The sequence below is a fragment of the Kineosphaera limosa NBRC 100340 genome (assembly GCF_000298215.1).
Lineage (GTDB): Bacteria > Actinomycetota > Actinomycetes > Actinomycetales > Dermatophilaceae > Kineosphaera > Kineosphaera limosa.
Genome location: NZ_BAHD01000029.1, coordinates 1 through 56,741 on the forward strand (window position 1 = coordinate 1; position 56,741 = coordinate 56,741).

52 protein-coding genes (1 of these 52 running past the window's edge) are annotated in these 56,741 nt (G+C 71.3%); 28 read left to right on the forward strand and 24 right to left on the reverse strand.

Annotated elements, in window-relative coordinates:
- Nucleotides 1-110: 110 nt before the first annotated feature.
- The gene (locus KILIM_RS09375) at nucleotides 111-344 is read right to left on the reverse strand and encodes a hypothetical protein (RefSeq protein ID WP_006592424.1); all 234 of its coding nucleotides are present in this window, start codon (nucleotides 342-344) and stop codon (nucleotides 111-113) included.
- Nucleotides 345-494: 150 nt separating this feature from the next.
- Here KILIM_RS09375 and KILIM_RS09380 point away from each other — a divergent pair, with 150 nt between their 5' ends.
- Both KILIM_RS09380 and KILIM_RS09385 read left to right on the forward strand, forming a co-directional pair.
- Nucleotides 495-794: a putative quinol monooxygenase gene (locus KILIM_RS09380; RefSeq protein WP_006592425.1), complete on the forward strand. Its 300-nt coding sequence runs from the start codon at nucleotides 495-497 to the stop codon at nucleotides 792-794.
- 21 nt (nucleotides 795-815) lie between these two features.
- Nucleotides 816-2,540, forward strand: a complete 1,725-nt coding sequence (locus tag KILIM_RS09385) for an alpha/beta-hydrolase family protein (protein ID WP_006592426.1) — start codon at nucleotides 816-818, stop codon at nucleotides 2,538-2,540.
- Between the two features lie 33 nt (nucleotides 2,541-2,573).
- Here the strand turns inward: KILIM_RS09385 and KILIM_RS09390 are convergent, their stop codons facing one another.
- Entirely contained in the window at nucleotides 2,574-3,413 is an 840-nt protein-coding gene (locus KILIM_RS09390) for an esterase/lipase family protein (RefSeq protein WP_006592427.1), read from the reverse strand.
- A 116-nt stretch (nucleotides 3,414-3,529) separates the two neighbouring features.
- Here KILIM_RS09390 and KILIM_RS09395 point away from each other — a divergent pair, with 116 nt between their 5' ends.
- Nucleotides 3,530-3,826, forward strand: a complete 297-nt coding sequence (locus KILIM_RS09395) for a putative quinol monooxygenase (protein ID WP_006592428.1) — start codon at nucleotides 3,530-3,532, stop codon at nucleotides 3,824-3,826.
- Nucleotides 3,827-3,876: 50 nt separating this feature from the next.
- Here the strand turns inward: KILIM_RS09395 and KILIM_RS09400 are convergent, their stop codons facing one another.
- From KILIM_RS09400 to KILIM_RS09415, 4 genes are all read right to left on the reverse strand, one after another.
- A complete protein-coding gene (locus KILIM_RS09400) occupies nucleotides 3,877-4,290 on the reverse strand; it encodes a hypothetical protein (protein ID WP_040562838.1) in 414 nt (137 codons plus the stop codon).
- A gap of 444 nt (nucleotides 4,291-4,734) precedes the next feature.
- Nucleotides 4,735-6,474 (reverse strand): pyruvate dehydrogenase, encoded by a 1,740-nt coding sequence (locus KILIM_RS09405; RefSeq protein WP_006592430.1) that lies wholly within the window; start codon nucleotides 6,472-6,474, stop codon nucleotides 4,735-4,737.
- Between the two features lie 268 nt (nucleotides 6,475-6,742).
- Complete coding sequence (locus KILIM_RS09410) at nucleotides 6,743-7,486, reverse strand: CE1759 family FMN reductase (protein WP_006592431.1); 744 nt, start codon at nucleotides 7,484-7,486, stop codon at nucleotides 6,743-6,745.
- Between the two features lie 75 nt (nucleotides 7,487-7,561).
- Entirely contained in the window at nucleotides 7,562-8,719 is a 1,158-nt protein-coding gene (locus KILIM_RS09415; RefSeq protein WP_006592432.1) for an LLM class flavin-dependent oxidoreductase, read from the reverse strand.
- A 357-nt stretch (nucleotides 8,720-9,076) separates the two neighbouring features.
- Here KILIM_RS09415 and KILIM_RS09420 point away from each other — a divergent pair, with 357 nt between their 5' ends.
- Nucleotides 9,077-9,973 (forward strand): hypothetical protein, encoded by an 897-nt coding sequence (locus KILIM_RS09420; RefSeq protein ID WP_006592433.1) that lies wholly within the window; start codon nucleotides 9,077-9,079, stop codon nucleotides 9,971-9,973.
- Nucleotides 9,974-10,256: 283 nt separating this feature from the next.
- Entirely contained in the window at nucleotides 10,257-11,498 is a 1,242-nt protein-coding gene (locus tag KILIM_RS09425) for an AI-2E family transporter (protein ID WP_157551616.1), read from the forward strand.
- A gap of 149 nt (nucleotides 11,499-11,647) precedes the next feature.
- On the opposite strand, the gene KILIM_RS09430 is transcribed toward KILIM_RS09425, so the two are convergent.
- From KILIM_RS09430 to KILIM_RS09445, 4 genes are read right to left on the reverse strand one after another with little or no spacing between them, the layout of a single operon-like run.
- Nucleotides 11,648-12,667, reverse strand: coding sequence for a Gfo/Idh/MocA family protein (locus tag KILIM_RS09430; protein ID WP_006592435.1), 1,020 nt, complete (start codon nucleotides 12,665-12,667; stop codon nucleotides 11,648-11,650).
- Nucleotides 12,651-13,817 (reverse strand): trans-sulfuration enzyme family protein, encoded by a 1,167-nt coding sequence (locus tag KILIM_RS09435; RefSeq protein WP_006592436.1) that lies wholly within the window; start codon nucleotides 13,815-13,817, stop codon nucleotides 12,651-12,653. Before KILIM_RS09435 ends, KILIM_RS09430 begins: the two co-directional genes overlap by 17 nt.
- Nucleotides 13,814-14,623: a family 1 encapsulin nanocompartment shell protein gene (locus KILIM_RS09440; protein ID WP_006592437.1), complete on the reverse strand. Its 810-nt coding sequence runs from the start codon at nucleotides 14,621-14,623 to the stop codon at nucleotides 13,814-13,816. The genes KILIM_RS09435 and KILIM_RS09440 overlap by 4 nt, the downstream gene beginning before the upstream one ends.
- Complete coding sequence (locus KILIM_RS09445) at nucleotides 14,620-15,663, reverse strand: Dyp-type peroxidase (protein WP_006592438.1); 1,044 nt, start codon at nucleotides 15,661-15,663, stop codon at nucleotides 14,620-14,622. Before KILIM_RS09445 ends, KILIM_RS09440 begins: the two co-directional genes overlap by 4 nt.
- A gap of 76 nt (nucleotides 15,664-15,739) precedes the next feature.
- Here KILIM_RS09445 and KILIM_RS23960 point away from each other — a divergent pair, with 76 nt between their 5' ends.
- Nucleotides 15,740-15,880, forward strand: coding sequence for a hypothetical protein (locus KILIM_RS23960; protein WP_157551617.1), 141 nt, complete (start codon nucleotides 15,740-15,742; stop codon nucleotides 15,878-15,880).
- A 37-nt stretch (nucleotides 15,881-15,917) separates the two neighbouring features.
- On the opposite strand, the gene KILIM_RS09450 is transcribed toward KILIM_RS23960, so the two are convergent.
- Nucleotides 15,918-17,960 (reverse strand): transglycosylase domain-containing protein, encoded by a 2,043-nt coding sequence (locus tag KILIM_RS09450; RefSeq protein ID WP_006592439.1) that lies wholly within the window; start codon nucleotides 17,958-17,960, stop codon nucleotides 15,918-15,920.
- A gap of 127 nt (nucleotides 17,961-18,087) precedes the next feature.
- Between KILIM_RS09450 and KILIM_RS09455 the strand changes: the two genes are divergently transcribed.
- Nucleotides 18,088-18,777, forward strand: a complete 690-nt coding sequence (locus KILIM_RS09455; protein WP_051988723.1) for a phosphatase PAP2 family protein — start codon at nucleotides 18,088-18,090, stop codon at nucleotides 18,775-18,777.
- A 41-nt stretch (nucleotides 18,778-18,818) separates the two neighbouring features.
- Entirely contained in the window at nucleotides 18,819-20,645 is a 1,827-nt protein-coding gene (locus KILIM_RS09460; protein WP_006592441.1) for a glycoside hydrolase family 15 protein, read from the forward strand.
- A gap of 10 nt (nucleotides 20,646-20,655) precedes the next feature.
- Here the strand turns inward: KILIM_RS09460 and KILIM_RS09465 are convergent, their stop codons facing one another.
- The gene (locus tag KILIM_RS09465; protein ID WP_006592442.1) at nucleotides 20,656-20,907 is read right to left on the reverse strand and encodes a hypothetical protein; all 252 of its coding nucleotides are present in this window, start codon (nucleotides 20,905-20,907) and stop codon (nucleotides 20,656-20,658) included.
- Nucleotides 20,908-20,937: 30 nt separating this feature from the next.
- Here KILIM_RS09465 and KILIM_RS09470 point away from each other — a divergent pair, with 30 nt between their 5' ends.
- The 5 genes from KILIM_RS09470 (at nucleotide 20,938) to KILIM_RS09490 (ending at nucleotide 26,122) form a co-directional block, all read left to right on the forward strand.
- Nucleotides 20,938-21,138 (forward strand): hypothetical protein, encoded by a 201-nt coding sequence (locus tag KILIM_RS09470; RefSeq protein ID WP_006592443.1) that lies wholly within the window; start codon nucleotides 20,938-20,940, stop codon nucleotides 21,136-21,138.
- Between the two features lie 17 nt (nucleotides 21,139-21,155).
- Nucleotides 21,156-21,635, forward strand: a complete 480-nt coding sequence (locus KILIM_RS23965; RefSeq protein ID WP_051988724.1) for a hypothetical protein — start codon at nucleotides 21,156-21,158, stop codon at nucleotides 21,633-21,635.
- Nucleotides 21,632-22,357: a hypothetical protein gene (locus KILIM_RS09480; RefSeq protein ID WP_006592445.1), complete on the forward strand. Its 726-nt coding sequence runs from the start codon at nucleotides 21,632-21,634 to the stop codon at nucleotides 22,355-22,357. The genes KILIM_RS23965 and KILIM_RS09480 overlap by 4 nt, the downstream gene beginning before the upstream one ends.
- Before the next feature lie 192 nt (nucleotides 22,358-22,549).
- Nucleotides 22,550-23,917 (forward strand): amino-acid N-acetyltransferase, encoded by a 1,368-nt coding sequence (gene argA / locus KILIM_RS09485; RefSeq protein ID WP_217997087.1) that lies wholly within the window; start codon nucleotides 22,550-22,552, stop codon nucleotides 23,915-23,917.
- A gap of 96 nt (nucleotides 23,918-24,013) precedes the next feature.
- Complete coding sequence (locus KILIM_RS09490) at nucleotides 24,014-26,122, forward strand: potassium transporter Kup (protein WP_006592447.1); 2,109 nt, start codon at nucleotides 24,014-24,016, stop codon at nucleotides 26,120-26,122.
- Between the two features lie 350 nt (nucleotides 26,123-26,472).
- Here the strand turns inward: KILIM_RS09490 and KILIM_RS09495 are convergent, their stop codons facing one another.
- A complete protein-coding gene (locus KILIM_RS09495; RefSeq protein ID WP_040562839.1) occupies nucleotides 26,473-27,723 on the reverse strand; it encodes a hypothetical protein in 1,251 nt (416 codons plus the stop codon).
- Complete coding sequence (locus KILIM_RS09500) at nucleotides 27,720-28,265, reverse strand: sigma-70 family RNA polymerase sigma factor (RefSeq protein WP_040562841.1); 546 nt, start codon at nucleotides 28,263-28,265, stop codon at nucleotides 27,720-27,722. Before KILIM_RS09500 ends, KILIM_RS09495 begins: the two co-directional genes overlap by 4 nt.
- Before the next feature lie 120 nt (nucleotides 28,266-28,385).
- Between KILIM_RS09500 and KILIM_RS09505 the strand changes: the two genes are divergently transcribed.
- Nucleotides 28,386-29,282, forward strand: coding sequence for an SDR family oxidoreductase (locus tag KILIM_RS09505; RefSeq protein ID WP_006592450.1), 897 nt, complete (start codon nucleotides 28,386-28,388; stop codon nucleotides 29,280-29,282).
- A 48-nt stretch (nucleotides 29,283-29,330) separates the two neighbouring features.
- On the opposite strand, the gene KILIM_RS09510 is transcribed toward KILIM_RS09505, so the two are convergent.
- Nucleotides 29,331-29,843: a YflT domain-containing protein gene (locus KILIM_RS09510; RefSeq protein WP_006592451.1), complete on the reverse strand. Its 513-nt coding sequence runs from the start codon at nucleotides 29,841-29,843 to the stop codon at nucleotides 29,331-29,333.
- Nucleotides 29,844-29,929: 86 nt separating this feature from the next.
- Here KILIM_RS09510 and KILIM_RS09515 point away from each other — a divergent pair, with 86 nt between their 5' ends.
- On the forward strand, nucleotides 29,930-30,439 hold the full coding sequence (locus KILIM_RS09515; RefSeq protein ID WP_157551618.1) for a MarR family winged helix-turn-helix transcriptional regulator: 510 nt from the start codon (nucleotides 29,930-29,932) through the stop codon (nucleotides 30,437-30,439).
- A gap of 5 nt (nucleotides 30,440-30,444) precedes the next feature.
- Nucleotides 30,445-31,854: a pyridoxal phosphate-dependent decarboxylase family protein gene (locus KILIM_RS09520; RefSeq protein WP_040562843.1), complete on the forward strand. Its 1,410-nt coding sequence runs from the start codon at nucleotides 30,445-30,447 to the stop codon at nucleotides 31,852-31,854.
- Nucleotides 31,855-32,097: 243 nt separating this feature from the next.
- Here the strand turns inward: KILIM_RS09520 and KILIM_RS09525 are convergent, their stop codons facing one another.
- From KILIM_RS09525 to KILIM_RS09545, 5 genes are all read right to left on the reverse strand, one after another.
- On the reverse strand, nucleotides 32,098-33,126 hold the full coding sequence (locus tag KILIM_RS09525; RefSeq protein WP_006592454.1) for a lactonase family protein: 1,029 nt from the start codon (nucleotides 33,124-33,126) through the stop codon (nucleotides 32,098-32,100).
- A 92-nt stretch (nucleotides 33,127-33,218) separates the two neighbouring features.
- Nucleotides 33,219-35,480, reverse strand: coding sequence for a catalase/peroxidase HPI (katG, locus tag KILIM_RS09530; RefSeq protein WP_006592455.1), 2,262 nt, complete (start codon nucleotides 35,478-35,480; stop codon nucleotides 33,219-33,221).
- Between the two features lie 161 nt (nucleotides 35,481-35,641).
- A complete protein-coding gene (locus KILIM_RS09535; RefSeq protein ID WP_006592456.1) occupies nucleotides 35,642-37,417 on the reverse strand; it encodes a DUF7800 domain-containing protein in 1,776 nt (591 codons plus the stop codon).
- Nucleotides 37,418-37,535: 118 nt separating this feature from the next.
- Nucleotides 37,536-39,077, reverse strand: a complete 1,542-nt coding sequence (locus tag KILIM_RS09540; RefSeq protein WP_040562844.1) for a protein adenylyltransferase SelO — start codon at nucleotides 39,075-39,077, stop codon at nucleotides 37,536-37,538.
- A gap of 164 nt (nucleotides 39,078-39,241) precedes the next feature.
- A complete protein-coding gene (locus KILIM_RS09545) occupies nucleotides 39,242-40,219 on the reverse strand; it encodes a sugar-binding transcriptional regulator (protein WP_255247634.1) in 978 nt (325 codons plus the stop codon).
- A 215-nt stretch (nucleotides 40,220-40,434) separates the two neighbouring features.
- Between KILIM_RS09545 and deoC the strand changes: the two genes are divergently transcribed.
- The 6 genes from deoC (at nucleotide 40,435) to KILIM_RS09575 (ending at nucleotide 46,708) form a co-directional block, all read left to right on the forward strand.
- Entirely contained in the window at nucleotides 40,435-41,088 is a 654-nt protein-coding gene (deoC, locus tag KILIM_RS09550; protein ID WP_006592459.1) for a deoxyribose-phosphate aldolase, read from the forward strand.
- Nucleotides 41,085-42,770 (forward strand): phospho-sugar mutase, encoded by a 1,686-nt coding sequence (locus tag KILIM_RS09555; RefSeq protein WP_006592460.1) that lies wholly within the window; start codon nucleotides 41,085-41,087, stop codon nucleotides 42,768-42,770. The genes deoC and KILIM_RS09555 overlap by 4 nt, the downstream gene beginning before the upstream one ends.
- A 132-nt stretch (nucleotides 42,771-42,902) precedes the next feature.
- Nucleotides 42,903-44,342: an MFS transporter gene (locus KILIM_RS09560; RefSeq protein WP_006592461.1), complete on the forward strand. Its 1,440-nt coding sequence runs from the start codon at nucleotides 42,903-42,905 to the stop codon at nucleotides 44,340-44,342.
- 94 nt (nucleotides 44,343-44,436) lie between these two features.
- The gene (locus KILIM_RS09565; RefSeq protein ID WP_006592462.1) at nucleotides 44,437-45,264 is read left to right on the forward strand and encodes a purine-nucleoside phosphorylase; all 828 of its coding nucleotides are present in this window, start codon (nucleotides 44,437-44,439) and stop codon (nucleotides 45,262-45,264) included.
- A gap of 25 nt (nucleotides 45,265-45,289) precedes the next feature.
- On the forward strand, nucleotides 45,290-46,066 hold the full coding sequence (locus KILIM_RS09570) for an alpha/beta fold hydrolase (protein WP_006592463.1): 777 nt from the start codon (nucleotides 45,290-45,292) through the stop codon (nucleotides 46,064-46,066).
- A 114-nt stretch (nucleotides 46,067-46,180) separates the two neighbouring features.
- A complete protein-coding gene (locus KILIM_RS09575) occupies nucleotides 46,181-46,708 on the forward strand; it encodes a mycothiol transferase (protein WP_006592464.1) in 528 nt (175 codons plus the stop codon).
- 50 nt (nucleotides 46,709-46,758) lie between these two features.
- Here KILIM_RS09575 and KILIM_RS09580 read toward each other — a convergent pair whose 3' ends face one another.
- On the reverse strand, nucleotides 46,759-47,406 hold the full coding sequence (locus KILIM_RS09580) for a maleylpyruvate isomerase family mycothiol-dependent enzyme (RefSeq protein ID WP_157551619.1): 648 nt from the start codon (nucleotides 47,404-47,406) through the stop codon (nucleotides 46,759-46,761).
- Between the two features lie 193 nt (nucleotides 47,407-47,599).
- Here KILIM_RS09580 and KILIM_RS09585 point away from each other — a divergent pair, with 193 nt between their 5' ends.
- From KILIM_RS09585 to KILIM_RS09595, 3 genes are all read left to right on the forward strand, one after another.
- Nucleotides 47,600-48,514, forward strand: a complete 915-nt coding sequence (locus KILIM_RS09585) for a DMT family transporter (RefSeq protein WP_006592466.1) — start codon at nucleotides 47,600-47,602, stop codon at nucleotides 48,512-48,514.
- 79 nt (nucleotides 48,515-48,593) lie between these two features.
- Nucleotides 48,594-50,153 (forward strand): bifunctional phosphatase PAP2/diacylglycerol kinase family protein, encoded by a 1,560-nt coding sequence (locus KILIM_RS09590; protein ID WP_006592467.1) that lies wholly within the window; start codon nucleotides 48,594-48,596, stop codon nucleotides 50,151-50,153.
- A gap of 80 nt (nucleotides 50,154-50,233) precedes the next feature.
- Nucleotides 50,234-50,779: a DUF1648 domain-containing protein gene (locus KILIM_RS09595; protein WP_083876035.1), complete on the forward strand. Its 546-nt coding sequence runs from the start codon at nucleotides 50,234-50,236 to the stop codon at nucleotides 50,777-50,779.
- Between the two features lie 7 nt (nucleotides 50,780-50,786).
- Here the strand turns inward: KILIM_RS09595 and kce are convergent, their stop codons facing one another.
- Both kce and KILIM_RS09605 read right to left on the reverse strand, forming a co-directional pair.
- The gene (gene kce, locus KILIM_RS09600) at nucleotides 50,787-51,719 is read right to left on the reverse strand and encodes a 3,5-dioxohexanoate:acetyl-CoA acetone transferase (protein ID WP_006592469.1); all 933 of its coding nucleotides are present in this window, start codon (nucleotides 51,717-51,719) and stop codon (nucleotides 50,787-50,789) included.
- A 147-nt stretch (nucleotides 51,720-51,866) separates the two neighbouring features.
- Nucleotides 51,867-52,400, reverse strand: a complete 534-nt coding sequence (locus KILIM_RS09605) for a hypothetical protein (RefSeq protein ID WP_006592470.1) — start codon at nucleotides 52,398-52,400, stop codon at nucleotides 51,867-51,869.
- A gap of 78 nt (nucleotides 52,401-52,478) precedes the next feature.
- On the opposite strand from KILIM_RS09605, the gene KILIM_RS09610 reads away from it, so the two are divergent.
- Entirely contained in the window at nucleotides 52,479-53,258 is a 780-nt protein-coding gene (locus KILIM_RS09610; protein ID WP_040562846.1) for a DeoR/GlpR family DNA-binding transcription regulator, read from the forward strand.
- A gap of 94 nt (nucleotides 53,259-53,352) precedes the next feature.
- On the forward strand, nucleotides 53,353-54,435 hold the full coding sequence (locus tag KILIM_RS09615; protein WP_006592472.1) for a tartrate dehydrogenase: 1,083 nt from the start codon (nucleotides 53,353-53,355) through the stop codon (nucleotides 54,433-54,435).
- Nucleotides 54,436-54,739: 304 nt separating this feature from the next.
- Here KILIM_RS09615 and KILIM_RS09620 read toward each other — a convergent pair whose 3' ends face one another.
- Nucleotides 54,740-56,065, reverse strand: coding sequence for a carboxylesterase family protein (locus KILIM_RS09620; protein WP_006592473.1), 1,326 nt, complete (start codon nucleotides 56,063-56,065; stop codon nucleotides 54,740-54,742).
- 217 nt (nucleotides 56,066-56,282) lie between these two features.
- Between KILIM_RS09620 and KILIM_RS09625 the strand changes: the two genes are divergently transcribed.
- Nucleotides 56,283-56,741: the 5' portion of an ATP-binding protein gene (locus KILIM_RS09625; RefSeq protein ID WP_006592474.1), read on the forward strand. Its footprint extends 330 nt past the window's final position; the window shows 459 of its 789 coding nt (coding positions 1-459); it begins with the start codon at nucleotides 56,283-56,285; its stop codon lies off the right edge, out of view.

The following is a 56,741-nucleotide window of genomic DNA, read 5'->3' on the forward strand; positions in this document are numbered from 1 at the left end:
CCTCGGCGAGGGCGCCGCCTGTGCGGGCGCAGCCGCCAACGGGATGGCGAGGGCGAGCGCACTGCCGGTGGCGAGCGCTCCTCGAAGGGCCGCGCGGCGCACGCGCCGGGTCAATCCCCGACGCGCGCGCCGCAGCGCCAACACAGAACGGCGCGGTCGACGTGGCGGGTTGGGGCGGGCACGGGCAGTTCGATGGAGCCGATGAGCACGCTGGGGCGCACCTCGTAGTGCACCTCCCCCAGCACGGGCGTCGCGTGGCCGAACAGGGCGCAGACCGGCGCGCCGAACGCCCCCTGGACCGACTCCCGCCACGGGTGTGGCCCACGAATTCGTTTGATGCGCATCGCTGCTCCTGTGCTACTGAGCGGCCGCCACCGGGGCGCCTGATGCCCCATCGGCCGCTGGAGCGCCTCCGCGAGCATCTTGCGCATATCGGTGGCCGCAAGGGGACCTCGGACCCACCGCGCGAGAGTCGGGCGGGAGAGGATGGGGCCATGACGAGCTTCTACGCCGAGTTCACGGCCGCCGCGGGACGCGAAGACGACTGCGCCCGGCTGGTCGCCGACTACACGCAGGCCACGCGCGCCGAAGAAGGCTGCGTGGTGTTCGAGCCCTACGTCGAGCGCGACCGCCCGCGCCGCTACTTCATCTACGAGGTCTACGAGGACGACCAGGCGTTCGCGGACCACGTCGCCTCCCCGCACGGCGTGCAGTTCAACGAGCAGCTCGGCGACGTCATCGAGGAGGACGCCTCGCGGCTGAAGTTCCTCGACCGTCCGCCGCTCAACGACTGACCCTCCCACCGGCCCACGCGCGTGCTCGAACGGCTGCTGCAGTGGCGCCGCGCGCACCTGGGCGGGTTGTCGCTGCCGGGGCTGGTGCTGGCGGTGCTCTGGTATATCGCCGCCTACACCCCGTCGCTGCTGCCGCGGCCCTGGTGGCTGCAGGGGCTGATCGCCGCGGTGTGCGCGGTGCTGGGATATGCGGTCGGCTACCTCGTCGGCGTGCTGTGGAAGTGGCTGGCCCGCTGGCTGGGGCTGCGGATCACCATCGCACCGCGACGGGCCCGCGCGCTGTTGTGGCTGCTCGTCGCGGTCGAGGTCGTTGCGCTTCTCGCCTTTCCGTTCGCGACGGTCGAGTGGCAGCACTACGTCCGCCAGTACGTGGGACAACCCCCCGCCGGCTGGTGGTATCCGGTCGGCAGCACCCTCGTCGCGGTCGTCACGTTCGCGCTGCTCATCAGCATCTGGCGGCTCATCGCCGACGTCGCCGACTGGTTTCTGGCGCGCCTGCGGTCGCGCTTCATCGCCGACGCCCTGGCCCGCCTGCTCGCCTCCGGGCTGACGGTGCTCACCGTGGTCGCGGTGACGAACTACGTCGTGGTGCCCGCCGTGGAGATCATCGTCGACACGAGCGCCGACCGCGTCAACCGCACCCAGCCCGCCGGGATGTCGGCGCCCACCTCACCGCTTCGTAGCGGCGGGCCGGGGTCGCCGCAGGCGTGGGACAGCCTCGGCCAGGACGGCGCGATCTACGTGGCCAGCGGCCCCGACGCCGCCGCCATCGCGAGGGTTACCGGCCGGTCGGCCAAGGAGCCGATCCGGGTGTTCGCCGGTAACCACGACCCCATCCCGGCGACGGTCGACAAGGTGCTCGCGGAACTCGACCGCACCGGCGCGTGGGACCGGCGCGCGATCCTGCTCGCCTCCGCGACGAGCACCGGCTACCTCAATCTGTGGGCCTGTTCCACGTTCGAGCACCTGCTCGACGGCGACACGGCCATCGCCTCCTTGGCCTACTCCGACCTCCCCTCGGCGTTCGGTCTGCTGTGGGGGCACGAGGAGCCGCCCACCGCTGCGCGGGCTTTGTTGGATGCGGTGCGGTCCCGCCTCGACGCGATGCCGGCCGATCGGCGGCCCACGCTGTACCTGACCGGTGAGTCGCTGGGCGCCTACGGCGGCGACGCGGCGTTCGACTCGCCGGCGCAGATGCTGGCGCAGGCCGACGGCGCGGCGTTCGACTCGCCGGCGCAGATGCTGGCGCAGGCCGACGGCGCGGTGTGGAGCGGCACGCCCGCCTTCGCCCCCAACCGCATCGAGCTGACCGCGCAGCGCAATCCGGGGTCGACCCAGGTGGCGCCCGTCGTCGACAACGGCGAGCACTTTCGGTTCGTCGGCGCGCCGGCGCAGTTGACCGCCGACCAGTTCGGGCGGCCACTGGGCCAGTGGTCGTTCCCGCGGGTCGCCTACCTGCAGCATCCTTCGGATCCGGTGGCGTGGTGGAGCCCCAGCCTGCTGTTCGAAACCCCACCGTGGTTGCAGGAGACCCGCCTGGACAACCCGATGGCGCAGATGTCCTGGACCCCGATCGTCACCTTCTACCAACTGTCCGCCGACATGCTCGTCTCCAACGAGGTGCCCGGCGGCTTCGGCCACCGTTACTACGGCGCCGACATGGTGCCCGCCTGGGCCGCGGTGCTCGGCGACGAACGATCGGAGGCAGAGTTGGACCCGATCATCGACGCCGTCGGTCGGCGCTGAGAGTAGTTCGGCGGGCTGGGTCAGTGGGATGCGTCAGTGGGCTGGGGTCAAGGCCTTGACGATCAGTTCGATGACGGCGGGGTCGGTCGGGAGCTGTTCGTGCCGCACCTGATGGCCGGGGTGCAGTGCCTGGAGCCGGACGACGTTGAGCGCGGGGTCGTGCACCGCCCCCGGCGGTGGCGCGAGCATCGGATCCTCGTCACTGACCAGCGTCAGGTGCCGAATCCCGGGGATGGCCTGCGGCAGCCACGGGCGATCGGGGGAGTGCACGGAGCCACCCGCGGCCTCGGCCGCCGCCCCCTCCGCCGCCTTCGACTCGCTGGCCACCGTTGGCTCACCGACACCTGACGACGCCACCTCGTCCGGCGCCTCAGCTCCCGGCGCCTCAGCTCCTCCCGGCAACTCACGCACCGCGGCCGACTCGCGTCCCGGCACCATCGTGCGCGCCGAGGGCCCGAGCACGGCGTCGAGGGCGTGCCGAATACCCGGGGTATGCAGTGCCGCCGACCAGCGCCCGAGCGGCCGGGCTCCCCAGAGCGGGGCCGACAAGGTCACCACATGATCGACCAACCCCGGCCGCAGCCGCGCCGCAGCCAGGGCGTGCAGGCCACCCTGGGAGTGTCCGACCAGATCCAGCGCTCCGGCGCCCTCGCGCGCCAGCTCGTCCAGCGCCGCGACCACCTCCTGCGTGGAGGCCGCCAGGGGTGCCAGCCCACCCCCTCCGACGAACCGGCCGCGGATGCTGCCGATGTGCCGTCCGTAGTCGAGGTAGACCACCGATCGCCCCGCGGCCACCAGGGCCTCCCCCAGCGGCCGCAGCGTCGCGCTCGTGTCATTCGTGCCGTGCAACAACACGACCGGCCCGCCGCTCATGCTCCGATCGTCGCACCCGCACGCTGACCGACCGGTCCGCCGAGCCCACCGCCCTCGGGCAGCGATGTCTGCGGGCGCGACCCACCACCGGCCCGCCGGACGCGCCACGATGAAGCATGGTCACCCTGTACGCCGAGTTCACCGTCCTGCCCGGCCACGAGCAAGAGGTCGCCGATCTCATGGCCGGGCTCACCCGCGATGTGCGGGCCGAGCCGGGCAATGTCACCTTCGAGGCCCACGTCGAGCGCGACCGGCCCAATCGCTACTTCGTCTACGAGGTGTACCGCGACGAGCAGGCGTTCGCCGATCACATCAATGCCGGCTACGGCGCGGTGTTCAACGAGCGGCTCAACCAGCTCATCGAGGAGGACGGCTCCCAACTGACCTTCCTGAGCCGACCCGGGGCCTCGTGAGTCAGGGTCGCGCGCTGCCGGCCTGTCGCATCAGACGGCCGGCCGGCTCGTCAGCCGATTCCCCATCGATTGCCCATGAAGCGGATCGGCTCAAGCACGTCGGACACCACCGCCAAGGTGGTGCCCTCAGACTGGTATCCGCACACGATCGTCCCGGCAGCGGGGTCCACGGCGTATTCGGTTGCGCCGTCCGCGGTCGGCGACAATCCCGCCCCTTCCTTGCAGAACTCGTGCGCGGTCGACGCGACCATGTACGCGTAGGCGCCGGTCCCCAGGGCAAGGCAGCCAACGACCGCCAGCCCACACGCCGCGATCACAGCGCGACGCCCCGCCAGGCCCAGGCCGAAAGACAGCAGACCGAGCGCGAATCCGACGACGAGCAGGTAAACGGCGAATCGCGCGAGATGCTCGCCGAGGTAGACGCCGGCAAGCGAGGCCCAGACGATGAGTGCGAGTACCAGCACCGCTGCCGTCGCACCTCGAGCGCACCAGAGGCCCACACGGTCCAACTGCCCATCAGGTGGTCGCGGTGCGGCCTCTCGCGTGGCGTCGAGTGACATCCGTTCTCCCCTTCGTGGCTGGCGGCAGTCCCGCCTCGAGCCCACTGCCCGCGGACGCCCCCAACGGTCCGCCCGCGCTCAGCGTGCGCCGCACGTTGACCTCCGTCAAGGGCCCTTCCTGCAGGTCGGGCCCTGGTCGGGCAGCACCGGCTAGGCCTCGGCGCCCGCTCGGCACGTCGACTGGACTGCCGCAAGCGGCACTGGACAACGCGTTCTCCACTGGACTACCGCTCGAGCAGTTGTCCAGTGGAGCCCAGCGCTGTCCAGTGGAGCCCAGCGTTGTCCAGTGGAGTGGAGCGTTGCCCAGTCGGAGGTCGCGTTGCCTCGATCCGCCTAGGCCTGCGGCCGTCAGCGCGGGATGTTGCGCAGGTTGGAGCGGGCGAGCTTGAGCATGTCGCCGACGCCGCCATCCAGGACGATGCGGGTCGCGGCCATCGCGAAGCCCTGCAACTGCGCGCCCGTGATGTGCGGTGGGATCGACAGGGCGTTGGGATCGGTGACGATGTCGATGAGCCTCGGCCCGTCGGCGGCCAACGCCTCGCGCAACTGGTCGGCCAGGGTCGCGGGATCGGTGATGCGCACCGACGGCATGCCGGCCGCGGCGGCGATCGCGGCGTAGTCAGTCGCGGGCCGGTCGGTACCCCACGCCGGCATGGCGTCGACGAGCATCTCCAGGCGCACCATGCCCAGCGTCGAGTTGTTGAACACGATGACCTTGGTGTTCAGCTGGTGCTCGACGACCGTGAGCAGCTCGCCGAGCAGCATCGCCAGCCCGCCGTCTCCGGACATCGAGATGACCTGCCGGTCCGGGTAGGCGCACGAGGCGCCGATGGCGTGCGGCAACGCGTTGGCCATCGTGCCGTGGTGCCACGAGCCGATGATCCGCCGCCGCCCGTTGGGCGTGATGTACCGCGCCGCCCACACATTGCACATCCCGGTGTCGACCGTGAAGATCGCATCGTCGTCGGCCAACTGGTCCAGCACCGAGGCCACGTACTCCGGGTGGATCGGCGTGTGCTTCTCCACGTTCTTGGTGTAGGCGTCGACGACCTTCTCCAGCTTCTTGCAGTGCTCGGAGAGCATCTTGTCGAGAAAACTCCGGTCTCGCTTCTCGGCAAGCAGCGGCAGCAGCGCCTCGACCGTCGCGGCCACATCGCCCTCGACCGCTTGGTCGAGCTTGGCCCGCCGACCCAGCCGCTCACCATTCCGGTCGACCTGCACGATCTGCACCTTCTCGGGCAAGAACTGGTCGTAGGGAAAGTCGGTGCCCAACAGCAGCAGCAGGTCGGCCTCGTGGCAGGCGTCGTACGCGGCGCCGTACCCCAGCAGGCCACTCATGCCGACCTCGTACGGATTGTCGTACTGGATCCACTCCTTGCCGCCGAGCGCGTGCCCGACCGGAGCCTTGAGCTTCTCCGCCAGCGCCATGACCTGCCCGTGCGCCCCGGCCACACCGGCCCCGACGAAGAGCGTCACCTTCTGCGCCGCGTTGAGTCGTTGGGCGAGGTCCGCCACCGCGGCAGGGGCCGGCACATGCGCCGGCGGCGTCGTCGAGACCGCCCCCAACGCGGGAGCGTCGACGGCCGGGGCGGCGGCGATGTCACCGGGCAGCACGAGCACCCCGACGCCCGAACGGGCGATGGCCGTCTGCGTCGCGATGTGCAGGATGCGCGCGGCCTGGCGCGGGCTGTTGGCCAACTCGGCGTAGACGCTGGCCTCGGCGAACAACGCCTCCGGGTGGGTCTCCTGAAAGAACGAGGTGCCGATCTGTCCGGAGGGGATGTGCGAGGCGATCGCCAGCACCTTGGAGCCCGAGCGGTTGGCGTCGTACAAGCCCTGGATGAGGTGGGTGTTGCCCGGCCCGCACGAGCCCGCGCACACCGCGAGCTTGCCCGTGAGCCGCGCCTCCGCGGCGGCGGCGAACGCGGCGGCCTCCTCGTTGTGCACGTCGACCCATTCGATCGCGCTCTGTCGGCGCAGCGAGTCGGAGACCGGGTTGAGGCTGTCGCCCACGAGCCCATAGATGCGTTCGACACCCAGGCCCGTGAGGAACTCGACGAGTTGATCAGCGACGGTCTTGGCAGCCATGCGAGTCCTCCTGTGCGAGACGTGTGCGCTGCGGAGGCCCGGTGGTGCTGGTCGATGTGCTGGTCGTGGGTGCTGTTGTGCTGAACGCGAGTCCCGCAGCGACGGGGATGCGGGCAGGCGGCTCCGTCGGCGCGCGCGGTCACCCACCTGCCCGCAGGTGGGTGGCCGTGCCCTCGCGGTCGAGCCTAAGCGTCGATGGGGGGTGTTGGGTCGAAGGGGGCTGGCCGCTCGAGGCGGGCCTCGCTGACGCGGCTACCCAGGGCGCGGGTCAGTGGCCGGCGCGAGCCAGCAGCTGCTCGAACGGGGTGACCTCGGGGAAGTCAGGGACAGCGGATGCCGGCGGAACAGAGGCGAGCCGCGGCGGCACACTCGCGGCCGCACCCGGCGTCGCACCCCGACTCGCGCCCGGCGTGGCGACCACAGCCGCCTCCGGCGGGGCGAGCACAGCCGCGCCCGGCGGTGGGACCGCAGCCGCAGGACCTGCCGTGATGGCGCTCAGCTCGCGGGCGGCGCGAGCGATGCGGTCGGTCAAAGCGCTTGCGCCGGGCCCGCCGAAGTCGGAGGTCGCGGCGTACACGCCGGTCGGCACCGCCAGGGCGCCCAGGTAGGCGAACAACGGCCGCAGCGCGTGCTCGATGACCAGACTGTGGCGCTCGCTGCCGCCGGTGGCGGCCAGCAGCACCGGGGTGCCGCGCACGGAGTCGACCTCGAACAGGTCGGCGAACGACTTGAACAACCCGCTGTAGGAGCCCTGGAACGTCGGGGTCACCACGATGAGCGCGTCCGCGGCGGCGACGTCGTCGAGGGCCGTGCGCAGCGAGCCGGACGGGAATCCGGTGAGCAGCGCGTCGGCGATCTCGTGCGCGTGATCGCGCACGTCGATGAAGCGCACGTCGACCACCCGGCCGGCGGCCTCGAACGAGGTGCGCGCCGCTGCGGCGAGCTGGTCGGCGACATTGCGCGTCGAGCTGGGCACGCGCAGCCCGGCGCTGATGACGGTGAGCACGGTCATGACGATCTTTCCTATCGAAGGTTCGGCCCCGGCGAGGGGTGGTGCGCGCCCGGGGCACCCGGGCGCGCAGGAGGGTCAGCTGGCGCGGCGGTTCTCGTCTTCGGCGCGGGTGCCGGTCCACAGGTCGGTGGCGGCGGTACCGGTCACCGGCTCGGGAGCACCGAGCGCGGCCAGACGAGCGGCGTGGGTCGGGCCGTCGGGCACGTGCGCGGGCTTGAGCGCGGCGAACTCCTTACGCAGCGTCGGCACGACCTCGCCACCGAGCAGCTCGAGCTGCTCAAGCACCGTGTGTAGCGGCAGGCCCGCGTGGTCGATGAGGAACAGCTGGCGCTGGTAGTCCCCGACGTAGTCGCGGAAGCTCAGCGTCCGCTCGATGACCTGCTGCGGGCTGCCCACGGTCAGCGGCGTCTCCCGCATGAAGCCCTCCAGGCTCATGCCACCTCCGTAGACCGGCGCCCGGTCGAAGTACGGCCGGAACTGGCGCACCGCCTCCTGGCTGTTGCGGTTCATGAAGACCTGCCCACCGAGTCCGACGATCGCCTGGTCGGCGCTGCCGTGCCCGTAGTGCTCGAAGCGCCGCCGGTAGAGGTCGACCATCGAGGCGGTGTGCTCCTTGGGCCAGAAGATGTGGTTCGCGAAGAAGCCGTCACCGTAGTACGCGGCCTGCTCGGCGATCTCCGGGCTGCGGATCGAGCCGTGCCACACGAACGGCGGCACGCCGTCCAGCGGGCGCGGGGTCGAGGTGAAGCCCTGCAGCGGCGCGCGGTGCTTGCCCTGCCACCTCACGGACTCTTCGCGCCACAGCTGGTGCAGCAACGCGTAGTTCTCCACTGCCAATTCGATGCCGTCGCGGATGTCCTTGCCGAACCACGGATACACCGGGCCGGTGTTACCGCGGCCGAGCACGACGTCCATCCGGCCGTCGGACAGGTGCTGCAGGTAGGCGTAGTCCTGCGCGAGGCGAACCGGGTCGTTGGTCGTGATGAGCGTCGTGGCCGTGGACAGCACGATCTTCTCGGTCGCGGCCGCGATGTGCGACAGCAGCACCGGGGGGCTGGCGGGCGCCGCGAACGGAGGGTTGTGGTGTTCACCGGTCGCGAAGACGTCGAGCCCGACCTCCTCCGCCTTCTTGGCGATGGCGACGGTGGCCTTGATCCGCTCGTTCTCGGTCGGCGTGCGGCCGGTCGTGGGGTCGGTCGTCATGTCGCCGACGGTGAAGATGCCGAACTGCATGGTGTACTCCCTAGGTCCCTGATTCACCGTGTTGGTGATACGTCACCTATAACGTCTGTATCGCTCAGTTATTCCGCGCCCTCGCGGCCGGGGCGTTGGGGCGGGGTCGCCATGTGACACGGCCGTGTCTCAGCCAGCAACTCACAGCTGACGGCCAGGTATCACGGGCCTGCCGGAAACCGCTGGTCAGTCCGGCCGGCGTCGCAAGGCAGCCTGATTTAGGTGAAATGCCCCGGTTGAAGAGGTCGATGTGGGCCCCCTAGCGTAGCCGTCAGCCGTGCGTCGATGATGCGCACCTGCCAGTGGGCGCCGCGGTGGGCGGCGCCCTTCGCCCATGCACCACCGGCAAGGACTTGAATGACCGACACCATCACCCGGCCCGGCTCAGACCCGGAGATCGACGAGAAGCCCAAACGCGAGCCGTTCCTCGGCCTCTCGCCGCTGCAACTCATCGGCGGCGCCCTCGCAGCCATCACCACCGCGGTCGCCACCTCATATCTCGGCGTGGCCGGAACGCTGATCGGCGCGGCCGTCGCCTCGGTCATGTCCACCGTCGGCGCCGCCGTCTACACCCAGTCGATGAACGCCGCCCAAGGCCGCATCGCCAGCGGCCTGTCGAGCCTCGGCGACCGCCGCCGCGGCGGCCCCGATCGCACCGACCCGACCGCTGGCCGGCCCACCGCGTCGGCCAGCGGCCAAGCGTGGGAGAACGACGCCCTGGAGGTCGACACCCGGCCCAGCCTGTGGGCGCGCCTGAGCTCGGCGGTCGGCCGCGTCAGCACCCGAGCCTGGGTCGGCACGGCAGCGGTCTTCCTCATGGCGATCGTCGCGATCACGGGCTTCGAACTCGCCACCGGTAAGCCGGTCTCGGCGACCGTCACCGGCAACACCTCCTCATCCGGGACGACGATCAGTTCGGTGGTCGACCCCGGCAGCGGCGGGTCGGGCACCACGGACGAGACCCCGACCGACGAGGCGACGCCCGTCGACGAGGTCTCCCCCACGGACGGGACCACGCCGACCGACGGCGCGACGCTCCCGACCGACGGAGCGACCCAGCCGGACGGCCAGCCGGTCCCCGACACCACGCAGGCCCCCGGCCAGCCGGAGTCCGTGCCTGACAACACGCAGCAGCCCGACCCGGCGCAGACGGCCGATCCCGGCCAGACGGCCGACTCGGGCAGTGGCGACACCGGCTCCGGCCAGCAGAACCCCGGCCAGGGCGACCAGGACCCGGCCCCCGCCGGCCCCTGAGCAGAGGCATCGCCAAGGGCGCTCGCACCGATCAGTCGGTGCGAGCGCCCTTCTCATGCGCGGCTCTCCTGCGCGGCGCGCTAGCAACCGTCGGCCGATGCGGCGCGTCCGCATGCCAAGCTGTGCAGACGTGATGCCGAGGCGCGCGCGGACGCTCCGGCCCCGCACGCGCAGCAGAGAAAGCGAGTTGGCCGTGGTGTGGCTCCGTCGCCGGGCACTGGCCCCCGACCGTACGTCCGCCGGCGCACGTCGCCGACCGGAGACAGACCCGGCGCAGGAGCGCGTGGTCCTGGTCAAACTCGACTTGCGCTCGGTCTGGCTGGCCGCCTGGTGCCTGGCCGCGGTGGTGGCGCTGGCTCTGTTCGTGCGGTTCGTGTTCTCCGACGGCGGCTCGATCTTCTTCAGCCTGGCGCTGGCGTTCTTCTTCGCCCTGGCGATCGAGCCGGCGGTGCGCTGGCTCTCCCGGTGGATGCCGCGGGTGGCGGCGACCGCGCTGACGTTCGTGGCACTGGCGGTCTTCACGACCGCCTTCTTCGCGGCCTTCGGGGCGATGCTCACCGAGCAGCTCTCGGCCCTGGTGCGCAGCGTGCCGCAGGTGGTGACCACGGTGCTCGACTCCGCCAACCAACGGTTCGGCACCGCCTACACCACTGACACCATCATGGGCGAGCTCGGCATGAGCAACGAGGAGGCCGCCTCCCTGGCGACCACGATCGCCGGTGGGCTCATCGGCGTGCTGAACAACACCCTGGGTTTTGCCCTCAGCGCGTTCTCCTTCGTGTTCCTCTCGTTCTTCCTCTCCGCCGGCCTGCCGAGCCTGCGCTCGTGGATCGCCGGGCTGTTGACGCCGCGGGGGCAGGTCGTCTTTCACACGGTGTGGCAGCTCATGGTCATCAAGGTGGGTGGCTACGTCGCCGCCCGCCTGACCCTGGCCGTCATCAGCGGGACCGCGGCGGGCGTGTTCATGTTCCTCATCGACATGCCGTACTGGCTGCCGTTGGGCCTGTGGACCGGCCTCGTCGCGCAGTTCGTGCCCACCGTCGGCACCTACATCGCCATCGCTCTGCCGGTCATCGTCGGCCTGGCCAGCAGCGAACCGATGGACGGCGTGTGGATGCTGCTGTTCGCCATCGTCTACCAGCAGATCGAGAATGTGACGATCGAGCCCCGCATCAGCGCCCGCGCGGTGAACCTGCACCCCGCGGTCTCGTTCGTCGCAGCGCTACTGGGTGCGTCGTTGTTCGGGGTTGCGGGCGCCCTGCTCGGCGTGCCGCTGGCGGCAACGATCATGGCGCTCTTCGATATCTACAGCCAGCGTTACGAGGTCTCGGCGGCCGCCGAGACCGAGGCCAGCCAGATCGTCGCCGCCAGCCAGCCCGAGTCCGGTGCCACCAACGGCTTCGGCGCTGCTCGCGCAGCGGGCTCGCCCGGGGCGCAGCGCCCGGGGTCTCCGAACACCGAGGTGCGCGCCAAACAAGCCGGGAAGGCGACCGCGGAGGCGTTGGCCGAGCCGGATCGCCCCTGACCGAAAAGATAGTGTTCGCTTTTACACCCCTGACCGGGCAAAAGCGAACACTATCTTTCGCGACGGGGCTGGCTGCGGCGCCCTGCCCCGAGTCAGTTCACCCGCTATGCCCAGTTTGTGCGTGGCGGCAGCCGTCGCGAGGCACCGATTCAGGCGCCCCGGGCCGCGTCGATGACCCGGGCGGCCGCCAGCGACCGCTCCCTGGAGCCGGCCGGCTCCACCCCGGCGGCCACGGCGTCGGCGAAGGCGTCGATCTCGTAGGAGAGGTTGCCGTCGGTGCCGCGCTGGGGGTCGTCCAGCGGCCCGTCGATGAGGTGCTCGACGGGTTCCCCACCGACCGGCGTGACGACGATGCGCCGGGGCATGGCGATGTGGTCGAAGGTCATCGTGCCCTTCTCCCCCTGGATCTCACTGGGGAGGTCCGACGCGGTGATCTTGGAGTAGCTCAGATCGGCGACGAAGCCGTCGTAGGTGGCGACGATGAGGCCCGCGCCCTCGGCGTCGGGGCCGACCAGCACGGGGGCGCCGACCACCTGCTGCGGCTCCCCGAAGAGGTCGACGAGCGGGTGGACGGTGTACACGCCCAGATCGTTGAGGGCTCCGCCGCCCACCGCGAGGTCGAAGACGGCGACGCGCTCACCAGCGAGCACGCGGTCGTAGCGTGAGGATCGCTGGGTGTAGCGCAGGCCGGCTCGGCGCACCCGGCCCAGCTGCGGCAGCAGGTCGCGAATCAGCTGCATGCCGGGGTCGTAGGCCGACCGCATGGCCTCCACGAGCAGCACGCCGGTGGCGTCGGCCAGCGCGAACAGCTCCTCGGCTTCCGCGGCGTGCAGCACCAGCGGCTTCTCGCACAGTACGTGCTTGCCCGCGGTCAGGGCGGCCCGTACCTGTTCGGCGTGCACGCCGTTCGGTGAGGCCACGTAGACCGCGTCGACCCCGTCGTCGGTCAGGATCGCCGCGAGATCGGATTCGCCGGCGTCGGCGCCGATCTCGGCGGCGAACTGCGCGGCCCGCTGCGCATCGCGCGAGTGGGCGAGCACGATGCGCGCCCGCCCGGAGATCGTGACCGCCCGCGCGAACCCGCGCGTGATTACCCCCGTGCCGATCGTCGCGATGCGCAGCGCGTCGGCGTCGGCAGGCGAGCCAGTGCGGTCAACGGTGTCGGTCATGTCCACTCTCCTGAGGGCGGTCGCCGGCCGCCGGTGCGGCGGTCCGGTCATGAGCGTGTGCCAGGGCCTGAGCCAGGTCGGCCCACAGGTCCTCGATGTCTTCGATGCCGACCGAGAGCCGCACGAGTGAGTCGGGCACGACGTCGGGCTCGGAGGCGTAGCGGCGCCGGCGCTCCAGTTGGGATTCGACGCCGCCCAGGCTGGTGCTGTGCACCCAGAGCCGGGTGGCGGCACACACGGCCTCCGCGGCCGGCGCGCCCCCGCGGACCTCGATCGCCAGCATCGCCCCGGCGCCCGGAAAACGGACCCGCTGCACCGCGGGGTGGTCGGCCAGGCGCCCCGCCAGGTCGGCCGCGTTGGCGCAGGCCCGCTCGAAGCGCACTGCCAGCGTGCGCAGGCCGCGCAGCGCCAGCCACGCGTCGAAGACCCCGGCCGTCGCGCCGTGCAGGTGCCGGTGGTGCGCCAACCGGTCGTGCACGTCGGGGATTCGGTCGGCGGTGACGAGCGCCCCCAGCAGTAGGTCGCTGTGCCCGGCGAGGTACTTGGTCGCCGAGTGCATGACGATGTCGGCACCCAGGTCGAGCGGGCGAGCACCCAGCGGCGTCGGGAAGGTGTTGTCGACGACGCTGGTCACCCCGTGCTCGCGGGCCGCGGCCAGCAGCGCGGGCAAGTCGGCGACGTCGAGGAGGGGGTTGCTCGGCGACTCCAGCCAGACGAGGTCGGCGCCGGGCAGCGCGGCGACGACGGCCTGGGTGTCGGTCGGGTCGACCTCCCGGACGGTGTACCGACCCTCCGCTGCCCCTTCGCGCAGCAGTGTCAGCACGCCCATGTACGCCGACCGCGGCGCCACGACGACCCCACCGACGGGCACGAGCGCCAACGTCGCAGCGGCCGCGGCCATCCCCGAGGCGAAAGCCAATGCCCGGCCACCCTCGAGCCCCCCGAGCGCTGCCTCGAACGCCTCGGTCGTGGGGGTCGACTCGCGGGCGTACACGCGGTCGCCGCCGTGGTGGAACGTCGAGGAGAGCACGATCGGCGGGTTGACCGGCGCGCCCCCCACGGGTGCGGGGCGCCCGAGAGCGACGCATCGGGTGGCGGGCGCCAGGCCTGACGAATCCTCGCCGGGCCCTGCCGTGCCGACCCCGCTCACTCCGCGGCGAGCGGGCTGAGCACGACGCTGGCCTCGGCGGTATAGGCCATGAAGGTCAGCGTCTCCTGGTGGTACAGCTCGATGCTCTCGGCGTCGTGGGACAGGTAGCCGATCGACAGGTCCTGCCCCAGGTGCAGTGCGTAATCCCCGCCGCGGGTGGTGAGCAGCAGCGCCCCGTCGAGGGCCGGAGCCCAGATGATCTCACCGTCGAGCATCCGGGCCAGGTGGTCGCGGATCGGGTAGCCGTGGTCGGTGGTCTCGGAGACCGCGGTGTACAGGTCGGCCGACAGCAGCAGGCTGTACGGCCCGTCGACCCCGGCCAGCCGCAGCTCGGAGACGGCTTTGGCGACGGCCTCCGGCAGCTCGCGCACGTCGGCGGGGACCGACACGGGCTCGTTGTCGCTGCTGGCGACGATGCCGGTGATGCCGGCCTCGGGCGAGCCGTGGAAGATCGCGCGGTCTTCGGCGAGGGCGATCTGCTTGACCGCGTCTTTGACCGGCTGCCAGTCGGAGTCCTGCGACCCGCGCTCGACATCGTCGACCGCGGCCCGGCTCACCCGGAAGGGCACCCGCAGTTCGACGATGAGTTGGGCCTTGCGCTGCCGGGCGATGACGCCGTCGGCGGGGCTGGTCAGGTCGCTCAGGTGCCCGGTGCCGACCGCCGCCAGCTGCGGGCCGGAGGGGCCGACGAGGTCGACGACGCGACGCCCGGCGATCCACCGCTTGAACGTGCGGCGCGCCTCCTGCTCGATCTCCTCCCACGCGGCGTCGGTGATCGGGGCGAGGTCGCGGTGCAGATTGTTCACTTCGAGCCACTCCTTCTCAGGCTGCCGATGCCCAGGGAGCCGTCGGCGGGTGTTGGGTCGGTGTCGGATGCGGTGGACGGGTCGTCGGGGGCCGCGGCGAAGGACTGCGGGTTCTCCAGCAGGTCGGCCGGCGGCACGAAGAACAGGCACCCGGTGTGCGCCGTGGAGAAGTCGAGGATGCGGTCGTAGTTGCCGGGCGGGTTACCCAGGAACATGTGCCGCAGCATCTCTTCGGTGACGTCGGGGTCGGCTGCGTAGCCGATGAAGTAGGTGCCGAACTCCCCCTCCCCGACGTTGCCGAAGGGCAGGTTGTCGCGCACGATCTGACGCTGGGTGCCGTCGGCGTCCTCGATGGTGTTGAGGGCGACGTGGCTGTTGCTCGGCTTGACGTCGTCGGGCAGCTCGATGTCGTCGAGCTTGGTGCGGCCGATGACCCGCTCCTGATCTTCGACCGACAGTGCGTTCCAGGCCGTCAGGTCGTGCAGGTATTTCTGCACGATGACGTAGCTGGCGCCGGTGTAGGGGCCGTCGGGGACGAGGGTGGTCACCACGTCGTCGACCGGCGGCTCGGGGTTCTCGGTGCCGTCGACGAAGCCCAGCAGGTCGCGCTCGTCGAAGTAGCGAAAGCCGTGCACCTCATCGGCGCTCTCCAGGGCGTCGCCGAGGGCCAGGCGCAGCTGTCGGACCAGTTCGAAGCACAGGTCGAATCGCATGGCGCGCACGTGGAACAGCAGGTCACCGGGGGTCGAGGGTGCCGAGTGCTTCGACCCTTCCAGCGGGATGAACGGGTGCAGGTGGGCGGGGCGCGGCAGGTGCGGGTAGGCGCGGTCCCAGAACCGCGAGCCGATGCCGGCGACACAGCTGAGCTGCTGCTCCGGCTCACGGAAACCGACCGACCGCTTGAGTGCGGGCAGCTGCGCCAGCGCCGCGACGGCGGCACCCTCCGCTCCCTCACGGATCGTCAGCGTGATGAAAATCGACACCCGTGCCGGCGGGGCGAGCACCGACTGGCACAGGTCCTGAGGCCTCGGATCACTCATGCCCCAACCCTAGCCACTGCGCCCCGGCGACGGTCACCTCATCGGCCGCTCAGGTCGGCGGGCGCACACTGCAACGGTGAACAAGGTGCCGGTGCTCGTGTGGGTCCTGGCCATGGCCGCCGTGATTGTCGCCGTCGACCTGGCGTTCTTCCGCGACCATTTCTGGGAGCGGCTGGCGGCCAACGTCGGGATCGTGCTGCTGTTCGGCGCCTTCTAATTCCGCTTCGCGCGCTAGCCGCTGCGCTGCCCGCTGCTCAGCCCGCGACCGGTTCGATGATGCGCCGCCACAGGGGTGCCGCGACGTCGCCGCCGTAGATCGAGCGGTAGCTGCCGCCGGCGGGGTCGCCGACCCAGACGGACGCGGCAAGGTCGGTGGTGATGCCGGTGAACCACGTGGAGGCGGAGGTGTCGGTCGTGCCCGTCTTGCCGCCGACCCAGGTGCCGGGTATCGACGCCGACGTGCCGGTGCCGCTGGTCACGACCTCCCGCAGGGCCTGCCGAACCTGCTCGGCGATCGCCGGGTCGAGCACCTGACGGCACTGCGGATCGAAGGTCAGGGCGCCGGAGGGGCCGGTCGCCGAGGCCAGCGGCGTGGGTTCGCAGTAGCGGCCGTCGGCGGCGAAGGTCGCGTAGGCGGCGGCCAGCGGCAGGGCGGCGGTGGGGCTGGCCCCCAGCGTCAGCGACGGCAGCGGCTGCAGGTCTTGACCGTCGGACTGGCGCACGCCCAGGGCCTGCGCCACGTCGCGCACCTGGCAGATGCCGACCTTGGCCTCGAGGGCGACGAACGCGGTATTGACGCTGTTGGCCAGGGCCGTCGTCAGCGTCATCGTCCCGGAGGGGTCGCCCGGCGCGTTCTTGGGCGCCCAGGAGCCGTTGCCGAGCGGCACGCAGGAGTTGAACTCGCTCAGGGGCATCGGGGTGCCGCTGTCTGGAGCGTCGATGGTGGAGTCCAGCGAGTAGCCGTCGGCCAGGGCCGCGGCGAGCGTGAACGTCTTGAACGTCGAGCCGCCCTGAAAGGCGCCGGAGCCGCCGTCGGTGGCCGGCAGCGCCATCGACTGCATCGACTGCCCCGACTGGGCGCCGTAGGCCACGTCTTGCCCGAGGGCCAACACCGCGCCGGTGCCTGGCCGAACGACGGCGGCGGCGTCGCGGAACGCCGACCGTGGCAGCCGTTGCCGGGCGATGGCGGCATCGGTGGACTTCTGCACGGCCGGGTCCAGGGTGGTCGTCACGGTGAAGCCGCCGACCCGCCAGGCGCGGTCGCGCTCGGCCTGGGTCTGACCGAGTTGCGGTGCGGCCAGCATCCGGCGCGTCGCGAAGTCACAGAACTGTGGGTGATCGGAGGCGGAGCAGCCCTGGGTCGGTTGCACCGGGTGCAGCCCCAGCGCGGCGGCGTTCGCGGTGCGGAAGCGGGCGGCGCCGATCATGCCCTGGTCGCGCATGGCGGTGAGCACCACCTCGCGGCGGGCGCGCGCGGCGTCCGGATTCGTCAGCGGATCGTAGGCGGTCGGTGCCTGCACGAGCCCGGCCAGCAGCGCGGATTGGGCGATGGACAGCTTGTCGGCGTCGACGCCGAAGAACCGCTGCGCCGCCGCCTGCACCCCGTAGGCGCCCTCGCCGTAGTAGACGACGTTGAGGTAGTCGGTGAGGATCTGCTCCTTGCTCAGCGAGGAGTCCAGGTGCGCGGCGAGCACCATGTCGTCGAGCTTGCGGGAGACCGTCTTGTCGGTGCTCGCGGCGACCGCCGAGTCGCTGCCGGACAGCTGCGCCTGCAGTTGCAGCAGGTTCTTGGCCAGTTGCATGTCGATGGTGGAGCCGCCCTGGCCGGTGGCATCGCCGCTGGTGACGTTCGTGAACACGGCGCGCGCCAGGCCGGTGGCATCGACGCCGCCGTGCTCGTAGAAACGCGCGTCCTCGATGGCGACCTGCGCCTGACGCATGATCGGCGCCACGTCTTGCGTCGCGACGATCTGCCGGTTCTGCCACCAGGTCGTGGCGATGAGCGAGCCGTCGGCGGCCAGGATGCGGTTGCGCTGCGGGACCTGCGCGACGAGCGTCGCCACGTCCGGGGCCGAGATGTCGCCCAGGGCCATATCTAGCGTGCGGCCGGCGTCCGTGGCCAACGCGTCGCGGGTCGTCGGCACGGCCAACAGCACCGCCAGCAGGGCGACGACGACACCGAAGGCCACGGCCGCGCGGCGCAGCCAGTAGCGGGGGCGGCGCGGCGCTCGGGCTTGCCTGACGCGAGGGTCCGGACCGATGGGGCTCGCCGGTGGTTGCGTCGGGCGGGTGGGCATTCTGGCTCCTTGGCGGTGTATCCGTGGTCCGTCGGACCCCACCCTGGCCCCGGTGCTCTGAGCGGATGCTGAATGTGGCACCCGCCGCTAAGCGGCCCCTCAGCGCGGCGGCTCAGGGTTGGTGCACATGTCGACAGTTCAGCTCATCCGCACCACGACCTCCCGGGCATCGCTGCGTTGGCGATCCCTGGCGATGTGGGGAGTGTTGCTCGAGCTCGCCGGCCTGACTCTCGGCCTGATCGTGACGTCTGATGGCCCCGTGGCCACCGGCGAGCTCGGCGTCGACCAGGCGCTGGCCGGTCGGCACGAGGCCGTGCTTCTGTGGCTCGCCCAAGCACTCGGCCTATTGTTCGGCCCGGTCGTCGCCCCCGCGCTGCTCCTCCTGGGGTGCCTCGTCATCTACCGCCGCGATCGGCACACGGCGATCGTGCTCGGCGCCGTGACGGTGCTCGGCTGGCTCTCGGTCGGTGCGACCAAGCTCCTCGTCGCCCGACCCCGGCCGGTGGCATCCCAGGTCGCGGCGGTCGTCACCGAGACCGGCCACGACAGCTACCCCAGCGGCCACGTCGCGTTCGCCGTCGCCCTGACCCTCGCGACGGTGCTGGTGCTGCGCATGAACGGCCGAACTAGCGGGTGGGCGTGGATCGTCGGGGTGGCCACCACGGTCGTCCTCGCGGCCTCTCGCCTCTACATCGGCGCGCACTACTTCGCGGATGTCGTGGGCGCGGTCGTTCTGGTCACCGGCGCCGTGCTGCTGATGGCCGCCACCCGCTGGTGGGCCGACCGCCACGGTCGTACCGCCCTCCCGGTGCTGTAGCGCCAACTGCTCTTCCCCGCTGGTGAGGACAGGATGTGCCGATGACCACCCCCATCGCCCACTACGCCCTCATCGGCGACACCCGCACGGCGGCCCTCATCGGGCGCGACGGATCCATCGACTGGCTGTGCCTGCCGAGTTTCGACGGCGAGGCCTGCTTCGCGGCGCTGCTCGGCGACCCCGCGAACGGCCGCTGGCTGCTGGCCCCGCAGGGCGAGTACACGAGCCGCCGCGGCTATGTGCCGGGCACGCTGACGCTCGTCACGACCTTCGAGACTCCCACCGGGGCCGCGGAGGTGGTCGAGTTCATGCCGATCACCGCCGGTCGCCGTGATGTCGTGCGGCGCGTCCGGGGCCTGCGCGGAACGGTGACCTTCGAGCACGAGTTCGTTGTGCGCTTCGGGTACGGGCGTTACCGGCCGTGGATGCACCGGGTGCCCGACTTCAGCGACCTGGGCGGCGACGAGATGCTCGTCGCGGTCGCCGGACCGCAGGCGCTCGGCCTGCGCGGTCCGGTGTTGCCGCACCCGCTCGACGGGCGACACGTCAGCCAGGTACCCGTGAGCGCCGGGCAGGAGCAGACGTTCACCCTCACCTGGTGGCCCTCGCATCAGGCGCCGCCGGCACCGCTGGACGTCGCCCGCTCGCTGCATGCGACGCAGGAGGCCTTCCGGGCCTGGAGCCACCGCTCCACCTACACCGGCCCGTACCGGGAGGCGGTCGCGACCTCGCTGGTGGTGCTGCGGGCCCTGACCGACGCCGAGACCGGCGGCATCGTCGCCGCGCCGACGACGTCGCTACCCGAGGCGATCGGGGGCGCCCGCAACTGGGACTACCGGTACTGCTGGCTGCGGGACGCGGCGCTGACCCTCACCGCCTTCCTCGAGTCGGGTTATCGCCACGAGACCCGCGTGTGGCGGGAGTGGCTGCTGCGGGCGATCGCGGGCGACCCGGCCGACATGCGGATCATGTACGGCATCGACGGGCGCCGCGACCTGCCCGAGGTCGAGCTGACGCACCTGCCGGGCTACGCCGCCAGCACCCCGGTCCGTGTCGGCAACGCCGCGGCGGGCCAGCAGCAGAAGGACGTGCTCGGCGAGGTGATGATCGCCCTGCACGAGGCGCGTCGGCGCGGCCTGCCCGAAGACCCCGACTCGTGGGCGCTGCAGGTCGCGCTCGTCGATCACCTGGCCGACACCTGGGACGAGCCGGATCAGGGGCTGTGGGAGATCCGCGGGCCGGCCCGCCGATTCACCCATTCGGGGGCCATGGCGTGGGCGGCCCTGGACCGGGCCGTACAGGCGGTGGAGTCCACCGCCGGCACCGCGGACCCGCTGTCCGGGCCGCTGGACCGGTGGCGGGCGGTGCGCACCCAGATCCGCGAGGCCGTGTTGACGCGCGGGGTCAGCGCCGCGGGGCATTTCACCCAGCACGACGACACGCAGGAGGTGGACGCGGCCCTGTTGCTGCTGGCTCCGATCGGTTTTGTCGCGGCCGACGACCCGCGCTATCTGGCGACGGTCGCGCGCATCGAACGCGATCTCATGCCGGACGGCTTCGTGCGCCGCTACCGCACCGACTCCGGCGTCGACGGCCCCAGCGGAGCCGAGAATCCGTTTCTCGCGTGCTCGTTCTGGCTGGTCAGCGCCTACGCGCTGACCGGTCGAGCGAAGGACGCGCAGGCGCTGATGGAACGCCTGCTCGCCGTGCGCACCGATCTGGGGCTGCTGGCCGAGGAGTACGACCCGACGACCCGGACGTTCGCCGGCAACTACCCGCAGGCGTTCTCACATCTGGCGCTCATCGACGCCGCGCACACCCTCAGCCGCACCGGCGACGCCCCGCAGGTGGCCACAAGTTCACACTGACACCCCGCCTTCACGGTGGAGCGACGTCCGGGAACAGGCGGCGGGGCACGAACCAGACGTAGAAGACCATGCCGAACGATTCGACGAGGGACTGGGTGACGACGACGATCGCTACGACCTCCCAACCCGGCGGCAGCGAGAGGGCGAACGGCAGCACGATGAAGGAGTTGCGGGTGCCAAGGGTGAAAGTCGCGTAGAGCAGTAGAGCCAGCAGCGGCCACACGACCGGGCCGGTGCTCTCCGCGGCGCCTGGCCAGACCACGCGGACGGGCCCTTCGGTCAGACTTGTGCGATGGGGGAGGTCGAGGAGATTCGCTACGACACCCGCGTGGGTGCCCGGTGGTTGGTCCTGTTCCTGTGGGCGCTGGTGGTCATGATGGCCTTGCAGGTCGTCCTGTCCTGGCGAAACTTGGAGTCCCTCCTGCTCACCGGCCTGAACGTCGCTCGGCCCCGCCGACCGGGCATCAACGACCTGATGACAACACCTCGTTGATACCCGAGAGTGGGGGGATGGACGCAACAAGCTTCGAGCGGGCTCAGGCGCAGGCTCGCCGGACGTTACTGGCGTCCGGGGCGAGCGAGCTGCCGAGGATGCCCTGGTCCGCTCCGGTTCCGGAGGATGTGACGTCGGCCCGGTTCGCGCTCTGGCGCGCCAACGCCTCCCCGGGGACCGCCCCTATCGAGGAGATCCGGGCCGGGCTGTGCCTGCTCGATGCCGCGCGCAGCGACCTGGAGACCCTGGAGACCGCGCTGCTGTTCGTCGCCCGCACGGAGGGGATGACGTGGCCGCAGATCGCCGACGAGCTCAGGGTGCGGTCTCCGCAGGCCGCGCAGCAGCGCCTGCGGCGAGCGGAGGCGCGCACGGGCTCAGCCGATTCGGTGGCGGCCGATGACACAGCGGCCGATGACATAGCGGCCGGCGCCGGCACGGCCGGTCAGTGGGCAGCCTTGTCGGACACGCAGGATCGCGCGCCGGGGCGGTCGGCGTGACCGCCCGCCGCCGCACCGGCTCCGATCGGGACGGTGACACCGATGCGCGGGCGCGCTTCCTGCGGGCGCGCGCGAACCGCGACGGCCCGCTGTATTCGGACGCGACCCTGGAGGTGCTGCGCGCCATCCGCCTCAGCGGCGTCGGCAGTTTCGAATCGGCGGCCGCGCGCACTGGCCAGGAGAAGGCACAGGCCAGCGTGTATATCATGCTGCTCGCGACCAGCGAGTACATCACCAGCCTGAAGTTCGACCAGGCCGACGGCTGGGTCTTAACCGCCGACGGTTACGACTTCGAGCGCGAACAGGTGCAGGAGCAGGTGGCGCGGGTCGGCGCCGCCCCGGCGCTGACTGCGGCCCTCGAGCGGTTCGAACAGATCAACGGCTGGGTCGTCGGGGCGATCAGCCAGTGGCAGCTGACGACGCTGAGCAGATCACCGGAGCACCTCTGGGACCCCGAGCCGGTCATCGCCGACCTCGCAGTCGCCGAGCCTGTGCTACCGGACCTGCTGGCGCCGGTGATCGCCCTGCTGCCCCGATTCGGGCGCTACCCCACGCAGTTCAGCGCAGCCCTGGACCGCGCCCGCCGGGGCGAGACGGAGTGGATCGCCGGGATCGGCCGGCTGTCGTGCCACACGGTGTGGGCCGAGTTGCACGAGGATCTGCTCTCCAGCCTCGGTCGGCACCGCAACGAGGACAGCGTGACGCCTCAGGAGAGTGTGTGATGAGCCCTCGCGCCCTCTACCTGGTCCGACACGGCGCCGGTCGCGCCCGTCCCCGGCCGCTCGGGCGACCCGCCCCTCCAGCCGTCTGACTGACCCACTGGCAAGGCGGCGAGAAGGAACCTGCCCTGCTCATCAGCTGGCACGACCGTCGCTCCGCAGGTGAGCCGAAGGCGCTGACTACCATTGATAGACGTGAGCGACGACTCGATCAGCGCGACGGAAAGCCCCCTGGGCGGCACCGAGTTCGTCCGCGCCCTGCGCAGCGCCGCACCGTACGTGCACGGGCACCACGGCAAGACGTTCGTCATCGCGTTTCCCGGTGAGATCTGCCTGCGCGCCGACACCGACCGGCTGCTCGCCGACATCGCGCTGCTGTGCCGGCTCGGAGTGCGGGTCGTGCTGGTCCACGGCGCCCGCCCCCAGATCGAGGCCGAGCTCGCGGTGCGCGGCATCCCCTCCCGATTCGAGGGCGACCTGCGCATCACCGATGTCCCCTCGATGCACGCGGTCAAGGCTGCCGTCGGGGTGCTGCGTATGGACATCGAGGCGCGCTTGAGCTGCAGCCTCGCGAACACGCCGATGGCCGGCTCACGGATCAAGGTCGCCGGCGGCAACTGGGTGACGGCCCGTCCGGTGGGAGTGCGCGGCGGCGTCGACCACCTGCAGACCGGGCTCGTGCGGGGCGTCGACATCGCCGAAATCCGCGCGCAGCTCTCCGACGAGCGGATCGTGCTCGTCTCCCCCGTCGGCTACTCCCCCACCGGCGAGGCGTTCAATCTGCGCAACGCCGACGTCGCGGAGGCCGTGGCGACGGGGCTCGGAGCCGACAAGTTGATCTTCGTCATCGAGTCCGAGCCGGGCACGTGGCGGATGGCGCTGCAAGCCGGTGACGCCGGGCAGCTGTCGCTGACCGCCGCGGAGGGAGTGCTCGACACCGAGCTACGCGAGCGCAACCTCTCGCCCGAGGATCGCAACTGCGTGCGGGCCGGCCTGGCCGCGGTGCGCGCCGGCGTGCGCCGCGTGCATCTCATCGGCACCGACGGAGCGAGCCCGCTACTGCGGGAGCTGTATTCGCGCGACGGCTGCGGACTGATGATCGCCGCGGACGACGACTACGAGTCCACCCGCATCGCCACGATCGACGATGTCGCCGGGATCATGGCGCTCATCGCCCCGATGGAACAGGCGGGCACCCTCGTGCCGCGCAGCCGGGAGCAGCTGGAGCTCGACATCGCCGCGTTCACAGTGTTGGTGCGCGACGGCACGGTCATCGCCTGCAACGCGCTCGTCGAGTTTCCGCAGCACGGAGCCGCCGAGCTGGCCTGCGTCGCGGTGCATCCGCACTACCGCGGGCGGGACCTGGCCGCCGTGCTGCTGCGTCGCGCCCGGGCACGCGCCCGCGACTTGGGATACACCCGGTTGATCGCGTTGACGACGCAGACCCCGCACTGGTTCATCGAGCACGGCTTCGTGCGCGGCAGCGCCGCCGACCTGCCGCCCGAACGCCGCGCCACCTACGACCCAGGCCGCAACTCCCTCGTGCTCATCGACACGCTGTAACTCGGCTCGCACCCTCTGGAACGCCCTGGCGCGAGCCCTCTGAGGGAAGGCTGAGTGCGCCACCCGGTGACTGGCCCGCGATGCCATGCTGACGCTGTGTCGCACATCGACCGCACCGGGCAGCCCGGCGATCCCGCCGGCGAGGGCACCCCGCCGCGACCCGAGCCGGAGCCCGAGGAGCCCGCGGAACCCGCCGAAAAAGCAGGCCCACCAACCCCCGAGACGGCTGTCGCGAAGGCGCCCGATCCCGCTCCGGGGCAGGAGGCGAGCCCTCCGTCGGACGAGCCGCCGACGGGGTCGCAGGAGCTGGCCGCGCGCGGGCGGGGGCCGTTGCCGCCGGTGCTGCTGGCCGCCCTCGGGGTGGTGTTCGGCGACATCGGCACCAGCCCGCTGTACGCGCTGCAGACCGTCTACAGCGTCGACCACAACGCGGTCGAACCCACCCCGCTGGACGTCTACGGGGTGCTCTCGCTCGTCTTCTGGTCGGTGATGACGATCGTCACCGTCAAATACGTGGTGCTCGTCATGCGCGCCGACAACGACGGCGAGGGCGGCATCCTGGCCCTCACCGCCCTGCTGCGCCGGCGGCTGCGCGGCCGCCGCGCCTTCTCCACCATCACGCTGCTCGGCATCATCGGCGCCGCGCTCTTCTACGGCGACTCGGTCATCACCCCGGCGATCTCGGTGATGTCGGCGGTCGAGGGGCTGCAGGTCGTCGACCCCGACGCAGGCTCGGTCGTCGTGCCGGTCTCACTGACGATCCTGGCACTGCTGTTCGTCATCCAACGGTTCGGCACCGAGCTCGTGGGGCGAGCCTTCGGGCCGGTGATGATCCTGTGGTTCGGCACGCTCGCCGCCCTGGGCCTGCCTGCGATCGCGCGGCATCCGCAGGTGCTGCTCGGCCTCTCCCCCACGTACGCAGTCGAATTCGCGGTGCAGCGGCCGGTCGTCGCGTTCATCGCGATGGGTGCGATCGTGCTGACGATCACCGGAGCCGAGGCGCTGTACGCGGACATGGGGCATTTCGGCGCCCGGGCGATCCGCATCGCCTGGTTCGGGGTCGTCTTCCCCGCGCTCACCCTGAACTACCTGGGGCAGAGCGCGCTGATCCTGCACGACCCGAGTGCGGTGGACAATCCGTTCTTCCGACTGGCCCCGGAGCCGCTCGTCGTCCCGATCGTCGTGCTCGCCACGGCAGCGACCGTCATCGCCTCGCAAGCGGTCATCTCCGGGGCGTTCTCGGTGTCGGCGCAGGCGCTGCACCTGGGGCTCATCCCGCGGCTGACGGTGCGGCACACCTCCCGCCACGCCGGCGGCCAGATCTACGTGCCGGCCATCAACTGGGCGCTGTTCACCGGAGTCGTCGTGCTCATCGTCGGGTTCGGCAGTTCTGCGTCGCTGGCCAACGCCTACGGGCTGTCGGTGACCGGCACCCTCGTGCTGACCACGGTGCTCTTCGGCGGCCTGGCTCACCGCGGGTGGAAGTGGCCGCTGTGGCGCATCGCCATCTTCATGGTGGTCATCGGCGGGTTGGAGGCCGCCTTCCTCGGCGCCAACCTCACGAAGATCGCCCACGGTGGCTGGCTGCCGATCGTCATCGCATCCGTCGTCATCACGGTCATGACGACGTGGGTGTGGGGGGCCGCGCTGGTGCGCGCCCGGCGGGAGGAGATCGAGGGCCCGCTGTCGGCGTGGCTGGCCAAGGTCGACACTGGCCAGCGGGGCATCACACGGGTGCCGGGGCACGCCATCTACCTGCACACCAACCAGAGCACCGTGCCGCTGGCGCTCAAGGAGAATCTGCGCTTCAACCACGTCGTGCACGAGCACGTGGCGATCGTCTCCGTGGAGGTCGGCAACGTGCCGCACGTGCGCCATGTCGACCGGGTGACGGTCACCGACATCGGCCGACCCGACGACGGCATCGTCGCGATCCGCATCAAGCTGGGGTTCAACGACTCCCAGGACGTGCCGCACAACCTGCGGTGGAGCCAGGGTCAATGCAGCGACTTCGAGTTCGACGCCGAGCGCGCCCGGTACTTCCTGTCGGTGCTCGACGTGCACGCGGGTCGCCAGGGCAGCCCCGTGCTGCGGCTGCGCAAGCACCTGTTCGTGCTGTTGGGGCGGGTCGCCGGCAGCCGCGTCCTCTCCTTCCGGCTGCCCCCGCAGCGCACCGTCATCCTCGGCGGCACGCTGTACATCTGAGCGCCGCGCGCGCAGCTGGGTCGCCCGGGGCACCGGCAGCCGCGCCAGCCCCCACGCCGCCGCCTCCCCACCAGCGCCGACCGTTGCGCTCCCTGCCTACCGTTGCGGTCGCAACAGCAACCCGGGGCAGCAGGCGCAACCGTCGAGCGGGCCGAGGTCGGGACGCGCCTCCCCACCAGCGCCGACCGTTGCGCTCCCTGCCTACCGTTGCGGTCGCAACAGCAACCCGGGGCAGCGGGCGCAACCGTCGAGCGGGCTTCGGGGCCGCCCGCACGGGTGCCGGCCGCGGCATCCGCCCCCTGTGACGGATGCTGCGGCCGGCGGGTGACCCCCGGGGTGGCTCGGATGGCTCAGCGGGCGACGGGCTGCTGGTCGCGCAGCACGGTGCCGTCCACCAACCGGAGGTCGAAGGTCGGGGTGCCCTTCATCTCCGGGCCGTCGGAGGGCCACTGCGCGTAGAACAGCCCGTCGGTGACCGGAGCCTCGATCGTGCGCCCGTCGATGCGGATCGTCACGGCGGCGACCCGCTCTCCGGCTTCGCCGCCGACAGTGGCGACCGCGCCGCCTTCGCCGACCCCGCCACCGGTGCTGATGGCGCCGATCTGCTCGGGGCCGGGCGCCTTGGGGGCCAAGAGGTCGGGGGCGTCCTTGACGACCGTGCCGTCGGCCAGCGTGACGTCGAAGCTGACGGGCGCGGTCGGGGCGTTCGCACCGATCAGGCGCTCCGGCCACCACGCCGCGAAGTGGCCGTCCGCGACCGAGGCGTTGATCGTCTGCCCGGCGGTGTTGATCGTCACGGCGCGGGTGCCGGGGTCGACGCGGCCGGTAGTGAACACATACGAACCCTGCGGTCCGCTGCTGGCGCCCCCGCCGCTGGCCTCGACCTCGCCCGGCGGCACAGGCTGCGGCTTGACCGAGGCCGCCGTGGCGAGGCCGCCGGTGGAGCCGACCACCCGCGAGAAGTCTCCGGCGTCGAAGAAGCACTGGGCGGTGCTCGAGTCGTCGGCAACCATCGACAGGAAGGCGAAGCCCCCGCGCTGTTCCGCGATGACGGTGCGAGCCGTCTCCGGGTTCACGGTGGGGCGCTGGTCAGCCGGGATGCCCTGCTGGTCGCCGATCGAGTCGGCGAGGTTGGCCCGGCAGGCGGACTCGGCGTCGGTCAACGACTGGCCGCTCAGGGGCGTCGGGTCCGGGGTCCACGAGGCGTAGGCGACACCTTGCGAACCCGGCAGGTTACTGATGGCGAACACCCCGGCGAGCGCGGCCGCGACCGTCGCGGGCACCACCCAGCGCGCCACGCGGATCCAGCGGCGTCGCGGGGGGCGGGGGGCAATGGGCGTAACGGTGCTGTGGCTCCCGGCATTCGTCGCGGCGCTGCCTCCGCCGGCGGCCGCAGTGGCCGCGGTGGCCGCAGTGGCCGCAGTGGGCGGGGTCGAGCCCGTCACTGCGTCGTCCGCGAGGATCTGCGCGAGCAGGGCGTCGCGGCGGGCCGCCCCCTCGGCGGTCATGGTCGCGTCGGCGACGTCGTGGCGGCGGATCAGCACGTCCAACGCGTCGTCGGCGGCGGCATCGTTGATCGTGTCGTCTCGGTAGTTGTTCATGAGCGGACCCCCTCGGGCTCGGGAGCGTCGCCGGTTGCGGCGCCCTCGAGGCGGCGTCGCAGCGCGCGGCGGGCGCGGGACAGGCGAAGTCGGTAAGCGGTGGCGGTGATGCCGAGCACGGCGCCCGCCTGCGTGGAATCGAGACCGTCGAGGGCCGTGAGCGCGAGCGTCTCCTGTTCGCTCTCGCTCAGGTCCGCCCAGGCGGCCGACAAGTCGACTCGGTCGGCGGCGCGGTCCGCGGCATCCGGCTCGTCGGCCGGTCGGGGCGCGGCGGCGATTCGGACGGCGACCGCGTTCTGCCGGCGGCGCGACCGATCGTCGTTGAGCAGGCAGTTGCGGGCGATGCCGAAGATCCACGCGCGCGCCTCGCCGAGGTCGTACGGCAGATCATCGATGCGGCGCCAGGCGGTGAGCATCGCCTCCGCGACGACGTCCTCGGCTCGGTGCGGATCGCTGCGCCGCTGTGCGAACGCCAGCACGTCGGGGTAGGTGTGCGCGAACACCACCCGGTAGCGGGCCTCACGCTCCTCGTTTCCGTTCACACCCCTACCTGTCCGGCCGAGCCGCGCCTGTGTCACGCGACGTGCGGGCCTCCTGCGGTTTCGGTGCCGCGCTTCTGTCGATAGCGTGCCGGAAAGCCAGCGAACTGCCGGGAGGCACAGATGCAACCGATCGCAGTGACCGGATCGACAGGGAAACTAGGCGGGCGGATCGCGGCACGCCTGGCCGCGGCGGGGGTGCCGCAGCGGCTGCTGGTCCGCGACCCCTCCCGGGCGCCCGACCTGCCGCAGACCGAGGTGATGCAGGCCTCCTACGGCGACTTCGAGGCGGTGCGCGCCGGCTTGGAGGGGGTGGCGACGGCCCTGCTGATCTCGGCCTCCGAGAGTACGGACCGGGTCGCGCAGCACCGCACGTTCATCGACGCCGCGGCCGCCGCCGGGGTCGAGCACGTGGTGTACGTGTCCTTCTACGGCGCGTCGGCGACGGCGATGTTCACGTTGTCGTGGGACCACGCGGCGACCGAGGAGCACCTGCGCGATTCGGGCCTGGCGTTCACGTTCCTGCGGGACAACTTCTACGCCGACTTCATGCCCGATCTGGCGGGCGAGGACGGCGTCATCGCGGGCCCGGCTGGGGACGGACGCGTCGCGGTGGTCGCGCAGGACGACATCGCCGACAGCGCCGTCGCAGTGCTCACCGACCCGGTCGCCCACCGGGAGCGGCTCTACACGCTGACCGGCCCGGAGTCGCTGACCCTGACCGAGATCGCCGCGATCCTGACCGACGCCCTGGGCCGCCCCATCCGGTACGAGCCGCAGACCGTGGAGCAGGCCTACGCCTCCCGCGCCTCGTTCGGCGCGCCCGACTGGCAGGTCGACGCCTGGGTCTCGACGTACACGGCGATCGCAGCGGGTGAGGTGGCCCGCGTCAGCCCCGACGTGCAACTCCTCATTCAACGACCGCCGAGGTCGCTGGCCGAGGTGATCGCAGGAGCTCCAGCGAGCGGACATGACGACGCGGTGGGCGCCTCCCCCGAGGGGCACCCACCGCGTTGGTGAACTCGTTGTTGAATTCGTTTTCGTGAACTACAGCGTCAGACGCCCGGCTCAGATGCCGAGGAGTCGGGCGGCGTCGGCGGCCAGGTCGGAGCGCACCTTGAGCTCGTAGAACTCGGCGCGCAGCGAGCGGACCGAGGTGAAGTCGCGCTGACCGCCGGTCGCCAGGTGGCCGAAGAAGCCGAAGATGGCACCCCACACACCACCGATGAGCACGGCGGTCAGGATCATCGACAGCCAGCCGGCCGCGGGCAGGAAGAGCCCGAACAGCAGGCCGATGAACAGACCGAACCAGGCGCCGGAGCCCATGCCGTAGAGCGCGGCGCGGCCCTTGGTCATGCGGCCGGTCACCTGCTCGACCGAGCGCAGTCCCTGGCCGACGATCTTCACCGCGGCGACGTCGAACTTCTCGTCGGAGAGCCGGTCGACCGCCCGCTGCGCCTGCTCGTACGTGGGGTACGTGGTGATGATGACGACGTTCGAGCCGTCGGTCGGGGCGTCGGTGGTCGGCACGTTCGTGGTGGGAGCGATGGTGTGGGCGTCGGCGTGCGGGGTGGCAGCCATTGGTGCGTCCTTTCAGGTCAGATGGGTTGCTTGGATTGCTCCAACGATTATGATTGGAGCCTACCAACTACTTGGAGCGGAAGCAAATGATTGGATCAACCCAACCGTCTGCGGGGGGCGACGGATCACGTCTCAGCGCAGATACCGCCTCCGGGCGACTGGAGGAGCTTGTCTCGTCGCTGACCCGCCTGGCCTCGCGTGAGCGGCTGCGCCGTTCGCTCGTCGCCGACGGCAGCGCGCTGTCGCCGACCGACGCCTGGCTCATGCGCTACCTGTGCGAACGCGGACCGGCGCGGATGTCGGAGCTGGCGGCCTGGCAGGGCGTGGACCGCTCGACGATGACCACCGAAATCCGCCGCCTGGAGCGGGCCGAACTCGTGGCCCGCGAGACCGACCCCGACGACCGGCGCGCGGTCATCGTGCGCCCCACGCCTGCGGGTCGAGCGGCGCACGAGGCCAACCGAGCCGCCGCCGCGGCCGTCATCACCGACATCCTCGCGACCTGGACAGAGGCCGAACGAGACCAGCTCATTCGCTCGTTCGACAGGTTCGTGAGCGGTATCGCCGAGTACCTGGAGGGCGCCGGGCGAGAATGACGCGCATGACCCCCGAGGAGTTCCGCACCGCCGCGCACACGTTGGTCGACTGGGTCGCGGACCACCGCGCCCGCATCCCCGAGCTACCGGTCGAGGCGCGCACCCGCCCCGGTGAGATCCGCGCGGCCCTGCCCGAACACGCCCCCGAACAACCGGAGCCCCTGGCCGACGTCATCGCCGACCTCGAGCAGATCGTCGTGCCCGGCATCACCCAGACCCAGCACCCGGGGTTCTACGGCTGGTTTCCCAGCAACGCGTCGCTGGCCTCGGTACTCGGCGACATCGCGAGCAGCGGGGTTGCGGCGCTGGGCATCACGTGGCAGTCGGCGCCGGCGCTCACGGAGGTCGAGCAGGTCGTCACCGCCTGGCTGCGGGAGCTGTGCGGATTGCCGGCGGACTTCCACGGCGCGATTCAGGACACGGCCTCCACGGGGACGCTGGTGGCGATGATCGCCGCCCGCGAGCGCGCCTCCGGGCTGTCGGAGGATCGCGGTGGCTTGCAGGCGGTCGACGCTCCGCTCGTCGCCTACACCTCCGGGCATGCGCACTCCTCGGTGCCGAAGGCGGTGCTGCTGGCCGGGTTCGGGCGGGAGAACCTGCGGTTCGTCGACGTCGACCCCGTGACCTACGCGATGCGCCCGGAGGCGCTGGCCGAGGCCATGGCGGCCGATGTCGACGCCGGTCGTCGGCCGGCGGTGGTGATCGCCGCGGTCGGCACCACGGGCACCTGTGCGATGGACCCGGTGCGCGCGATCGTCGACGTGGCGCGGGAGTACGGCGCGTGGGTGCACGTCGATGCCGCGATGGCCGGGTCGGCGATGCTGCTACCGGAGATGCGGCACCTGTTCGACGGCACCGAGCTGGCCGACTCCCTGGTGTGGAACCCCCATAAATGGATGGGGACGATCCTCGACTGCTCGCTGCTCTATGTGCGGGACGTCGACCACCTCGTGGCGTGCATGTCGACGACCCCCTCGTACCTGAAGTCGGCCGCCGATGAGCAGGTCGTGCAGTACAAGGACTGGGGGATCCCGCTGGGTCGGCGGTTCCGCGCGCTCAAGCTGTGGTTTCATCTGCGGCTGGAGGGCGCCGAAGCGATCCGCGCCCGGCTGCGCCGCGACCTGGAGAACGCCCGCTGGCTCGCCGCGCAGATCGAGGCGGCGCCGGGCTGGCGGGTGCTCGCGCCGGTCGACCTGCAGACGGTCTGCGTGCGGCACGAGCCCGAGGGCCTGACCGGCGAGGCGCTGGACAACCACACACTGTCGTGGGCGAATGCCCTCAACGTCTCCGGTGCGGCGTTCGTCTCCCCGAGCATTCTCGACGACCGCTGGATGGTGCGGATCTCCATTGGCGCCGAGCCCACCGAGCGCGCCGACGTCGAAGCCCTCTGGGACCGGCTGCGCGCCGCCGTGTGAGCCGCCCCCGCCCCCACCTCCGCGACTGTTGCGGTTCCTGCCGAGCGTTGCTGTTGCGACCGCAACGCTCGGCAGGGAGCGCCACCGTCGAGCCGGCCCCGCGGAGCCGTCGGCCCGGCCCGCGGCCACCGCCAACCACCCCCCTCGCGACTGTTGCGGTTCCTGCCGACGGTTGCTGTTGCGACCGCGACACTCGGCAGGGAGGGCAACCGTCGACCCGGGCGCCGGCAGCCGGCCGACGGGCTAAGCGAGGATGCGGACCCAGTTGGCGCCGTTGCCGATGGGCGCGGTGCCGTGGGAGGTGAGCGACCCGTCCGCCTCCACCGCGTACAGCTCGGCCTCCGTCGACTTCTCGCCGACGGCGATGAGGTAGGCGCCGTCGGCCGTGACGTTGAAGCCGCGCGGCTGGCGCTGCGTGGGCGTGAACCCAGCGACCTGCCCGAGGCGACCGTCGGCGTCCACGGCCACGCTCGCCAGCTCCGAGGAGCTGCGCTCGGAGGCGATGAGCCACGACCCGGCGCGGTGCAGGTCGGCGCCCCAGATGAGGTGCTCCTGCGTGGGATCGGCGCCGAACCGGCTGTGCCCCAGGCCGTGCCGCGGGTCGACGACCCCCACCGACTCGGCGACGGTCAAGGCGCCCGCGCCGCCGCGGGTCAGCCGGATGACCTCGCCCGAATACTCGGTGATCAGGTAGGCGTTCGGGCCGTCGACGATGAGATGCCGCGGGCCGGAACCCTGCGGCGCAGCGACGGTCGGCGGGTCCAGCGGCGTCAACGTGCCGTCGCCCGCCAGCGCGTACTGCGCCACGAGATCGTCGCCGAGTGCCACGAAGTAGGCGACCTCTCCCCCTCCGGACGGCGCGGCAACCACACAGTGCACATTGCGGTACTCGATGCGCGAGATCGGATCCCCCACCCCAAGATCGCCGCCCACGGGCCACGTCACGCCGAACCCGCCGCCGTACGAGGCACCCAACAGCAACGTCCCTCCGGAGGCCAGCGCCAGATAGGCCAGGGACGCCTCGACATCACGCCGCCCGACCTCCGTCAAAGCGCCGGTCGCCCGGTCCAGGCGCAGCGTCGCGACGCCCGGAGGGTCGCCCTTGTAGGCCGCGTAGACGAGGTCGCGTTCGGCGTCGACGGCGAAGGTGCCGCAGCCGGTCAAGCCCTGGGTGACGGTCAGCGGCTCCAGGTGCGGCCGGTCGCCGCGGTGCAGGCGCAGCGCGATGATGGAGTCGCTCTTGGCGGTGGCGATGAGAACGAGTTCACTCACACCCCCGACCCTACGGCCGAAGGCGACGAACGAGGGGCCCGCAACCCAACGGCTGCGGACCCCTCGTCACGCCTAGGCGGAGGCGGCGATGCTCAGCCGCGCAACAGGTCGTACCGGTCGTTGTTCATGACCTTGGCCCACGCGGCGACGAAGTCCTCGACGAACTTGTCTTCGGCGTCGTCGGAGGCGTACACCTCGGCGACGGCGCGCAGCTCGGAGTTCGAGCCGAACACCAGGTCGGCGCGGGTGCCGGTCCACTGCTGGCCGTCGGCGCCGGTGCCGTTGAACGTGTCGGCGTCCGCGCCGCCGGTCCACGTGGTGCCCAGGTCGAGCAGGTTGACGAAGAAGTCGTTCGTCAGCTGCCCCACGCGGTCGGTCAGCACGCCCGCGGTCGAGCCGCCGGCGTTCGCGCCGAGCACCCGCAGGCCACCGACCAGCGCGGTCATCTGCGGCGCCGACAGGTTGAGCAGGTTGGCGCGGTCGACGAGGGCGTACTCGGCCGGCAGCGCGTTGTCGCGCCGGTCGTAGTTGCGGAAGCCGTCGGCCTTGGGCTCGAGGTAGGCGAACGTCTCGAGGTCCGTCTGCTCCTGGCTGGCGTCGGTGCGGCCCGGCGAGAAGGGCACGGTGACGGTGTGGCCGGCCGCCTTCGCGGCCTCCTCCACGCCGACGCCGCCGGCGAACACAATGAGGTCGGCCAGCGAGATCTGCGTGCCCGACTCGTTGAACGCCGACGCGATGCCCTCGAGAGCCTCCAACGCCGTGGCCAGCTCGGCCGGGTCGTTGACCGCCCAGCTGCGCTGCGGCTCCAGGCGCACCCGGCCACCGTTGGCGCCGCCGCGCTTGTCGCTGCCGCGGAAGCTGCCGGCCGACGCCCACGCCGTCTTGACCAGCTGGGAGACGCTCAGCCCGGAGTCGAGAATGCGCGCCTTGAGGTCGGCCAGGTCGTCGGCGTCGACGAGGTCACCCTCGCGGGCCGGGATCGGGTCCTGCCACAGCAGCTCCTCGGTGGGCACCTCGGGGCCCAGGTACCGCGAGACGGGGCCCATGTCGCGGTGCGTCAGCTTGAACCAGGCGCGCGCGAAGGCGTCGGCGAACTCGTCGGGGTTTTCCAGGAAGCGCCGCGAGATCTTCTCGTAGGCCGGGTCCTGAATGAGCGACAGGTCGGTCGTCAACATGCCGGGGGTGCGGGTGCGCTCGGTGCCGTGCGGGTCCATGACCGTGTTGGCTCCGGCGCCGCCCTTGGGGGTCCACTGGTGCGCGCCCGCGGGGCTCTTGGTCAGCTCCCACTCGTGCTCGAAGAGGATCTCGAAGAAGCGGTTGGTCCAGCGGGTCGGCGCGTCGGTCCAGATGACCTCGAGACCACTGGTGATCTGGTCGTTGCCCTTACCGGTGCCGTAGCTGTTCTCCCAGCCCAGGTTCTGTCGCTCCGGGCCGGCGGCCTCGACATCCGGGCCGACGTACTGCTCCGGGTCGGCCGCACCGTGCGTCTTGCCGAAGGTGTGCCCGCCGGCGATGAGGGCGACGGTCTCCTCGTCGTTCATCGCCATCCGGCCGAACGTGTCCCGGATGTCGTGGGCCGCCGCGACCGGGTCCGGGTTGCCGTTGGGGCCCTCGGGGTTGACGTAGATGAGGCCCATCTGCACGGCCGCGAGCGGGTTCTCCAGCTCGCGGTCACCGGAGTAGCGCTCGTCGCCGAGCCAGGTGGTCTCCGGGCCCCAGTAGACGTCGTCGTCCGGCTCCCAGGCGTCGACGCGGCCACCGGCGAAGCCGAACGTCTTGAAGCCCATCGACTCCAGCGCCACGTTGCCGGACAGCACGAGCAGGTCGGCCCAGGAGAGGTTCTTGCCGTACTTCTTCTTGATCGGCCACAGCAGGCGGCGGGCCTTGTCGAGGCCGACGTTGTCGGGCCAGCTGTTGAGGGGGGCGAACCGCTGCTGGGCGGCGCCGGCGCCACCGCGACCGTCCTGCTGGCGGTAGGTGCCGGCGGAGTGCCAGGCCATGCGGATCATCAGCGGGCCGTAGTGGCCGAAGTCGGCGGGCCACCACTCCTGGGAGGTGGTCAGCACCTCTTCGATGTCGCGCTTGACCTGGGCGAGGTCGAGGGACTCGAACGCGGCGGCGTAGTCGAAGTCGCCGCCGAGCGGGTTGATGACGGCCGGGTTCTTGGCCAGGATCCGCACGTTGAGACGGTTGGGCCACCAGTCCTGGTTGGCGTCGCCCTGAGTGGGGTGGATGGCGGTGTGAATCACCGGGCAGGACTCAACCTGGCCGCGGCTCTGCGGGCTGCCCTCACCGACCTCCGGGCTCTGCTCCGGCGACTGGTGGGCGGCGTTGGTGGACTCGTTGACGGACATGGGGTCCTTCCGTTCATCACTCGGCGGCTAGACACGACAATTCGTGCGGCCAGCGGAAGCCAGCCGGGGGTGGTTCGACACGAGTCTTGCGGCTAATCTGGATAAGATCAAGATCAGGCGGCGTCTTGATCTGAGACCGGCCGCCGCGCGCCAGGCTGCCCTTATCCCTGCCCCGTTGCCGACCCGGTCACGGCCCGTCCGCAGAGCGGGAGATCGGCCACCCGGGCCAGGTGTTGGACGCCGTGGGAGTGCTCGGCCCGGTCGACCTCCAGCCTCGCGTCGCGCCCGTCGAAGACCAGCGTCATGACGCCGTTGGCGAAATTCGGGCCGTAGTCGATGTTCCAGTCCAGGCCCGTGTCGGGCACGCCGACCCAGCGCGACATCCGGCGCAGCACCCCCAGGGGCAGCCGGTAGTCGACGATCGAGTTGGCCCAACGCAGCGCCCGCGGCAGCGGATTGCGAAAGGGCGACATCGTCAGCTGCTCGATAACGGTGCCCGGGTGCTCGGTGTCGGCCAGGTAGGCCCGCGCGACATACGAGCAGTGCACGTCGCCGGAGAGGATGAGCACCCCGGCCGGCGGCTGCGGCGAGGCGACCACCTGCCGCAGCAGTTCGACGAAGTGGCCGAACGAGCGGCGGAAGGCGGCCCAGTGCTCGAGGTCGATGAACTGGCGCAGCCGCTCCCCGAGGATCGGCGCCAGCCGCCCGTGAGTGCCCTCGGCGACCGCCTCGTTCCACCCCTCCACGTGGTGGATGCCGCGCGGCAGCAGCACCGGCAGCGTGGACCCCAGCAGCAGGTGCGTGATCGTGCCGTGCTCGCGGCGCCCCAGCGCCTGCGCCTGCACCCAGTCCCACTCGTGGTCGTCGACCATCGCGCGCGGCCCGTTGGTCAGTTGCCGAGAGGCGCGGCAGTCGATGGCGACGAGCCGCACGATCCCGGCGTCGTCGTCGTCGGCGTCGCGAAAGTCGCGCACGAAGCTCCACCGGGTCGAGTCGATCTGCGCGTCCGCCGCCCAGGCGAACTCGTCGAGTTCTGCCGTGTGGGCCGCCTCGTCGCCGCCGGCGCGCAGGGCCGCGAACAGTTCGTCGCGGTCCAGGTAGGTCGGCGACAGATTGCCGAGGTGCTGGTAGATCCAGTACGAGCCGAACGCCCCGACGACTCGGTCGCGCCACCACGGCTCCTGCGTCACCCGCTCCCGCCAGGCCGCGGAGGTGTTCCAGTCGTCGCGCAGGTCATGGTCGTCGAGCAGCATGCACGAGGGCACGGTCGAGAGCAGCCAGCGCACCGGCTCCGGGGTCCAGCTCTCGTGGTACAGCCAGGTGTACTCCTCGAAGTCCCAGACCTCGCCGGCGACCTCCTCCCAGCCGCTCGGCACGGGATCGTGCGCGCTGCGCAGGCGGTCGACGAGCTCCGGAGACGGTTCGTCGGCGTAGATCTGGTCGCCCACCATGAACAGGGCGTCGGGCCAGCGCTCGTGCGGCGTGTGCCGCATGGTCTCGGCCAGGGCCGCGAGCGCGTCGGCACCGAACTCCGCCAGGCCCTCTTCGTCGAAGGGCGCGACGCGGCGGCACGAGCCGAACGCCAGGCGCAGCTTGCCGCCGACGAGGGTGCGGATGACGCTGGGCGGGCGGTTCGACTCGGGCTCGGGCCACACGGGCGTCTCGTCGAGGTGCACCCGGTAGGGCAGCACGCTGGCCGCCGGCAGGCCGCGGATCTGCACCAGCGCGTAGTGGTGGCCGTGCACCGACCAGGTGTTCTCGGTGACGACCCGGTCCCGCGCTGAGCCCTCGGCATCCCCGGCGTCCGAACCGGTCGCCGGATCCGGCTCGACGGTGACGGTCACGGTGCACGGCCGGTCGGTCTCGACCCAGATCGTCGCATCGTGCCGGTCCACGTAGCGCAGCACCGGGCCGAGCAGCAGGCGTGGGTCGCTCATGGCCAGCAGGTTATGCCGCCCGGCTGACGCGCACCTGCCCGGCTGTGGGCAAGGGGCTGAAAGCGCCGCCGCACCCATCACTGGCAGGGGGCGCCGGCCAGTCGTGGCTGCGGGTCGGTCAGGTCCCGCAGAAGGTCACGTGCGCGGGCGCGTCGTCCGGAGCCGGCTCGGCCAGGTCGGCCAGGTCGGCTCGCTCGTCGAAGGGGCGGCGCACCGCGCTCAGCAGTCGCTCGAAGAGGGCGAGGTCGCCGTCGGTGGCGGCGGCCAGCGCCTCCTCGACGCGGTGGTTGCGCGGGATGTAGGCGGGGTTGATCCGGTTCATCGCGGCGGCGACCTCCACGGGCTCCCCCACCACCATGGCCGCCCGCCGCTGCGCCCAGGCGTCGAAGGCGGTCGGCTCGGCGAACAGGTCCCGGGCGGTGCCGGCCGCCAGCGCGCGAAAGAAGCCGGTGAAGTCGACGCGCTGCTCACGCAGCAATTCCAGGCAGTCCGCGATGAGCGCCCGCGGCTGCACCGCTCCGGCCGCGGCCACCGCATCGGCATCGGACTCCGACTCAGCCGCAGACTCCGGCTCCGGGAGGCCCAGCTTGGCGGCCAGGATCGCGGTGACGGCCGCGTCGTAGCGGCGGGCGAACCCCGACAGCGCATCGGTGGCCCGGTCGACGGCTGTGTCGGGGTCGGGGTGCAACAGCGGCAGCAGGGTCTCGGCGAAGCGGGCGAGGTTCCACTGGGCGATGCCGGGCTGGTTGCCGTAGGCGTATCGGCCGCCGTGGTCGATGGAGCTGAAGACGGTGGCGGGATCGTAGGCGTCGAGAAAGGCGCAGGGTCCGTAGTCGATGGTCTGGCCGCTGATCGTCATGTTGTCGGTGTTCATGACGCCGTGGATGAAACCGACCGACATCCATTGGGCGAGCAGCTGCGCCTGTGCGCCGGCCACCGCCTCCAGGAGCGCGAGGTAGGGGTTGCCGGGATCGCCGAGGTTGTCGGGGCCGTGCGCGTCGGTCGTGATCGCCGGGTAGTGGCGGGCGATCGCATAGTCGGCCAGGCGGCGCACGAGGTCGGGCCCGCCGTTGGCGGCGGCGAATTGGAAAGTGCCGACGCGCAGGTGGCTGGCGGCGACCCGGCAGAGCACGGCGCCGGGCAGGTAGCCCTCCTCGCGCATGACGCGCTCACCGGTGGCCACGACCGACAGGGCGCGGGTCGTGGGGATGCCTAGGGCGTGCATCGCCTCACCCATGAGGTATTCGCGCAGCATCGGCCCGAGCACCGCCTTGCCGTCGCCGCCCCGCGCGAACGGGGTGCGCCCGGAGCCCTTGAGGTGCAGGTCGCGGCGCTGACCGTCGGTATCGAGCAGCTCCCCCAGCAGCAGCGCCCGCCCGTCCCCCAGTCGCGGGGAGTAGCCGCCGAACTGATGGCCGGCGTAGACCTGCGCGACCGTCGGCACGCTCTGGGGCACCTGCCCGAGCAGAAACTCCAGGCCGTCCGGGCCGGCCAGCCATGCCGGGTCCAGGCCCACTTCGACGGCCAGGTCGTCGTTGAGCACCTGCAGCGTCGGGTCGGGCGCCGGCGCGGCCCGCCACGCCAGGCTCAACTCCGGGACAGCCTGCGCATAGCCCTGCTCGAGGTGCACCGGCAGCAACGGGATCGGCGGCTGGCTCATGCGTCCCGAGGCTACGTCGGCCCGCCACTCGCCCGCCACCGCACGGTCGCCGGGCAGTGATCTGCGGTGCTCGCGGGTTGATCGGCGGCAATCGGGAGTGATCGGCGGCGCTCGGGTGTAGTAACGGCCCGGTGACTGCCCCGGGCCAGCCCGGGCCAGCCGGCTCAGCCTTCGCCGAGCCCGTGCCGTGCGGAGTATTCGAGCACCCCCTGGGCCGCGGCGGCGTCGGTGGCCAGGTGGGTGACGTAGCCGGCCGCGAGGGCGACGGCGAGCGCGCGCACCTTGCTGCGGCCGCCGGCGATGCAGACCCGCCGCTCGGTGCGGCGCAGATCGGCGAGCGGCACGGCGACGGTGCGGGCGTCGAGGTCGGGCAGGCAGATCTGGCCGGTGTCGTCGTAGAAGCGGGAGCAGATGTCGCCGGCGGCACGGCGAAGCAGGTGCTCGCGCTCGGCCGGGCTGAAGTAGTCGAGGGTGAAGAGCGTCGCGTCGAGGGCGATGGGGCCGACGGTGAAGGCGGCCATCGAGGTGCGCCGGCCGAGCTGGAGGACGGCCTGGACCTGGCGCTCGGCCTCCAGGGCGCGCATCGTCTCGACCCGCTCGAGGTAGACGGGCAGGTGGAGCGTGCGGGGGTAGGCGTTGAAGGCGGCGCAGAAGAGCGACATCGTCTCGTACTCGCGGGTGCGCTTGGGCTGCAGCGGGACTCCGCCCTTGAGCTCGACGATCTCGACGTCGTCGCGGGTCGTCGGCTGCAGGTGTCGGCCGACGGCCCACATCGTCTCGCCCCAGGAGAGTCCGAGGAGTTCGCCGTCGCGCACGAGGTCCTCGAGGAGCCCGGCGCCGACGCGGCCGAGTTCCTCCAGGGGCCCGACCGGGTCGGCGGGCCCGGAGGCGACCCGCACCTCCTCCAGACCGAAGCGCTCGGCGAGCTGGTCGCCGAGGTCGGAGGTCACCTCGCGGGGGTCGTGCACGTCGATCGTCACGTACCGCAGGTCCTTGGCCGTCTGGATGAGCTTGGAGACGGTAGGCCGGGAGACCCCGAGCCGGCGCGCGACGTCGCCCTGGGACAGGCCGCCGAGGTAGTAGAGCTTGGCGGCGTCGAGGGCCTGCTCCTGGCGCGGCTCCATGTCCTGTCCCTTCGTCACGGGGGCGATTCGGCCGGGTCTCACGTGATGTCGGCCGGTGCGGTAGGGGGTCGCCTTCGGGCCATTGGTCCCCTCTCGAACTTTTGTCAATCTAGCTCATTGACGTTCGTGCCATGACGCCCTTAGAGTGAAGGCACATTCGTTCGCACGGCAGGGAACGAACGTTCCGGATTTGGAGCGTCGCCTCGCCGCGCACCCTCTGGAAGGATCCCTGCATGTCTCGCCGCGCCGACGTCGCCCAGCTCATCGACCACACCCTCCTCAAGCCCGAGAGCACGCGCGCCGACGTCGAGCGACTCGTCGCCGAGGCCGCGGAGCTCGGCACCTACTCGGTGTGCGTCTCGCCGAACATGCTGCCGCTGACCGACAACCGCGGCCTCAAGGTCGCGACCGTGTGCGGCTTTCCCTCCGGCGCTCACAAGGCCCAGGTCAAGGCGGCCGAGGCGGCGCAGTCGGTGCGCGACGGCGCCGACGAGATCGACATGGTCATCGACATCGCGCAGCTGAAGTCCGGCGACGTCGCCGGCACCGAGGCCGAGATCCGCGCGGTCCGCGAGGCCGCCCCCGCGCCGACCGTGCTCAAGGTCATCATCGAGTCCGCGCTCCTGACCGACGACGAGATCGTCGCGGCCTGCCGCGCGAGCGAGGCCGCGGGCGCCGACTTCGTCAAGACCTCGACCGGCATGAACCCGGCCGGCGGCGCGAGCGTCCACGCCGTCGAGCTCATGGCGCAGACCGTGGGTGGCCGCCTCGGCGTCAAGGCCTCCGGCGGCGTCCGCACCGGCGAAGACGCCGAGGCGATGATCGCCGCGGGCGCCACCCGCCTCGGCGTCTCCGGCTCGCGCGCGCTGCTCGAGGGCCTGAAGTGAACACCGACGTCAGCGCCGACGTCGTGACCCAGGCCCGCGAATGGGCCGCGCACGACCCCGACGAGGCTTCGCGCACGCAGCTGCTGGCCCTCGTCGACGCCGCCGCCGCCGATGAGGCCGCGGCCGCCGATCTCGCCTCCCGCTTCGTCGGGCCGCTCACCTTCGGCACCGCGGGCCTGCGCGGCGCGGTCGGCCCGGGCGAGTCGCGGATGAACGTCGCGGTCGTCACCCGCGCCACCGCCGGGCTGGCCGCCTACCTCGACGGCGCCCTCGACCAGCCGGCCCGGGTCGTCGTCGGGTGCGACGCTCGGCACGGCTCCGACGCCTTCTACGACGCGACGACCCAGGTGCTCTCGGGCGCCGGCGCGCAGGTCATCGCCCTGCCCCGGCAGCTCCCGACGCCCCTGACCGCGTATGCCGTGCGCGCGCTCGACGCGGACGCCGGCGTCATGGTGACGGCCTCGCACAACCCCCCGGCCGACAACGGCTACAAGGTCTACCTGGGTCGCGCCCTCGGTGGCGAGGACGGCGTCGGCGTGCAGATCGTGCCGCCGGTCGACGGGCTCATCGCCGCCCAGATCGCGGCGGCCCCGCCGGCCGACGAGGTCGCCCGCTCCGCGGCGAACGTCACCCCCGCCCCGGCCGACCTCGTCGACCGCTACGTCGCGCGGACCGCGGGCCTGCGCGGGCGCACCGAGGCCTCGAACACCCGCATCGTCCTCACGCCGATGCATGGCGTCGGCGGAGCGACGGCCCTGCAGGTGCTCGCCGCGGCCGGCTTCGGCGACGTCCACGTCGTCGCTCAGCAGCAGCAGCCCGACCCGGACTTCTCGACGGTGCCCTTCCCGAACCCCGAGGAACCCGGCGCGATCGACCTCGCCCTGGCCCTGGCCCGCGACGTCGACGCCGACGTCGTCATCGCCCTCGACCCCGACGCCGACCGGTGCTCGGTCGCCATCCCGGAGCGCGACGGCACGTGGCGTCAGCTCAGCGGCGACGAGGTCGGCTGGCTGCTCGGCGAGCAGGCCGCGACCGACCCGACCCGCTCCGGCGACACCCTCGCGTGCTCCCTCGTGTCCTCCCGGCTCCTCGGGCGGATCGCCGAGCATCACGGCCTGCGGGGCGCGACGACGCTCACCGGCTTCAAGTGGATCGCCCGCGCGCCCGGCATCCGGTTCGGCTACGAGGAGGCGATCGGCTACTGCACCGATCCCGAGTCGGTCAAGGACAAGGACGGCATCTCGGCGATGCTGCGCGTCGCGACGCTTGTCGACGACCTGGCCCGCGACGGGCGCACGATCCCGGACGCGCTCGACGACCTCGCCCGCACCCACGGACTCTTCGCCACGGCGCCGCTCAGCTTCCGCGTCGATGACCTGTCGATCATCACCGACGCGATGGCCCGCCTCCGGGCCGCCGACGTCACGGAGCTCGCCGGTTCGCCGGTCGCCTCCGTCACCGACCTGGCCCACGGCTCGCCCGAGCTGCCGGCCACCGACGCGATCATCCTCACCACCCAAGCCGACGACCGCGTCATCGTCCGCCCGTCTGGCACCGAGCCCAAGCTCAAGTGCTACCTCGAGGTCGTCGTGCCCGTGCCGGGCTCCGACATTCCGCGCGGCGTCGCGCAGGAGCGCCTACGCCGCCTCGGCGCCGACATCACCGCCGTGCTCGGGCTCTGAGCCCACCTCTCTGAGCCGCCTTTCCACCCCACCGGACGTCACTCGCGCGGGGCGGGAGCCTTCCCTGACTGGATCGCTCCCGCTGCCGGGCCGATGCGCCCTGCCCACTTTCACCAGATCGGATTACGCGTCATGTCTTCTTCGCCCGCCCCCGGCAACGGTGCCGCGACCGCGGTCCCCGTCGCCGATGTGCCCAACCCCAAGCGCGCTGTGCCCGTGCTCCTGGGCATGTTCATCTTCTGCCTCGTCGTCGACTCGGCGTTCCGTTTCACGTCCAAGCCGATCGCCGACGACCTCGGCCTGTCGGTCACCACGGTCAGCCTCCAGACCACCCTCGGCGGCATCATCATCGGGGTCGGCGCCGTCGTCTTCGCGACGCTGTCGGACTCCATCAGCATGCGGAAACTGCTGCTCGGCGCCATCGGCATGATCTGCGTCGGCTCACTCATCGGCTTCTTCTTCAGCTCCTCCTGGCCGATGATCCTCACCGGCCGAATCATCCAGACCAGCGGGCTCGCAGCCGCGGAGACCCTCTACGTCGTCTACGTGACGAAGTACCTGCCGAAGGAAGACCAGCGCACCTACCTCGGCTTCTCCACCGCCGCCTTCCAGCTGGCCATGCTCATCGGCATCGTCACGACCGGCTTCATCTCGACCTACGTCAGCTGGACCGCGCTCTTCCTCGTGCCCCTGCTGTGCCTGCTTGCCGTGCCAGCCGTCCTCAAGACGATCCCGGACCACCAGCTCGCCGGCTCCCGGCTCGACGTCTTCGGCATCGTCCTCGTCGCGATCGTCGCGACCGGCACCATGCTCTTCCTGCAGGACTTCAACTGGCTGTTCCTCGCGCCGGCCGCCGTCGGAGTCGGTCTGCTGTGGTGGCACATCCGCACGCACCACGACGCCCTGGTCGACCGGGCTTTCTTCGCCGACCTGCGCTACCCGAGCACGCTGGTCGTCGTGTTCTTCCTGTACGCCGTGCAGTTCGCCTACATCTTCGCGTTCCCGTTCCTCATCACCGAGCTGTACGGCATGTCCTTCGACACCATCTCGCTGCTGACCGTGCCCGGCTACGTCTGTGCCGTCATCGTCGGGTCCCTCAGCGGCAAGATCGGTGAGCGCCTCTCGATGCGCGCCACCATCACGCTGGCCGTCGGGCTCATCATCGTCGCGCTCGTTGTCCCGGCCGTCTTCGTCACGACCTCGGTGATCCCCTTCGTGCTCTCGCTCGTCGTCTTCTCCTCGGGCTTCGCGCTGCTCTACGCCCCGCTGGTGGCCACCGCGATCCGCGACATCACGCCCGTGCGCTCCGGCGTGGCCATCGGCTTCTACAACCTCATGATCAGCATCGCCGTCTCGGTCGGCATCGCCTACACCGCCAAGCTGCTGGACCTCAAGCCGGCGCTGTTCGACGCGATCATCACCGCCCCGGAGGGCTTCAGCAAGAGCTTCTCCAACTCGCTCCTCCTCATCGCCGTCGTGGCGCTCATCGGGCTCATCATCTACCGGGCCGCCGCAGCCGTCTTGGCTCGGGACGACCAGCGCGCCGGACGCGAGTCCGCGCTGGGCAGCTGACCCCGGACCGCGTACCCGCCTCCACACCCACACCCCACACCCACACCCCACACCCCACACCCCACACCCCACACCCTCGAAAAGGATGAACACCATGACGAACGACACCACCCAGACGAACGAGAGCACCGACCCCTACGCCGCCGCCCAGGTCGCCGCCACCGCGATCCGCGACCGCTTCGGCATCGACTCCATCGATGTCGGCCTGGTCCTGGGCTCGGGCTGGAAGTCCGGGGTCGACGAGCTCGGCGAGCCGCTCGCGGAGTGCGCGCTCGAGGAGATCCCCGGCTTCCTGCCGCCCGTCGTCGCCGGCCACGGCGGCAAGCTGATCCTCGTCCGCACCCCGAATGACAAGATCGCCGCGATCCTCACCGGCCGCACGCACTACTACGAGAAGCGTGGCGTCGACGCCGTGGCCCACGGCGTACGCACCCTCGCCGCCGCCGGCGCCACGACGATGGTCCTCACGAACGGCTGCGGCGGGCTCGACGTCGAGATCGCGCCCGGCACCCCGGTGCTGCTGCGCGACCACATCAACCTCACCGGCGCGACGCCGCTCGTCGGGGCGCGCTTCGTCGACCTCACCGACGCCTACTCCCCGCGCCTGCGCGACCTCGCCCGCGGCGTCGACCCGAGCCTCACCGAGGGCGTCTACGTGCAGTTCCCCGGCCCCGACTACGAGACCCCGGCCGAGGTGCGCATGGCCGGCATCATGGGCGGCACGCTCGTCGGCATGTCGACGACGCTGGAGACGATCGCCGCCCGCGAGGCCGGCATGGAGGTGCTCGGCATCTCGCTGGTCACCAACCAAGCGGCCGGCATCTCCCCCGAGCCGCTGGACCACCACGAGGTCCTCGAGATGGGCCAGGCCGCCGGTCCGCGCCTCGCCGCCCTCATCAAGGGCATCCTCGAGGCGATCTAGGTGGACGTGATGACCGACTTCACCCTTGACGGACCACGCCGGTGCGCTACAGGCGACGTCGTGGCGCATCCCGGAGCCGCGCTATGTCGTGCTCATCGTCCACGGCTACAGCCAGCACGTGCACATGTACGACCCCGTCGCTGCCGTCTTCAACGCAGACGGCGCCAGCGTCTACGCCGTCGACCACATGGGCCACGGCAGGTCCGAGGGCGAGCGGGCCGTCTTCGACGACATCGAGAAGATCGTCGACGACGTGCACCTGCTCGCCGAGCGCGCCCGTGCGGAGGTGCCGCAGGTGCCGGTCGTCGTCGTCGCCCACTCGATGGGCGGGCTCATCGGCTCCCGCTACCTGCAGCGCTACCCCGACGAGCTCGCGTGCGGTGTGCTGTCGGCGCCTGCCCTGACGACGGACGGCATCATCGACACCCTCCTCGCGCAGCCGGAGATCCTCGATGTGCCGCTCGACCTGTCGACGCTGTCCCGCGACCCCGCGGTCGGCGAGGCGCACGGTGCGGATCCGCTCGTCTACCACGGTCCGTTCCGGCGGCAGCTCCTCGAGGCGGTCAAGGCGGGGACGCAGACGCTCGCGGACGGCGGACGATTCGCCGTCCCGGTGCTCTGGATCCAGGGCGAGGACGACCAGATCGTCCGCTTCGAGTACAACCGGCCCGCCTGGGCGACCCTCGAGGGTGCCGGAGCGCAGGCACGGTCTTATCCCGGGGCCCGGCACGAGCTCTTCTTCGAGACGAACAAGGAGGAGGTGCTCGGCGACGTCCTCGCCTTCATCGACGCCCACGTCTGAGGCCGGCGGGCCCTCGGCCGAAGATAGTGTTCGCTTTTACAGGGTGGACCGGGCAAAAGCGAACACTATCTTCGCTGGCACCACACCTGGCGGAGCCCGCTTTACGGTGGAGCGATGAGCACCGCAGCCGCCTTCATCGACCTGTTCGACCGCATGCCCGACCTCGTGCGCGAGTCGCTCGACTCCCTCGACGAGTCCCAGCTCACCCAGCGAATCGCCCCGCAGGCCAACACCATTGCCTGGCTGATCTGGCACCTGGCTCGGGTCGAAGACGACCACATCAGCGGCGCAGCCGCCGCGTTGGCCCTCCCGGAGTACACCGACCAGGCCTACCTGCGGCTGAGCTTCGTCGACCGGTTCGACCTGCCGTTCGCGCCGCGCGAGACCGGCTACGGCATGACGACCGAGCAGGTCGGGCAGGTGCGGGCGCCCGGTGATCTGCTCGTGGCCTACTACGACGCGGTGCACGCCAAGACCGACGCCATGCTGCGCCACGTGCGCGAGGACGACTGGAGCACGATCGTCGACGAGCAGTGGACGCCGCCGGTGACCCTGCAGGCCCGGATCGTCAGCGTCGCCAACGACGTCACCCAGCACGTCGGGCAGGCCGCCTTCGTCCGCGGGATCCTGCTGGCTCACTGACCAGCCAGCCCCAGTTCAGGCGACTGGGCAGCGGATGCAAGGCATGGGGCTCAGCGCCGGAGGCGGTGGCGCAGGAGGTCAGCGCCCGGCCCGGTCAGCTCGTCGGCGGCGACGGAACGACCGGTGGCGGCGAGGGCGAGCGCTTCCAGGGTGCCCTCGGCAGCGGGGCCGATGCCGCCGGACCAGTCGGCGTCGGTGGCCCGCAGCCCCACGCCCTCCAGTCGACCCGGCGGCACGAGCGCCGGGGCGACCTCGTCGCTCACCAGGTAATCCAGCAGCGTCTGCCAATGCTCGGCCGGCACATCGGCACTCAGCCCCAGCGGGCGGGCGAGGTCCCGCAAGTGGATGCAGGCGTCGGCGAACGGACCCATCGGGCCGACCCGCGGCGGGCTGACCTGGTCGGCGGCGTGCGCACGCAGCAACTCGATGAGGTGCGCGGGTTCGGCCTGCGCGAGCTCGCGGGCGAAGTGCGCAACGGTCGCGTCGGTGTTGCCCCAGTAGCGCAGCGACACGACGAAGAATCGCCGGAAGCTGACGTACACCGGCTGCACGAGATGGCCGGCCAGGTCGTGCACGGTCCAGCCCGCACACAGGGTGGGTGCCTGCCACTGGCCCGGTGCCAGGCTCGCCAACACGTCGGCGAGCAGGAGGCGATGCTGCGTGGTCCACGCGTAGATCTGCTCGTCGTCGCTGGCCATCCCCACTCCCCACGCCCTGCTCGAAATGCGCCATTTACCCGGCATTCGGGTGCCTGGCACGGCGGATTCGTCGCCGAAAGTACCAGTTCGGGACGCGGCTCGCGGGTGCGGCGGCCTCGGCGGGGCGGGCGCGGACCTAAAATTAGCTGGTGAATCCCCAGCCGAATCCGCGTCGAGTGGCGAACAGTTCATCGTGACTACCGTCGTTCTGCTCGCGCTCGCCTCGACGACCTGCGCCGCGATCTCCACCGTGCTGAAGCACCTCAGTGCCAACCAGCCGGTCAAGCCGATCCTGGGCGGGCACGTGCCGCAGGTGCTCGACCGGATGATCGCCAACCCGCTGTTCCTCGCGGCGCTGGCGGTCGACGCGGCGGCGGTGGCGTTCCAGGTGTTCGCCCTGCGCTACGGGGATCTGTCCACCGTGCAACCGATCCTCACGCTGGCGCTCGTCATCAGCCTCGGGCTGGACCACGCGGTCTCGCGCACCCGCATCACCCGCGGCGAGATGGTGTGGGCCGCGACCCTGGTCGCCGGGCTCGTGCTGTTCCTCGTCTCCTCCGGCGCCACCGACCCCAAGCGCGGGGTCGAGTTGGGCGACCGCACGGCCGGGTTGGTGCTCGGCGGGCTGGCGCTCGTCATCTGGCTCGTCGCGCTGCTGGCCACCCGCAAGGCCAAGGTCACCGTGCGCGCGCGGGTGCAGGCCGCCGGGGTGGCCGGCATCTACGCTGCGACGGCCGGCCTCATCAAGTCCTCGACCCGGGTCATGGACAACCTGGGGCTCGACGTGCTGCTCGGCTCGTGGCAGCTGTGGACGCTGCTCGTGCTGGCCGGCATCGGCCTCGTGCTCAACCAGCACGTCTTCTCGCTGGCACCGCTGCACGTGACCCTGCCCGTCATCGCCTCCCTCGACCCGCTGTTCAGCGTCGTCATCGGCCGGGTCGTCTTCAACGAACACCTGCTGGCCACCCCGTTCGCCGTGCTCGTGGAGACCATCGGGCTGGGCATGCTGCTGCTCGGGGTCGTGCGGCTCAGTAAGTCGCGCACCCACGACACGATCTCCGTGACTGCCGGCGGCGACCAGCCGTTGCCTCCCTCTCCGCGCGGCTGAGACCGGCCCGCACGCCAACCCGCACGCCAACCCTCGCACCAAGGCTGCGTCAGCGGTCTGGCCTTCGTAGGGTGAGGGGGTGAACGCACGCCTGGCGCGACTCGAGCTGCGACTGTTCTGGCCGCTCATCGCGCTGTTCGTGGTGTGGACCGCATTCACCGTCACCGGCCGTTTTCAGGGGCTGGATCGGGCCACGCTGGCTCCGTGGATCGACCCGCGCTCACCGGTCGGGCAGTTCGCCGAGGCCATCGCGCTGGTCAGCAACCCGATCACGCTGTACGGCGCGATCGCCCTCTACGGGCTGTGGGCGCTGCAGCGCCGCATGCGGCGGCTGGCGTCGGCCCTCTTCCTCACCTGCCTCGGTTGGCCCATCGAGGTGCTGCTGGCGTTCTGGTCCGACGAGCCGCGGCCCCCCACTCCGTTCGCCGATTCGGTGTCGTTCGTCGGCGCCTCATATCCGGCGGGGCATCTGGTCGCGGCGACCGCGCTGACCTGGGTGTCGGTGACGTTGGCGCACGCGCGACGGCGACCGAACGCCTCGATCACGGCGGTTCGCGTGGCCGGCGTCGTCGTGGTGTGCGTGCTCTTCTTCGATCAGTGGATTCTGCGGGCGCACTGGCTCAGCGACCTCGTCGGAGGGGTACTGCTCGGGGCGGCGCTGGCGACCGGGGCGCTGTGGCTGTGCGGCGCCGACGAGATCCTGCACGCGTGGGCGACCTCCGACTTGCCGCAGGAGTCCGTCGACAAGCGGGCGGCCATCATCTACAACCCGATCAAGGTGGTCGACTTCGACCTGTTCCGCCGCCGCGTCGAATACGCGCTGCTGCACGCCGGCTGGAAGCCGCCGCTGTGGCTGGAGACCGCCCGCGACGATCCGGGGCAGCAGATGGCTCGGGATGCCGTGGCAGCGGAGGTCGATCTCGTCATGGTCGCGGGCGGCGACGGCACGGTGCGCGTCGTCTGTTCGCAGCTGGCGCACACCGGCATCCCGGTCGGGCTGCTGCCCGCCGGCACCGGCAACCTGCTGGCCCGCAACCTCGGGGTGCCGCTGGACGAGGACTCCGCGATCGCGCTGGCACTGACGGGCACACCGCAGGCGATCGACGTCGTGCACGCGCGCACCGACGCGGGCCGGGAGACGTTCGCGGTGATGAGCGGGATGGGGCTCGATGCCGCGATCATGGCCAACACCAACGCCGACCTGAAGAAGGTCGTCAAGGGTGGGGCGTACGTCGTCGCCGCCCTCGGGCAACTGGGCAACGAGCCGTTCGAGCTGACGCTGAGCATCGACTCCGGGGAGCCGCGGCGGTACCGGGCGCTCATGGTGCTCGTCGGCAATGTCGGTCAGATTCAAGCGGGAGTGCAACTGCTGCCCGGCGCCGACCCGACCGACGGCAAGCTCGACATCATGCTCGCCGAGCCCTCCCGCATCGTCGACTGGCCGCGCATCGCCCGCGGATTCCTGGCCGGCCAGTCGGTGCAGGGGCTCACCTACCTGCAGGCCGAAACGGTGGACATCGAACTCGACGAGCCCGTGCCCTACCAGTTCGACGGCGACACCGCCGAGGACGTCACCCACCGCTTCCGCGCCGCCGTCGACCCCGGCGCCCTGCTCGTCGTGCTGCCACCCAAGGAGTAAGTCTCGGCGGTTCCCGTACTTGCTCGGGGCCACGCGGGCATGCGCCTGCCGAGCGACGCCCGCGTGCGTACGGTTGAGCCATGAGGTGGGCGCGTGCGTTGTGGTTGGCCGTCGCCGTCGGCTACGTGGGTGCGGTGGCCTGGGCTTACCCGAGGCTGCCCGATCCGATGGCGACTCACTGGGACTTCGCGGGGACCGCGGACGGCTGGATGAGCCGCGGCAGTCACCTGATCTTCTCGGGCCTGTTGGGGGTCGGGGTGATCTTGGGCCTGCCGCTGCTGAGCTCGGTGCTCGCGCGCGGCTCCGGGGCCTTCGTCAATGTGCCGCACAAGGACTACTGGCTCGACCCGCAACATCCGCAGCGACGCACCGAGTTCTGGCGGCGCTTCACCGACGACATGTACGTCATCGCCGCCCTCACCGGGGGCCTGTTGATCTGGATGCAGATCGAGATGGTGCTGGCCAACCGCCGAGAGCCGCCGGACATGGCGTGGTGGTCGTGGCTGCCCCTGGGGGTTTTCATCGCGGCCATCATCAGTTGGTCGCTGTACCTGGCGTTCTGGCGTTACCGCCCGCCGCAGGACGAGCCGGGATCGACCGGGCAGGGGCCGATCCTGCCCGTCTGACGCCCGGCTAGAAGCCCACCTGATCGGCCCCCTTGAGACCCAGCATCTCGCGGGCCTCGGCAGGCGTGGCGATCTCGAAACTCAACGCCTCCAGGGCGTTTCGGATCTTGGTCACCTGGGCGGCGTTGCTGACGGCGAGCTCACCGGGCTCGATCCACAGCGAGTCCTCGAGGCCGACCCGCACGTGCGAGCCCATCATCGCGCCCTGGGTGGCCAGCAGCATCTGCGCCTTGCCGGCACCCAGAATCGACCACAGGTAGTCCTTGCCGAGCAGTCGGTCGGCCGTGCGGCGCATGTGCATGAGGTCTTCGGGGTGCGCGCCGATGCCGCCGAGCAGCCCGAACACCGACTGCACGAACAGCGGACCGCGGGTCAGGCCGCGGTCGTGCATGTGCTTGAGCGTGTAGACGTGGCTGATGTCGTAGCACTCGAACTCGAACTTCGTGCCGTTCGTGGCGCCGAGCTCGAGGATCGTCTCGATGTCCTTGAAGGTGTTCTTGAAGACGACGTCGCGGGATCGCTCCAGCGCCGGCGCCTCCCAGTCGTGCTTCCAGTCGGTGTACCGGTCGAGCATCGGGTAGAGCCCGAAGTTCATCGAGCCCATGTTCAGCGAGGCGAGTTCGGGCTTGAACGCCTTGACGGGGCGCAGCCGCTCCTCGACGGTCATCGCCGGGTTGCCGCCGGTCGTGATGTTGAGGACCGCGTCGGTGTTCGGCTTGAGCTTCTCCAGGATCGGCGCGAAGTGCTCCGGGTCTTGGGAGGGGCGGCCGTCCTTGGGGTCGCGGGTGTGCAGGTGCACGATCGCCGCGCCGGCCTCCGCCGCACCCAGGGCCGCGTCGGCGATCTCGTCGGGCGTCGCCGGCAGGTGCGGCGACATCGAGGGCGTGTGGATACCGCCGGTGACAGCGCACGTGATGATGACCTTGCGGATGGCAGCCATGACGACTCCTGGTGTTGTGGACGAGTGTGAGCGGCGCGCTGGGTGCCCGAGCACCACCAGGTCCCCAGCCTTGACGCCGAAGCTAGTGCCTTACGCGGCGCGATTCGGGTCGTTCGGCCGAATCCCAGGCCCGCACCGGTGCCCCGATCATCGCCGCGCGGCCTCGACGGGTTCGCCGACCGTTTCGAGCCGACGGAGCTGAACGTAGGTGGTGCTCAGGCCGCGTAACTGCCACTCCGCGAGCCTGAGCGCGAGACGCTCCCGCCACGAGGTGTTCTTCGGGCGCGCTGGCCGCCGCCCGGGCAGGGTCACGGGAATCAACCCGACGAGCACCGCCGCCGATGCGAGCGATCCGGGCTGTAGGACGGCGGCCGTGCGCCTCGGGTCGAGGCCTAGGCTGCTGGCGGCCTCCCAGGTCGCTGTCGGGAGCGCCTCGCCCAGTGCGATGATGCGGCCCGTCGGCAGGCCCGCGGTCCATACCGCGAGGGCCGCTTCTTGCGCGGAGCCGGTCGTCACGTAGGCCCACGGACGCCCGTGCTGGGCGAGCAGAGCCAGCAGCGTCTTGGCTCCGGGTCGGGCCCAGCCGCCGGTGTGCGGGTCGTCGGCGACGACCGCCTCGACGTCCACCCGTGCGCCCTGGACTTGCATCGCCTCGTCGAACAACTCATCGAACCGGATCATCGTGTGTCCTCCTGTCGGACTGCCTGAAACTGTCGGGAACCCCGTCTTCATGATCAGACTGGATGGTTAACTGATCACGTGCAACGATCAGTTCGGCATAAAATGATCATTCGGGCGTTGGGTGGGCAACGCACCACCGTCGATGCGCTCGTCGCGCTCACGGGCGCCTCCCCCGTCACCATCCGGCGCGACCTGGCCGACCTGGAGGGGCATGGGCTGCTCAAGCGCGTGCACGGCGGGGCGGTCGCTGCCTCGCGGCGCGGCATGCGGACGCAGACCTACGCGATGCGGGCGAACCAGGACGTGGCGAGCAAGGAGTCCGTCGCGGCGCTGGTGGCGGGCCTCATCGAGGAGCACGAGACGGTGGTGCTCGACAACGGCACCACCAACGACGCCGTCGCGCGCACCCTTGTCGGCCGCGACCTGACCGTGCTGTGCATGTCGCTGCACTCGGCCGTCGCCCTCGGGGTGCACCCGCAGGCGCAGGTCATCGTGCCGGGCGGGGTCGTGGTGCCGGACACCCTCTCGGCCACACCCGCGGCCTGCATCGACGCCGCCCGCAGCATCCGGGCCGACGTCGCGGTACTCGGTGCGGCCGCGGCCAGCGCCAGCCACGGCCTGACGACGACGACCTTCGACGACGCCCAGATCAAGGGCGCCATCGTCGCCTGCGCCACACACCGCATCCTGCTGGCCGACCGGGCGAAGCTGACCCGCACGGCGAGCTTCCGGTTCGCCGGGCTCGAGGACATCGACGACCTGGTCACCACCGCGGACTCCCCACCCGACCTGCTCGAGGAGTTCCGCGCCGCTGGGGTGCAGGTGCACCTGGCCCCGGCCGCTCCGGCTCACCCGTAGGCGGGTCGGCGGGCGTTCTCCTAGGCTCGGGAGATCCGCCGAGGGCCGCCGGTTACGCCCCGCGACTCGGACCCGCGAGACACAGGAGGCACGTATGACCAACAGCTACCGCATCGCGGTGATCGCCGGAGACGGGATCGGCACGGAGGTGATGCCCGAGGGGCTGCGGGCGCTGCAGGCCGCCTCCGAGGCGTTCGGATTCGAGCTGGACACAACGGAATTCGACTGGTCCAGCGCCAACTACTACAGCCGGCACGGGCAGATGCTGCCCGACGACTGGTTCGACACCCTCAGGACTTTCGACGCGATCTTCTTCGGCGCCGTCGGGTGGCCGGACGTCGTTCCCGACCACGTGTCCCTGTGGGGCAGCCTGCTGCAGTTCCGGCGCCACTTCGACCAGTACGTCAACCTGCGCCCGGTCAAACTGCTGGCCGGCGTGCCGAGTCCGCTGGCCGGTCGCGCCCCGGGCGACATCGACTTCTTGGTGGTGCGCGAGAACACCGAGGGTGAGTACTCATCGGTCGGCGGCATCATGTTCGAGGGCACCGAGCGAGAGACGGTCATCCAGGAGACCGTGATGACCCGCACCGGCGTCGACCGGGTGCTGCGGTACGCCTTCGAACTGGCGCAGTCCCGCGAGGCCAAGCACCTGACGTCGGCCACCAAGAGCAACGGCATCGCGATCACCATGCCGTACTGGGACGGGCGGGTCGCCGCGATGGCGGCCGACTACCCGGACGTGCGCGTCGACAAGTTCCACATCGACATCCTCACGGCGAACTTCGTGATGCACCCGGACTGGTTCGACGTCGTCGTGGCGAGCAACCTGTTCGGCGACATCCTCTCCGACCTCGGGCCCGCCTGCACCGGCACGATCGGCGTCGCCCCCAGCGCGAACATCAACCCGGACCGCCGCTTCCCGAGCCTGTTCGAGCCGGTGCATGGGTCGGCGCCCGATATCGCGGGCCGCGGCATCGCCAACCCCGTCGGCCAGATCTGGTGCGGCGCAATGATGCTCGACCACCTCGGCGAGCACGCGGCGGCCGCGGCGGTACAAGACGCCTTCGAGGCAGTCCTGGCCCGCGGGGATTCGAGCGTCGTCACACCGGACGTCGGCGGCTCCGGCACCACGCAGACCCTCGGCCAGGCCATCGCCGCCGCGATTGCCGCCCCGTAAGGGCGTGTTGTCGGGGCAGGTCCGGTTTCTGCCGAGCCGCCTCGCCACACGTAGCGACTTCTTGACGTACCCGCGCGCCGGGCCTCGCGCGGGCCGAGCCTGTGACCTGGCCTTTTCCGTAAAGCGGAATTTCGGATCCCTCGCGAGTACGTCAAGAAGTCGCTACGTCCGCGCAGACCGAGCCCAGGGTCGGCGACACGTGCTCGTCAGCTTGCCCCTGCTAGCGCGTCATCGCTCCCACCGAAAGCCACAGTTCGCGGCGACATGCAGAGCAGAAACTCGGAACATCGCCGGCGAGCGTTTGTCAGGCGCGCGTGCAGGTCAGCGTGTCGGGGATCTGGGTGGAGTCGGCGGGGGTGGTGCCGCGGGCGAAGTCGGCCCAGAGGGCGCGGACGGGGCGGGCGGCGGCCTGCAGCTCCTCCCAGGTGGCGCCGGCCACAAGGGTCGCGTCGCGCCAGGTGGCCTCGTCACCGAACAGCAGGGGCAGGTCGATGGTGTGCGCGGCGCCGAACGGGTTGCCGGGGGCGGCCCAGGTGATGAGGTAGCTCCAGGCGTTGCCACCCGCGCGGGCGTGGCGCGCCGCGAACTCACGGCAGGCGCGACCGTAGACGGCCTCGGTGGTGCGGTTGCGGATCCGCGCCGAGAGCCATGGCCCCACCCGCGGGCGGTCGAACACCGCCCGCAACGGTCCGGGACGCTGCAGGAACAGCTCGGCCTCGTCGCGGGCGTAGCCGATGAGCACGTCGACGTGCGGGGCGACCGCGTCCCAGGCCGCCTCGACCTGCGCTTCGGCCGGCAACGGCGCGTGCCCGGCCTGCGGCCCGAACGACATCGCCCCCTTGAGCCCGAAGCGGGAGCCGACCCGCAACACCGGCCCGGTGAGCCGCACGACCTGCGCCACGGGAGTCTGCGCGGTCAGCGACGAGGCGACTCGCATCATCGCCGCGTTCATCCGTGCCCGACCCCGCCGAATACCCAGCGGCGGGCTCTGCAGGATCACCCGCCGAAACAGGCCTCGCGACTCGCGCGTCGCCATCAGGTGCGCGATCGCGTCGGCGCCGGCCGACTGCCCGAACGCGGTGACGTTACCGGGGTCGCCACCGAAGGCCGCGATATTGCGCTGCACCCAACGCAGCGCCTCCAGCAGGTCGAACAGGCCGAGGTTCGCGGGCCGGCTCACCCCGTCACCGAGAAAGCCGAACAGGCCCAGCCGGTAGGTGACCGTCACGACGACGACCCGCTGCTCGCGCACCAGGGGCGCCGGGTCCATGCACCCGACATCCCCGGCGCCGAAGACATAGGAGCCGCCGTGCACCCACACCATGACCGGCAAGGCCTCGCCCGGCCGCACGTCGCCCGGCATGGTCACGGACAGCCGCTGACAGTGCTCGTCGTGCCCCGACACGCTGGAGAACCCGCCGAGTACCTCGTCGAGAAACTCCACCGGCGGCTGCGGGCAGGCCGGAGCCGGTTCGGTCGCCGGGAGCGGCTCGACCCAGGGCGGCGTCGGGCTGGGGAGGGCGAACCGGTCGGCTCGCGCGTACGGAATCCCGTTGGCGCGCAACAGTTCCCCGTCGTGCCACCCGTGCACGGGGCCGCATTCGGGGGTGAAGGTCACGGTTGTCTGCACAGTCCCTCCCGCAGGTGTTCGCTCGCCAGCCCACGATAAGCAGTGGGCGCCTGCCGAGCGCGGCCGGGTTGCTCTCGGCGGCGAGAGCGCGTGGGATGGGGGCATGAGCCCTTGCCCAGGCCGCGCGGCCATGGGGTCAGGGGCACCACAGTCGGCCCAGGGACAATGGTGGGGTTGACTGATCGACGACGTCGGAGCCACCACGAGGTATGCACCTATGAACCGATCCGCCTCCCGCCGGACCACTGCGGTCACCACCGCGTCCGGGGCCCTCATCGCCTCCGGGGCGCTCCAGGCGCTGACCTCGGCGCCGCACAGGCTCGCCCACCTGCTGCGCCACCGCTTTCCGCTGGTGGCGGTCACCGGCATGACCGGCATCGGCAAGACCCGCCTGGTCGACAAGTTGGCCCGGCGCGCGACCGCCGACGACGCCATGGATGCCGGCTCCGCAGTCATGGAGCGCCGCACCCGCCGCACCGCTCGGGGCCGCGGCTTCCGGTTCCGCGTCGTGCCCGGCGACAACGCCGCCACCCGCCTGTCGGCCCTCGACGCCGTCTTCCACGACGAGCCGGTCGACGGGGTGCTGCACGTCGTCGCCAACGGCCACGCCACCCCGCGTCGGGCCGCCGGGACCAGCGGCGCGGCGGCCGCGACCCGCGACGCCCAGCTCGCCGCC

Excerpts from the sequence above, each read along its gene's own strand:
- KILIM_RS09375 (WP_006592424.1), bottom strand. The coding sequence starts at position 344 with ATGCGCATCAAACGAATTCGTGGGCCACACCCGTGGCGGGAGTCGGTC.
- KILIM_RS09380 (WP_006592425.1), top strand. The coding sequence starts at position 495 with ATGACGAGCTTCTACGCCGAGTTCACGGCCGCCGCGGGACGCGAAGAC.
- KILIM_RS09390 (WP_006592427.1), bottom strand. The coding sequence starts at position 3,413 with ATGAGCGGCGGGCCGGTCGTGTTGTTGCACGGCACGAATGACACGAGC.
- KILIM_RS09395 (WP_006592428.1), top strand. The coding sequence starts at position 3,530 with ATGGTCACCCTGTACGCCGAGTTCACCGTCCTGCCCGGCCACGAGCAA.
- KILIM_RS09405 (WP_006592430.1), bottom strand. The coding sequence starts at position 6,474 with ATGGCTGCCAAGACCGTCGCTGATCAACTCGTCGAGTTCCTCACGGGC.
- KILIM_RS09410 (WP_006592431.1), bottom strand. The coding sequence starts at position 7,486 with ATGACCGTGCTCACCGTCATCAGCGCCGGGCTGCGCGTGCCCAGCTCG.
- KILIM_RS09415 (WP_006592432.1), bottom strand. The coding sequence starts at position 8,719 with ATGCAGTTCGGCATCTTCACCGTCGGCGACATGACGACCGACCCCACG.
- KILIM_RS09420 (WP_006592433.1), top strand. The coding sequence starts at position 9,077 with ATGACCGACACCATCACCCGGCCCGGCTCAGACCCGGAGATCGACGAG.
- KILIM_RS09430 (WP_006592435.1), bottom strand. The coding sequence starts at position 12,667 with ATGACCGACACCGTTGACCGCACTGGCTCGCCTGCCGACGCCGACGCG.
- KILIM_RS09445 (WP_006592438.1), bottom strand. The coding sequence starts at position 15,663 with ATGAGTGATCCGAGGCCTCAGGACCTGTGCCAGTCGGTGCTCGCCCCG.
- KILIM_RS09450 (WP_006592439.1), bottom strand. The coding sequence starts at position 17,960 with ATGCCCACCCGCCCGACGCAACCACCGGCGAGCCCCATCGGTCCGGAC.
- KILIM_RS09455 (WP_051988723.1), top strand. The coding sequence starts at position 18,088 with ATGTCGACAGTTCAGCTCATCCGCACCACGACCTCCCGGGCATCGCTG.
- KILIM_RS09460 (WP_006592441.1), top strand. The coding sequence starts at position 18,819 with ATGACCACCCCCATCGCCCACTACGCCCTCATCGGCGACACCCGCACG.
- KILIM_RS09470 (WP_006592443.1), top strand. The coding sequence starts at position 20,938 with ATGGGGGAGGTCGAGGAGATTCGCTACGACACCCGCGTGGGTGCCCGG.
- KILIM_RS23965 (WP_051988724.1), top strand. The coding sequence starts at position 21,156 with ATGGACGCAACAAGCTTCGAGCGGGCTCAGGCGCAGGCTCGCCGGACG.
- KILIM_RS09495 (WP_040562839.1), bottom strand. The coding sequence starts at position 27,723 with ATGAACAACTACCGAGACGACACGATCAACGATGCCGCCGCCGACGAC.
- KILIM_RS09505 (WP_006592450.1), top strand. The coding sequence starts at position 28,386 with ATGCAACCGATCGCAGTGACCGGATCGACAGGGAAACTAGGCGGGCGG.
- KILIM_RS09510 (WP_006592451.1), bottom strand. The coding sequence starts at position 29,843 with ATGGCTGCCACCCCGCACGCCGACGCCCACACCATCGCTCCCACCACG.
- KILIM_RS09515 (WP_157551618.1), top strand. The coding sequence starts at position 29,930 with ATGATTGGATCAACCCAACCGTCTGCGGGGGGCGACGGATCACGTCTC.
- KILIM_RS09520 (WP_040562843.1), top strand. The coding sequence starts at position 30,445 with ATGACCCCCGAGGAGTTCCGCACCGCCGCGCACACGTTGGTCGACTGG.
- katG (WP_006592455.1), bottom strand. The coding sequence starts at position 35,480 with ATGTCCGTCAACGAGTCCACCAACGCCGCCCACCAGTCGCCGGAGCAG.
- KILIM_RS09535 (WP_006592456.1), bottom strand. The coding sequence starts at position 37,417 with ATGAGCGACCCACGCCTGCTGCTCGGCCCGGTGCTGCGCTACGTGGAC.
- KILIM_RS09540 (WP_040562844.1), bottom strand. The coding sequence starts at position 39,077 with ATGAGCCAGCCGCCGATCCCGTTGCTGCCGGTGCACCTCGAGCAGGGC.
- deoC (WP_006592459.1), top strand. The coding sequence starts at position 40,435 with ATGTCTCGCCGCGCCGACGTCGCCCAGCTCATCGACCACACCCTCCTC.
- KILIM_RS09560 (WP_006592461.1), top strand. The coding sequence starts at position 42,903 with ATGTCTTCTTCGCCCGCCCCCGGCAACGGTGCCGCGACCGCGGTCCCC.
- KILIM_RS09565 (WP_006592462.1), top strand. The coding sequence starts at position 44,437 with ATGACGAACGACACCACCCAGACGAACGAGAGCACCGACCCCTACGCC.
- KILIM_RS09575 (WP_006592464.1), top strand. The coding sequence starts at position 46,181 with ATGAGCACCGCAGCCGCCTTCATCGACCTGTTCGACCGCATGCCCGAC.
- KILIM_RS09580 (WP_157551619.1), bottom strand. The coding sequence starts at position 47,406 with ATGGCCAGCGACGACGAGCAGATCTACGCGTGGACCACGCAGCATCGC.
- KILIM_RS09595 (WP_083876035.1), top strand. The coding sequence starts at position 50,234 with ATGAGGTGGGCGCGTGCGTTGTGGTTGGCCGTCGCCGTCGGCTACGTG.
- kce (WP_006592469.1), bottom strand. The coding sequence starts at position 51,719 with ATGGCTGCCATCCGCAAGGTCATCATCACGTGCGCTGTCACCGGCGGT.
- KILIM_RS09605 (WP_006592470.1), bottom strand. The coding sequence starts at position 52,400 with ATGATCCGGTTCGATGAGTTGTTCGACGAGGCGATGCAAGTCCAGGGC.
- KILIM_RS09615 (WP_006592472.1), top strand. The coding sequence starts at position 53,353 with ATGACCAACAGCTACCGCATCGCGGTGATCGCCGGAGACGGGATCGGC.